The following is a 42451-nucleotide window of genomic DNA, read 5'->3' as shown; positions in this document are numbered from 1 at the left end:
GGTGACCACGCCGCTGGGCAACACCCTGACCATCACCGGGTACAACCCGGCGACCGGGCTGGTGAGCTACAGCTACACCCTGAACGACAACGAGGTGCACCTGACGGCGAACGGCAACAACAGCCTGTTCGAAGACTTCGCGGTGAGCCTGGTGGACAGCGACGGGGACTCGGCCTCGAACACCCTGAGCGTGCAGATCGTCGATGACGTGCCGACGGCCAACGATGATGCTGACAGTGCCACTGAAGGTGTGTTCACTCCGGTGACGGGTAATGTCATTACCGGGGCGGGGACCATCGGCGGCACAGCCGGTGCCGGGGTGGACGTCATGGGGGCGGATGGTGCGGCAATCAGCCAGGTCGTGAGCTCGAACGGCAATTCAGACAGTAATCCTGCCGGTGGATTCACTGTGACCGGGCTGTATGGGACGCTAACCATGGGGTTGGATGGCGAATACAGTTATACGCTCACGGCGGCATCGGTTCCCGTGGGTGCCTCGGAGGTATTTACCTACACGCTCAAAGATGGCGATGGTGATACAGATCCGGCAACTCTTACCATCAATATTGCTCAGGATACCCGTGTCCCTGTATTGACCATCGGCAATGCGACGGTTGATGAGGAGGGACTGCCTGAGGGGACGGCTGCCAGTGGTAATTCGGAGATATTCAATGGCAGCTTCACCATCAACACCCAGGGGGAAAATCTGACTACCTTGACCATCGGTGGGCAGGCTTACAACTTGACCAGTGGCGGCAGTCAGACCTTGATCAACAATACGGAAGGAATGCTGACGGTAACCGGTGTCAGCGGCCCCACAGCCGGTGTCTACACGGTGAATTATACCTACACGCTCAAAGACAATGTGCTGACTCACAACGTTCAAGGCAACAGTGATACAGCGAATGGTCCGAGTTTCGTCGTGTCGGCTACGGATGCCAGTGGCGACAGTGGCACGGGTAACCTGCAGGTTGTGATCAGCGATGATGCCCCCATTGCCAATGCTGTTACCAATGCAGGCCAGGCGACTCAGGTGCAGAACACGAATCTGATGTTGATCCTCGATATCTCCGGCAGTATGGGTGATCCATCGGGCTATCAAGGCATGACTCGGATGCAGGTGATGCAAAAGTCCGCTTTGGAGCTGCTGGACAAATACAGCGCCTACGGCAGCGTCATGGTCAATATCGTGACCTTCTCCACTTCAGCCGCCAATCCGACCGGGGTGTGGGTCTCGGTCGATGTAGCCAAGGCCATCATCCTTGGCCTTACCCCCACGAACTCGACCAACTACGATGATGCACTGAACGAGGCAATCAAAGCCTTTGGCGATACAGGTAAACTCGCTAATGCGCAAAATGTCTCTTACTTCATGTCGGATGGTCTGCCAAATGCCAACTCGTTGAGCGGTACCCCCGCCACAGTTCCTGATGGCAACAACTCGCTTGGCGGTGGAAACGGGATCGATGGTGACGGCACGACGCTGAGCGGTGAAACCAAGGACTGGGCCGATTTCCTGACGGCGAACAACATCAATTCGTACGCGCTCGGGATGGGATCGGGAGCGACCCAGTCTGCACTGGATCCCATTGCCTACAACGGGGTCAGTGGTGCCAGCCCGGCAAATACCACCGCAGTGGTGGTGACTGACTTCAGCCAACTGACCGCGACCCTTTTGAGCACCGTGGTAGCCCCGCCCTTGGCAGGACAACTTATAAACGGTGTAGCGGCGAGTGCTGGGGCCGATGGTGGCTGGCTCAATGCCATTACCGTGGGGGGGGTGACTTATACCTACAACCAGAAGACGGACTCCGCCGGCGTTTCGGGAGGGACATCAGCCGGGACCTTCAATACAACGACCAACGAATGGACCATTACACTTGCAGGCGGCATCCTCAAGGTGGATATGGACAACGGCGCCTACACCTATACTCCGCCGACATCCATTCCGGTCGGGGGGATAAACCAGGTCGTGGGTTACAGTGTGATAGACAACGATGGGGATACTGCGTCCAGCACCTTGTCCATCGTTATCAACCCGGCGGTCGGTCCTACCGTGGTTCGTGATGACTTTATCATCACCAACCAGGACCCGGCGACCATTCCGGATTGGGCTCTGCTTGCCAATGACACCGGGCCTCTGGCTGCGACCCAGATGATCACGGGTGTCTCGGGAGCTGTGGGAGGGACCGTCACAGACAATGTAGGCTCGGTAACATTTGATGATACCTCCGGCAATGCGACTCCCAACTCTTACGAGGGTTCGTTCAACTACACCAATAGCACGACCACAGATACGGCCAAGGTGTATGTGGATGTGCAGAGCGGTTTGACACTTACCGGGAGCTATCTCGACGAGATCCTTATTGGGGGATCTGGAAACGATACGCTCAACGGCAATGCCGGGAACGACATCCTGCTTGGAGGACTCGGTAACGACACCTTGAATGGTGGTGAGGGCAATGATCTCCTGATCGGTGGCGCTGGCAACGATACCCTGAACGGCGGCAACGGCAATGATACGGCCAGTTACTTCGACAGCGCTGCTGGGGTCACGGTCACAGTCAATGGCGTCAATCAGAATACCGGAGGGGCAGGGACAGACAGCCTGAGCAACATGGAAAACCTGGTAGGGTCCATGTTCAACGACAGCCTGACCGGCGATGGTAATGCCAACGTCTTGAGCGGACTGGCAGGTAACGACATCTTGAGTGGTGGTGGGGGCGACGACCTGCTGATTGGGGGTACCGGCAGTGATACCCTGACTGGTGGGGCTGGCAAGGATACCTTCAAATGGATGGCTGGTGATGCAGGAGGCACGGATACCATCAAAGACTTCACCACGGGGGCCAATGGAGATGTTCTGGACCTGAGTGAACTGCTCAGTGGTGAGCATGCCGATGCGAGCACACTGGATCACTATCTTACCTTTGCTCCTGGTCCGGGCAGTGGCAAGTCGACACTGACCATTGATCTGGATGGAGCGGGAAGTGGCACCACGACTCATACCATCCTCTTTGACAACGTGGATCTGACGGCTGGCAAATCCAATCTGCAGATCATTCAGGATCTGCTGGATCAGGGCAACCTCAAGGTCGATCCGTAAGCAGGGTATGGGGGCCGGGTGTGCCCGGCCCCTGTTATTTGATGGAGTGGGCAGATAAGATAGCCGCAGTATCAGGAGAGGGTCACCATGCAGTCATTCAACTGGGTCGACATCGACGGCATTCGCTATAGCTGGAACGGGCAGGACAATATCGTCTGCACCGGCCGCTTTGGCTATCAGGCCACGATGACGGGTGACACGCTCAACGGTCTGGAGCTGGAGAGCGAAGATGGTGAGGTGGCGGGGTTGCTGAATGTGGACTTTGCCGCTTCTCGTATCAGCTTCACGCCGGCAGAAGATGCGCCCCTGCCCCATATGATGGTGCTGGTCGGCCATGAGTGGGGGCAGCAGGAGTATTCGTTGCAGAGCCTGAGCGATACCTCCTTGCAGGGGCTGCTCAGCCACGGCGAGGAGCTTGACTGGGGTGCGCTGGCCGTCGTGACGACGTCCGAGCCGAATCTGCCATCACAAGGTCATGTTCTGTCGTGGGATTCGTTCCACTTTGAGGATGAATCGCTGTTTGGCAGCCCGGCGCCTGCTCCCGTGATGACAAGCCATGGCAATTCAGGAGGAGGGGAGATCAGCATCAATATCGACATGACCAATCAGGTGCTGGACCAGATCCCGCCGACACACGATATATGAATCCCAATCGACGACATGCATAATGACCTCCATCTAAATGATGGAGGTTTTTTTATGTGGCGTCCCCTTCTTACCCTGTCCGCGCTGGTTGTCAGTGCTCCGTTGCTTGCCATCGAGGTTCCTCAGGCCCCCCATCTGGTCGTCAGTGGCTATGCGGAGCAGAAGGCTGAACCAGACATGCTGACGCTCAATGTCGCCGTCACGGCACTGGAGAAGCAGGGCATCAAGGCCAAACAGCAGGTAGATACCAAGGTAGCAGCCTTCTTTGGCCAGCTGGAGAGCCTCGGCATCAAGCGCAGCGACGTCGAGGCGGGCAACCTGGTGATCTCCCCCGAGTATCAGTATCCCCAGAACAAGCAGCCTGAAATGGTGGGTTACCGTGCCCAGCGCCAACTGGCGGTCAAACTCTATCAACTCGACAAACTCAGCCAGTTGATGGATACCGCCCTCAAGGCGGGTCTGGAGTCCGTGACCCAGATAGAGTACGGCCTGAAGTCACCACAGGTCATCAAGGAGCAGGCCCGGCTTGGTGCTGTCGCTGATGCCACGAGCAAGGCGGAATCCCTGGCCAAGGCTTTCGGCATGAAGCTTGGCAAGGTGTATAGCGTCGAATACCGCAACAGTTCCCCCATGCCGGTCTATACCCGTGCCATGAAGGCAGCGGCAGCCCCTGCCGCCGACATGATGGAAAACAGCTATCAACAGCAGCAGATCAGCATCACTGACAATGTAGAAGCCGTCTTCCTGCTGGAATAACACAGCCCCTTTGTCCATCACTCAAACCCGAGGCAACCCCTCGGGTTTGTCATTGCAGGGGCTGGCAGGACAAGCGAGCCGCGAACTGGGTCAGGTGAAACGGGAATGGAATAAAAAAATGCCGGTCAGTGACCGGCATTTTTGTTGGAGGAGGCTCGATGCCTAGCCCAGGTTGGTCGCCAGCTTGCGTTGGCTCTTCTGTTTGAGCAGATAGCCGATACCGAGTACCAGGACCCAGGCCGGGATCAGCTCGACCGAGATGCGGGTGCCGTCGTTCATGTACATGATCACCAGGATGGCGGCCATGAAGGCGAGGCAGAGGTAGTTGCCAAACGGGCTCCACAGTGCCTTGAACTTGGTGGTGACGCCTTCTGCAGCCTTCACCTTGCGGAACTTGAGGTGCGCCAGGCTGATCATGGCCCAGTTGATGACCAGGGCGGAGACCACCAGAGACATCAGCAGACCAAAGGCCTTGCCCGGGATCAAATAGTTGATGAGCACGCACAGCAGGGTGGCCGCGGCCGAGATGGTGATGGCGGTCAGGGGCACGCCGCTCTTGCTGGTCTTGAGCAGGGCCTTGGGGCCGTTGCCCTGCTTGGCCAGGCCAAACAGCATGCGGCTGTTGCAGTAGACGCAGCTGTTGTACACCGACAGCGCGGCGGTCAGCACCACCAGGTTAAGTACGTTGGCTACCAGGTTGCTGTCGAGCGCATGGAAGATCATCACGAACGGGCTGCCGCCTTCCACTACCTTGCCCCAGGGATAGAGGGAGAGCAGTACGGTGAGGGCACCGATGTAGAAGATGAGGATGCGGTAGATCACCTGGTTGGTGGCCTTGGGGATGCTCTTCTCGGGATTGTCCGCTTCCGCTGCCGTGATGCCGACCAGCTCCAGACCGCCGAAGGAGAACATGATGAAGGCCATGGCCATCACCAGCCCGCCGACGCCGTTGGGGAAGAAGCCCCCCTGGGCCCAGAGGTTGCTGACCGTGGCCTCGGGGCCGCCGCTGCCGGAGAACAGCATCCAGCCGCCGAATCCAATCATGCCGAGAATGGCGACCACCTTGATGATGGCGAACCAGAACTCCATCTCGCCGAACGCCTTGACGTTGGAGAGGTTGATGGCGTTGATCAGCACGAAGAAGAAGGCCGCCGACATCCAGGTCGGGATCTCGGGCCACCAGTACTGGACATAGATACCGACTGCCGTCAGCTCGGCCATGCTCACCAGCACATAGAGCACCCAGTAGTTCCAGCCGGAGGCGAAGCCGGCGAAGTCACCCCAGTACTTGTAGGCAAAATGGCTGAATGAGCCGGCAACCGGCTCTTCCACCACCATCTCGCCCAGCTGGCGCATGATGAGGAAGGCGATGAAGCCGCCGATGGCATAACCCAGCAGCACCGCAGGGCCCGCCATCTTGATGGTGTCGGCAATGCCGAGGAACAGGCCGGTACCGATGGCACCGCCCAGTGCGATGAGCTGGATATGGCGGTTTTTCAGACCGCGCTTGAGCTCCTCGCCGTGTTGTTGAAGATCCATTCTTCCTTCCTTACGTCGCTGAAATCACTCGGCTCGCGTCCCGTCAGCCACAGCACGTCCTCTGCCTGGCGCGGCATCTTGTGCCGAAAACGTGACGAAATCCGTATTTATATCGTTACGGTTTGCCGCTGGCTGTTTTTTGTAGCGGCTACCAACCCGAGCAGAATAGTGATAATCGACCGTCCATGCACCTGTTTTCCTCATCATTGGCTGCTGTTTTGTGCGCCATGCAGGTTTTTCATGATCTGGAAAGGGGTTTTGAGAGTGATTGCTGATTTTGTGTACGGGTGGATTTGCGCCTGTTGACGCGAATTGGTTTTTATGATGCTTTTGCCCTTTGATAAAAAGGGACTCATATGATGGAGCGTATAGTCGGTGGCCTGGTGATGGTCGTGCTCTGGCTCGGGATCTGGCTCTCCCCCATGTTGCTGACGATGGCGATGAGCAGCCTTGTTGTCTGGGGCTGGTTGGGAGCGGATTACCTGGTGAACCACGTCGCCATGGTGCTCATCCTTGCTGCCGGGATGGGGTTGGTGCCAGCCTGCTGGCTGAGCGAGCGAGTCCGCAAGGGCAGGGGACTCATCCATTTTCACGGCATGTTGATGAACAACAAGGAACTCAACAAGCCCTGAGCCTGCTTGCCCCGCGAGTGATAGGATGCCAGCGACGATGCTGGCATCATTTTTTCATCCTGTTTCTCTGTTTCGTTATCTTGCCACTCACCTGTTTAATGGTGCGTTGTGCTGTCACAGCCTTGCAGGTTAGCAGAGCTGGCGGCGAAGGCCGGTCGCTTCCAGGATCTTGGCGCTGATCTCCTCGACCGAGTGGGAGCTGGTATCGAGGAAGCGGATCGCCTCCTGGCGGAACAGCCTCTCGACGCTGGCCAGCTCCTGTTTGCATTGATCAAGCGAGGAGTAGCGGCTGTTGGCGCGGCGCTGGTTGCGGATCTCGTGCAGCCGCTGCGGCATGATGGTGAGGCCGAACAATTTGTGGCGATTGGCCTTGAGGGCGGCGGGCAGCTCCAGCGATCCCATGTCCTGCTCGATAAAGGGATAGTTGGCGGCGCGAATGCCAAATTGCAGTGCCAGATAGAGGCTGGTCGGTGTCTTGCCGCAACGGGAGACCCCGATGAGGATGATGTCTGCCTCGTCATACTCCCTGGTGGTGATGCCATCGTCGTTGGCCAGCGCAAAGTTGACCGCTTCGATGCGATCGTCGTACAGCTTGCGGTTTTCCATGCCATGGGTGCGATGCAACCTGGGTTCGGCCTTGATACCTAGCTCCTGTTCGAGAGGGCTCACGAAGGTGTTGAGAAAATCGTGGCTGCTGGCCTGGGCCTTGAGCACCTCTTCACGCACCATGGGGTCGACGATGGTGTGAAACAGGATGGGGCGCACCCCGGTCTGGCGAAACTGCTCGTCAATGCGTGCCCGTACCTGGCGCGCTTTCTCCTGGGTCTCGACAAAGGGGATGGTTACCTGTTCGAAGGCCAGGGGAAACTGGCTCAACACGGCGTGGCCGAAGACTTCGGCGGTGATGGCGGTGCCGTCGGATACATAGAATACGGTGTGCACTGCGGACTCCTGTGGTGCGCTCCAGGGGGCGGCGAGAAATAAGTATCTCTCGAAACCATATCGTTTTTGTCAACAGATCTGCCATGCCCAAGTTGTGAACTCGCTTGCAAACCTGAGTCGTTACCTTTTTGTGTCGCTATTGTAGAATGCCTGTGTCAAACGACCATCCCCAACTCTTGCTCGGGGATTTTTTTGACAATAAATAGAAAACGTTTTCATGGTCGTTGGCAACAGACACTAACAAAAACACACGACTTGGCACAGCAGGTGAATTGTCACCCTGGCCCCCCAACCTGGAGACATGCAAATGCAACAGTACGTACTCTGGTACGAACAGCTCGGTATGCAGGACGTTGAACGCGTCGGCGGCAAGAATGCATCCCTTGGCGAGATGATCAGCAACCTCTCGGGGGCCGGCGTGTCCGTGCCGGGCGGGTTTGCGACCACGGCCTTTGCGTTTAACGAGTTTCTGGAGTTAAGCGGCCTCAACGGCAAGATCCATGACCTGCTCGACAGTCTGGATGTGGATGACATCGCCGCCCTCAACCGGGCCGGTCAGCAGATCCGCGACTGGGTGGTGGAAGCACCCTTCCAGCCCGCTCTGGAGCAGGCGGTGCGGGAGGCCTATGACAAGCTGAGCGCGGGGCTCGAGGCCTCCTTTGCCGTGCGCTCCTCCGCCACTGCGGAAGACATGCCGGATGCGTCGTTTGCCGGTCAGCAGGAGACCTTCCTCAACGTGCGCGGTATCGATGCCGTCATGACGGCCATCAAGCATGTGTTTGCCTCTCTGTTCAACGATCGCGCCATCTCCTACCGGGTCCATCAGGGCTATGACCACAAGGGGGTCGCACTCTCCGCCGGGGTGCAGCGCATGGTGCGCTCGGATCTCGCCGCCTCCGGCGTCATGTTTACTCTGGACACCGAATCCGGCTTCAACGACGTGGTCTTCATCACCGGCGCCCAGGGCTTGGGCGAGATGGTGGTGCAGGGGGCCGTCAACCCGGACGAGTTCTATGTGCACAAGCCGACCCTCAAGGCCGGGCGCCCCGCCGTGGTGCGCAAGACGCTGGGCTCCAAGCTCATCAAGATGACCTACTCCGGGGATGCCGGTCATGGCCGTCAGGTGAAGGTGGTCGATACTACCGATGCCGAGCGCAACCGCTTCTGCATCACGGACGAGGAAGTGATGGCCCTGGCAAAGCAGGCCCTCATCATCGAGCAGCACTACGGTCGTCCGATGGACATCGAGTGGGCCAAGGATGGTCAGGATGGCAAGCTCTACATCGTTCAGGCCCGTCCGGAAACCGTGCGTAGCCGCCAGGAAGCCAATACCCTCGAACGCTTTGCCCTCAAGCAAACCGGCAAGGTGCTGATCGAGGGGCGCGCCATCGGCCACAAGATTGGCGCGGGTCCGGCCCGTGTCATCTCCTCCATCAGCCAGATGGATGAAGTGCAGCCCGGCGATGTGCTGGTCACCGACATGACCGATCCGGATTGGGAGCCCATCATGAAGCGCGCTTCCGCCATCGTCACCAACCGGGGTGGACGCACCTGCCACGCCGCCATCATCGCCCGTGAGCTCGGCATTCCGGCAGTGGTGGGTTGCGGCAACGCCACCGACCACATCCAGGATGGTCAGCTCATCACCGTCTCCTGTGCGGAAGGGGACACCGGCTTCATCTATGACAGCGAGCTCGACTTTGACGTGGCGGTGACCGAGGTGGGCAACATGCCGCGCCTGCCCATCAAGATCATGATGAACGTCGGCAATCCGGACCGCGCCTTCGATTTTGCCCAGTTGCCGAATGCCGGCGTGGGCCTGGCCCGCCTCGAGTTCATCATCAACCGCATGATCGGGGTCCACCCCAAGGCGCTGCTGGAGTTCGATCAGCAGACCCCGGAACTCCAGGCCACCATCACCAGGATGATCGCGGGCTACGAGAGCCCACGTGAGTTCTACGTAGCCAAGCTGACGGAAGGGATCGCCACCCTGGCGGCCGCCTTCTGGCCTGAGCGGGTCATCGTGCGGATGTCGGACTTCAAGTCCAATGAGTACGCCAACCTGGTGGGGGGGCGTGGTTACGAACCCCATGAAGAGAACCCCATGATCGGTTTCCGTGGTGCGTCGCGCTACATCGCCGACAGTTTCCGCCCCTGCTTCGCCCTCGAGTGCGAGGCGATGAAACGGGTACGGGATGTCATGGGGCTGACCAACGTCGAGGTGATGATCCCCTTCGTGCGTACCCTGGGTGAGGCGGAGCAGGTGGTGGAGATACTGGCTGAGAACGGCTTGCGCCGTGGCGAGCGCGGCCTGAAAGTCATCATGATGTGCGAGCTGCCCTCCAATGCGCTGCTGGCGGACAAGTTCCTCGAGCACTTCGACGGCTTCTCCATCGGCTCCAATGACATGACCCAGTTGACCCTGGGGCTGGATCGGGACTCCGGGCTCATCGCCCACCTGTTCGACGAGCGCAACGAAGCGGTCAAGGCGCTGCTGGCCATGGCCATCGCCGCCGCCCGCAAGGCGGGCAAGTACGTGGGGATCTGCGGCCAGGGGCCGTCCGATCACCCGGACTTCGCCGCCTGGCTGGTCGAGCAGGGGATCGATTCCGTGTCGCTCAACCCCGATACCGTGGTCGACACCTGGCTCTATCTGGCCGAGCAGCACAAGGCCGGCTAAACCCGTCTCCGCTTTTTGATGACACGGCGCCGCAATGGCGCCGTTTTTGTCTGCGCCCCCCTTTTTCTGTTACAAGGGGAATGAGCAAGGCGCTCCGCACCCATCACAGGACGATCCCATGACCTCATTGCAGTGGCAATCCGCCACCCTGGCCCTGCGTGGCCACCACACCCTGGTTATTCCCGAACTCTGTCTCACTCCGCAGGCCTGCTGGGCCTTCGTCGGCAGCAACGGCAGCGGCAAGACGGCGCTGGCGTCGGCCCTGAGCGGCGAGCTGGTCGTGCGTGCCGGAGCGGTATCGGGTCGAGTCCGGGCCGAGCGACTCTCGTTCGAGTCGCAGCAACAGCTGGGGGAGCTGGACTGGCAGCGGCGCAATACCGACATGCTGGGAGAAGAGGAGGAGGCGGGGTATCGGGTATCGACCCTGATGCTGGAGGCGGGGGGGGAGGAGCATGAGGCCCGCGCGCTGCTGGCCCGTTTTGGCATTGAATCCCTGTGGGAGCGCCCCTATCGCTACCTCTCGAGCGGGGAGGGGCGCAAGCTGCTGCTGGCCCGGGCCCTGCTGGGGCGACCCGAGCTGCTGGTGCTGGACGAACCCTTCGATGGCCTGGATCAGGGGGCCAGGGCTTCTTTGATGATGTTGCTGGCCGACCTGGTGTCAGAGGGGCTGCGCCTGGTGGTGATCGTCAACCGTTTTGACGAGATCCCCCCCTTTGCCACTCACCTCGGCCTGCTCGGCGAGTGTCGTCTGCTGCTGGCGGGGGAGCGCGAGGCGGTGCTCGGCAGCCAGGAGGTGGCCCAGCTGGCTCGCGCCGAAACCACGTCCCCCCGTTTGCCGCCACCGCTGACGACACCCGAGCCCTTGCCTCCCGGCCCTCGGGTCGTCATGAAAGCCATGCGTATCGCTTACGGGGATCAGGTGATCATCGACGGGCTCGACTGGACCATTGACGAGGGGGAGCACTGGCAACTGGTGGGACCAAACGGCGCTGGCAAGTCGACCCTGCTCTCCCTCATCACCGGAGATCACCCGCAAGGTTACAACAATGAGCTCCATCTGTTCGGACGGCGGCGGGGCAGCGGCGAGAGTATCTGGGAGATCAAGCGCCACATCGGGCTCGTGAGCCCGGCGCTGCATCTGGACTATCGTGTCAGCTGCCCGGTGCAGACAGTTATCCTCTCCGGTTTCTACGACTCCATCGGGCTTTATACCCGGCCGGGGGATCGTCAGCTGGCACTGGCCAACCAGTGGCTGGCCCTGCTGGGGCTGGCCGATCAGGGGGCGCAGCCTTTCCACTCTCTCTCTTTCGGTCAGCAGCGACTGGTGCTGATCGCCCGTGCCCTGGTCAAGCATCCGCCGCTGCTCATCCTGGACGAACCCCTGCAGGGACTGGATCCCCTCAACCGTCACCTGGTGCGGGAGATGGTAGCGCGCCTCGTGGGCGAGGGAACCCAGCTATTGTTCGTTTCCCATCATGCCGATGATGCGCCCCCCGGTCTGACCCACAGGCTGAGCTTCGTGCCAAGGGAGGGGGAAGGATACGACTATCTGCAGGAGCGTCTGGGGAGCTGAGCCGTCCGGGCGGCATGGTCAGAGAGGGGCCGGTTCGGCGAGGAGCGGCGGCATCCCTAGCAGCGTCCACCACAGCCCGAAGAAGAGCATGATCCCCAGCCAGAGCCAGGCCAGATAGTGACGGGTGGCGGCCATCCCCGTCACCGTCACCATGAGTGCCGCCCCGAAGGCGATGAGGGCGAACAGAAAGGGCGCCATGTTGTCCATCATGGCGGTCATTTCACCAGGGAGAGGATCTGGCGAAATGCCGGATGGCGGCAGTCCCCCATCAGCTCATAGAGGCACATCTCCACCGACGTCAGCGCAGCTCCCCTGGCCGCAAGCTGGCCGATGGCGAGATCCCGGTTGGCAGCGCAGCGAGACGACACCGCATCCACCACCAGCGAGACCCGGGTGCCGCTGGCCAGAAGTCCCAACACGCTCTGGTAGACGCAGATATGGGTCTCGATGCCACATACCAGCCAATGCTCTACCCCGCTTTCGGCCAGCGCGGTCGCCACAGTGGGCTCCCCCAGGGCGCCGAAGCTGTATTTGGGCAGCACAAGATCGCCTGCCTGCAGCGATTGCAATTCGGGCACGGTGGCACCGAGCTTGTCCGGGTTCTGCTCCAGCCAGACAACCGGCAGCCCCAGCACCCTGGCCCCTTGCACCAGCCTGGCGGTATTGGCAATCAGGGCGTCGCTCTCCTCGACCAGGCGGGCCAGCTTGCCCTGAATATCGACCACCAGCAGGCCTGGGTGATGGTGTTTGTGCATTTTTTGTCTCCTTTCTCGGTTGCGGATGAGATACAGCGCCATCCTGGGAGCCATTCTCGCGTACATCTTGATACAAATTGTGAGCTGACCGACGGCGTGGGGGACACTAGGATGCCCGTCATGGAGCCCGTTTTCTCAGTTGTGGTGTGCATGACAAGGGGCGACGCATCAACCCGCTACTGCGTAGTTGGACGATTTTCCATTAACGATGAGAAGTACCATGAAGAAGATAATCCTGTTCGTCTCCCTGGCTGGCCTTTTGGCCGGTTGCGCCAGCCCGGCACAACGCATGACGGAATGCCAGGCGCAAGGGATCAGCAAGGACGCCTGCTACCAGGCCGAGCAAAACCGCCAGGCGTCCATCATGAACGCCGCCGAGAAGCAGGCCTTGGAGAACGCCAGCAAGGCGGTCAAATAATCTAACCCGACTCATTACGTGTACTTCTCAGGCCCTGGATTCACCGAATGCAGGGCCTTTTGCTGGGTGGCACTGTGCTGCGATGTGTTTGCGGCGTGTGAGGACTCAATGTAGGTCATCGCCTCGATGTTGTTGCCATCGGGATCGCGCAGGAAGGCGGCGTAGTAATTGGGGGCATAGTGGGGACGCAGTCCCGGCAACCCATTGCAGGCAAAACCTGCCTTGATCCCCGCGTGATGGAACGCATCCACCTGTGTCGCGTCGTCGGCCCTGAATGCGAGATGGCAGGAGGCGCCCTGCTGCCCCTGCTCCATCAGGAAGCCCACGTGATCGCGGCCCATCAGGCCAAAACCGGCCGCCGTCTCATCAGACCATTTGAGTTCTATCAAAAGAGGAGCCAGTACGGTGGCGTAGAAGTGCTGACAGGAGTCAAAACGCACCACCTTGATTTCTACATGATCGAACACGGTGACTCCTTGTGTGGCCTGGGTGTAGAGCAGCCCATCAGGCCCTCATGGGAACCGTTGAAATGGGTATCGAATGACCACAATAAGCCAGTTCGACGCCAGACAGGGAGAGGGCAGGCGCATAACTGCGTGCTCCGTCAAAGATTTTTCATCCAGTTGCGGGATGCGCTTTGCTTCGTGCTGGCCAAGCTTGCCCGGTTTTGTTACTTGGCGAAGGCTACGAGCTCTGTTATGGTGTGCTCAGTTAGCCGTTTGGATGGCTAGATGGTTGTGCGCTGACTGCATGTTTGCGCCCCCGACCGCTCACCGTTTTGATGATCATGTTGACAGGGAGTTTTTATGCAACGTCGTTCCTTCTTCACCCTTTCCGCCCTGGCGTTGCTCGCCAGCAGCCTGCCGCTGTCCGCCTTTGCCATCGATGAGGCGAAGAAAGAGATCGTCATCGGCACCACGGTTGGCGACTTTGCCGACATGGTGACCGACTCTATCAAGCCGCAGCTCGAAGCCAAGGGCTACAAGGTCAAACTGGTGGAGTTCACCGATTACGTGACCCCCAATATCGCCCTGGCGGACGGGTCGCTTGACGTCAACTGCTTCCAGCACAAGCCCTATCTGGAGAGCTTCGCCAAAGACCGGGGTTTCTCTCTGGCGCCCATCACCCAGGTGCCGACCGGCCCCATGGGGCTCTACGCCGGCAAGCTGGGGGATCTGAAGGCGGTGAAAGAGGGAAGCACGGTCGCCATCCCGAACGATCCCACCAACCAGGCGCGGGCACTGCTGATGTTGCAGGATCTGGGCTGGCTGAGCCTCAAGGAGGGGATCAATCCTCTCAAGGCGAGCGAGTTCGACGTGGTGAAGAACCCCCACAACCTCAAGCTGGTGCTGCTGGAAGCGGCGCAGCTGCCGCGCTCCCGTGAGGATGTGGACTTCTCCGTCATCAACGGCAACTTTGCCGCCTCAAGCGGGATCCCGTTCAGCTCCGGCCTTTTCCTCGAGCGCAGCTATGACTTCATCAACTGGGTGGTGGTCAAGAGCGCCGATGCGGGCAAGCCGTTCGCCAAGGATGTGGCGGCTGCCTACAACTCCCCCGAATTCAAGGCTTATGCCGCCAAGCGCTTCGTCGGCTACAAGTATCCCGAGGGCTGGCAGCAGAAGGGGTGAGTGGCGTACAAGCAATATAAAACGGGCACCCAGGTGCCCGTTTTTTATTGGACGTCAGTAGTGGCGCAACCACCAGCGGGCGGCCAGGAGGGCGGTAAGGCTGCCAAGCAGGGCGCTTGCCAGCACATCCAGGGGCCAGTGCATGCCGATAAGGGTGCGCGAGAGGCCGATCCCGATGGCCCAGAGTGGCAGCAGCCAGGCCCCGGCGGGTGCCCGGGCCAGCCAGATCAGGCCGAAGAACTGGGCGAGGCTCATGGCGGCGATGCTGTGACCGGAGGGAAAGGCGTAGTTGACCTCTGCCTGCCAGTGCTGGCCGAGCCAGGCGGGCAGCGCCAGCAACTGGGTCGCGGCGTGGACCTGTTCACTGCGAAGGGCCTGGCTTCCTCCATAGAACTGGCGGATGGCGGGGATCAGCTCCTGGCTCTCCAGCCAGATGAGGTAGGGCCTGGGCTCCTCGGTCAGCAGCTTGATGAGGCTCTTGATGACCCAGTCGCTCGCCAGCACGGCAAAGAGGGCGCCAGCCAGCGCCAGCAGGGCGCGACTGTCCAGCGTCAGCTTGTGTCTTGTGAGCAGCAGCAGGGCGGCGATGGTGAAGACCAGCCCCGGCAAGTCCACCATGCGGGTGAGGGCGTAGGGCCACCATAGCCAGCCCGATTGCAGGGCCTGGGTCATGAACGGCTGCCAGGGCAGGCAGACGAGCAGCAGCAGGGGGAGGAGCAGGAGGGCATTGAAATGAAGCACCTTACGGCGTGGCAACGAAGAGGAGTGAGTCGGCATCAAGGGGTCCGGTTCGGTGGCGCGAGCGGCTAAAAAGAGGCGTCATTGTGCCAGTCAGGTTGCTCTGGTCAAGGCGAAGGGGGCGAGGGCAACAGGCTGTTACATATGATGCTGCCGGGCATCGTGCCCGCACCTGAAGCCGGGAGGCGGAAAGATGGCCGCAGAGCGGTCTGCCAACAAGCCTCTGAAAATCCGTCGCGTTTGGGCTAGAATGGCGCGCCTGTGGCCCTGGTGGACGAGATGCGTGCCGATGAAGATCGTCGTTGATGAAAATATGCCCCATGCGGTGGAGCTGTTTGCGGAATTTGGTGAAGTGGTTCCCCTGCCGGGACGAGAAATAAAGGCCGCGGATCTGCAAGAGGCGGATGTGCTGCTGGTGCGCTCCGTGACCCGGGTCAACGAAGCGCTCCTGGCGAGTTGCCCCAGACTGGGGTTTGTCGGCACGGCCACCATCGGTACGGATCACATCGATCAGGGGCTGCTGGCGGCGCGGGGCATCCCCTTCTTCAGCGCCCCCGGCTGCAACAAGGTGTCGGTGGGGGACTACGTGCTCTCCGCCCTGCTGGTTCTGGCGGAACGCCATGAGCTGACCTTGAGCGAGATGAGCCTCGCCGTCATCGGTGCCGGCAACACCGGCGAGAGCGTGGCCGGCAAGGCCGAGGCGCTCGGGATGAAGGTGCTGCGCTGCGACCCGCCCCTGGCCCGTAGCGGCGCCGCTGGCGACTTCGTGGATTACCGCACTGCCCTGGATGCCGACATCGTCAGCTTCCATGTCCCCTATCTTCGTGAAGGGGATGAGGCCACCTTCCACCTGCTGGGAGCCGAGGAGATCGCCGAGCGTCCGGCCGGGCAGATCCTCATCAACGCATCCCGCGGCGAGGTGTGGGACAACCGGGCGCTGCTTGTCCGCCAGCAGGGGCCCCATCCCCTGCGACTGGTGATGGACGTGTGGGAAGGAGAGCCGGAGCCCCTCAATGAACTGGTGCCCCATACCGAGCTGGCCACCCCGCACATCGCCGGTTACAGCCTGGAAGGCAAGGCCCGTGGCACCTGGATGCTCTATGAGGCGCTGTGCCGGCAACTGGGGCGCACCCCACGCCAGGATCTGCAATCCCTGCTGCCTGCCCCCGAGGTGCGCGAGCTGACGCCGGGGCAGCCGGCGGATCAGGCGCTCATCAAGCAGCTTGTCCACCTTGTTTATGACGTGCGCCGTGACGACGCCCGTTTTCGCAACCGGATCGGGCTGCCCGGCAGCTTCGATGAGCAGCGCAAGCGCTACCCCGAGCGGCGCGAATTGGGCGCCCTGCAACTGAAAGGGCCCTTCGCCGACGACAGACTGGCCCGACTGGGCTTTGCCGTCTCGGAGCAATAAACCCGATTTCAACAAGGGGAGGGGCTTGCCCAGGCGGCGCCTCCCCCCGGCCCCGACGGGCCGCATCACAGGAGAACAGATCAGTGAGTCAGCAATTCAACGTAGCGGTATTAGGTGCCAGCGGCGCCGTGGGTCAGGCCATGATCGAGATCCTGGAGGAGCGCGCCTTCCCGGTAGCGACCCTCTATCCGCTCGCCTCCAGTCGCAGCGCTGGGGACACGGTGCGTTTTGGCGGCAAGAACGTCGACATCCTTGATGTGGAGGTCTTTGACTGGAGCCAGGTGGAGATCGCACTCTTCTCCGCCGGTGCCGAGGTCTCGGCCAAATGGGCGCCCATCGCCGCCGAGCACGGCTGCATCGTCATCGACAACACCTCCTGCTTCCGCTACGACGAGGACATTCCCCTGGTCATTCCGGAAGTGAACCCGGACGCGCTGGCCGATTTTCGCAACCGCAACATCATCGCCAACCCCAACTGCTCTACCATCCAGATGCTGGTGGCGCTCAAGCCCCTGCACGACGAGGTGGGCATCAGTCGCATCAACGTGGTGACCTACCAATCCGTCTCCGGCTCCGGCAAGGAAGGGGTGAGCGAGCTGGCGGGCCAGACCGCCCACCTGCTCAACGGCCGTCCGGTGGAGCCGACCCTCTATCCGCAGCAGATCGCCTTCAACCTGATCCCGCAGATCGATGCCTTCACCGACAACGGCTACACCCGGGAAGAGATGAAGATGGTGTGGGAGACCCAGAAAATCCTGGGGGATGCCAGCATCGCCGTGAACCCCACCTGCGTGCGGGTACCGGTGTTCTACGGTCACGCCGAGGCGGTCCATGTGGAGCTGCATCAGCCGCTGGACGCCGAACAGGTGAAAGAGCTGCTGCGCAATGCCCCGGGGGTGACCCTGTTTGATGATGAAGGGGACTACCCGACCCCGGTACGCGATGCCACCGGCCAGGATGATGTGATGGTCGGGCGGGTGCGCCAGGATATTTCTCATCCGAGTGGTATCAATATGTGGATCGTGGCCGATAACGTTCGTAAGGGCGCGGCGACCAACAGCGTGCAGATTGCAGAACTGCTGGTACGCGACTACCTCTGAGGCCGGATGTCGGCCCCGGGCGGGGAGGGAACCCCGCCTTGATGTGGGCGCCCTGGCCCCGGGATGTGACCGGGAACCCACTCTCCGGTTTTTGGAATACCGTGTGATATCAGTGGACTAGGTTTTTTTCTACACTCTGGTTCGCGTCTGGGGCTGCTTTCTGGTCGCCGCCGGGCGCGAAATATGTCGGATCGCTGGCTTGAGACCGGCGCCTGATTTATATTGAGCCGATTGTTTTGGGGTAACTATCCAGATTTTTCAATGTGATAGGGCCGTCATACGAAGGAACGAATATGGGACATTCCCGCATAACGCTGGCAACGCTACTCGCATTGGGGCTTCTGGGCACGGTTCAGGCCGAAGAGGGGGCGCGAGAACCCTTCTTTGTCGAACTCAAGGGACCGGATGGCTCACCGCCCCCCGCGGTGCAACCAGAGCCCCGGGCCCAGCCCGTGGCGCCCGTCACCCTGCCCAGAGCCCAGCCCATCGTGCGTCAGGTGCCTGCTGCGTCGGCTGGCAGTTATGGTCCCGTGCGTCCCACCGATACCCTCTGGAGTCTGGCGAGCAAGCATCGCCCGTCCAACCGGGTAAGCGTCTACCAGACCATGGTGGCCATCTATGACAAAAACCCCCGAAGCTTCGCAGACGGCAACATCAACCATATTCTGGTGGGGTCCCACATCCTGCTGCCCACCGTCGCAGAGGCGGGGCGCATCACGGATGCCGAAGCACGCCGTCGCTTCAACAGCGACAACGCGAGCTGGAAGGGGCTGAGCCCCAAATACCTGGCCAACAAGCAATCCCACGTCGCCCAGCCGGTGGTGAGCAAGCCTGCTCCGGCCAAGCCGGCTGTGGTGGCCAAGAATACACCGCCCAAGGCGGCGCCGATCCCGGCGGCACCCAAGGCGACGGCTCCTGCCCCCGAGGTGAAGGAGACCGCCAAGGCGGCTGTCTCCACCCCCGTGGTGGTGAGCGCTGCTGCGAGCAGCGCCGCCAGCACGGCGCCGGCGCCCCTGCCCGCCACTGCGGTGGGCAAACCCTCCACCGAGATGGCGCTGGCCCTGGAAGATGCCAACGCCCAGCTCGGCCAGGTCACCGAGATGAACCACAGGCTCAAGCTGCGCCTGCAAGCCCTGACCGAAGAGGTGGAGACCCTCAAGGCCCAGTTGCAGGATCAGACCGCCCTGCAAAAAGAGGTGGCGGAACTCAAGGCCAATCCGACGCCTCCCGTGGTGGCGCCGGTGCCCAAACAGGGCTGGTTGATGGAGCTGCTCTCTTCGCCGCTCAATCTCGCCATGATCATCCTGCTGCCGGTACTCCTGGTGCTTGCCCTGGTCACGCTCTGGCTGCGTGCTCGTGCCCGCCGCGAGCTGGAAGAGCAGGAGAAGAGCCTCTCCGAGTCGACCTCCATGGTCATGGGAGACGAGAACAGCGAGTTTGAGCAGTTGATGACGGTGGGCATCGCGGATGACGAGCCCCTCCATGGCATGCCGGATCTCAACGAGCCGGAAGTGATCAGGAAGCAAGATGGCGCCAGTGCTGCCGCCGATGTCATCTTCCGGGATGACGAGACGGCGCTCTCCGCTTTTGATGTGGAGCCTGCGGTGACGACGGCGAACCGGGATCCGGATCTGGTGCCCGAGCTGGATCTGGCCCACGAGGGTGACTTCGATCTACCCGTGGTGCCGGAACTCGATCTCTCCGACGAGCCCAGCTCCTCTGCTCGTGGTCATGACGAGATCATGACCGAGGAGGAGCTGCAGGCCGCCCTGTTTGCCGAGCTGGACGCGGATCTGGAAGCGGATCTGGCCCAGGCCCAGGAGGAGAGCCGCAGCCAGCGTGACGAGACACTGGCCAACTTCGATCTGAGCGATCTAGAGACCAGGTTTGGCGAGCCGACCGACGATGAGCTTGCCGCCAAGGCGCCGCACATCGACGAGACGGGGTTTGGCAAGGACGATGTGGACGACATGCTGGCCGAGCTCGGGCTGGAGCCCACCAAGCCGGCGGCGTCCGAGTGGGATCCCAGCGAGCTGGCCCTGGCGGACTTCGAGGATGCCTTCGCCGAGGTGGAGTCCCATCAGGGGGAGGTGAAACCCCGCGAGCAGGTGCAAGACAGCGACTTCGTTGAAATCGACAAGCTGCTGGCCGATGCCGATGCCAGCAGCACGGAGCAGGAACCCTATCAGGGCTTCTCCCTGGATGTGGGGCTGGACGGTTTCCCCGAGGTGCTGCCGGAGTCCAACGGCTTTGATGTGGATGCCGATGACGGCGGGGTGGGGGCCAAGCTGGATCTGGCCCGGGCTTACCTCGAGATCGACGACAAGGAGAGCGCCCGCGAGCTGCTGGAAGAGGCGGTGGCCCAGGGCAGCGAGCACCAGCGCAGCGAGGCGCAGAAGCTGCTCAAACGCCTGGGCTAGGCAGGCCCTTGTCATCCATGCACCAGAGAGGGCAGCCCGCGGGCTGCCCTCTCGCTTTGGGGGCCCCGCACCGCGGCCTCGCCCGGTCTGGGACTTTTGAGCTCGAGCGCGTATAATCCGCCCCGTTTCTTTCACTGCATCCTTTCATCAGAAGACACCGTTACCCATGCGAATTGCCCTTGGTATTGAATATGACGGCAGCCGGTACTTCGGCTGGCAGCGCCAGCGCGAAGTGATCAGCGTCCAGGAGGAACTGGAAAAAGCCCTCAGCCGCATCGCCAACCACCCCGTCTCCATCCAGTGTGCCGGTCGCACCGATGCGGGGGTGCATGCCACCGGCCAGGTGATCCACTTCGATACCGAGTCGAACCGCGCAGAAGGCGCCTGGACCCTGGGGCTCAACTCCAACCTGCCCCCTGACATCGCCGTGCGCTGGGTCAGGGAGGTGGACGAGCATTTCCATGCCCGCTTCAGCGCCACCGCCCGTCGCTACCGTTACGTCATCTACAACCACAACTACCGCCCGGCCATCCTCGGCAGTGGCGTTAGTCACTACCACGAAACCATAGACGCGACGCTGATGCACCAGGCGGGCCAGAGCCTGCTGGGGGAGCACGACTTCAGCACCTTCCGGGCTGTCGCCTGTCAGTCCAACACCCCCTGGCGCAATGTGACCCACCTGTGTGTCAGCCGTTCCGGCCCCTACATCGTGCTCGACATCAAGGCCAACGCCTTCCTGCATCACATGGTGCGCAACATCACCGGCTCCCTGCTGCTGGTGGGGCAGGGGCTTCAACCGGTGGAGTGGATTGCCGAGGTGCTGGCGGCGAAGGATCGCAACCTGGCGGGCCCGACCGCCAAGGCGGGCGGCCTCTATCTGGTGGATGTGGATTACCCGGCCGAATTCGGGTTGCCCCGGCCGCCCCTCGGCCCGCTGTGGCTGCCGGACTCGGCACCGGGTACGACCAGTTTTTAGTAACTGGGCCCGAAAATTTGTGGTTTAATGATCCGTCGTTTATTGCCATCGAGCCGTTAAGTCATTGAACAATCAAGGCTCGATGTGTTTTGTCAGGCACAAATGCATTAAGGAATTCCATGAGCTGGCTTGAGAAGATCCTTCCCAAGAGCAAGATCACCACACCGCGTCGTCACAACATTCCGGAAGGGGTGTGGACCAAGTGTACTGCTTGCGAACAGGTGCTCTACCGGGCAGAGCTGGAGCGCAATCTCGAAGTGTGCCCCAAGTGTGACCATCATATGCGCATCAGCGCACGTGCCCGTCTCGAGAGCTTCCTCGACGCCGAGGGACGCAGCGAAGTCGCGGCCGAGCTGGAGCCGCAAGACATCCTGAAATTCAAGGATTCCAAGCGCTACAAGGATCGTTTGTCTGCCGCCCAGAAAGAGACGGGCGAGAAGGATGCGCTGGTGGTGATGAAGGGGACCCTTAAGGGGGTACCGGTCGTCGCCTGTTCATTCGAGTTCTCCTTCATCGGGGGCTCCATGTCCTCTGTGGTCGGTGCCCGCTTCGTGCGCGCCGTCGAGGAGAGCATCAAGGAAGGCCGCGGCCTGGTCTGCTTCTCCACCTCCGGTGGTGCGCGGATGCAGGAAGCCCTGTTCTCCCTGATGCAGATGGCGAAGACCAGTGCGGCCCTAGATCGCCTCACCAAGGCGGGCCTGCCCTTCATCTCCGTGCTGACCGACCCCACCATGGGTGGCGTCTCCGCGAGTCTGGCCATGCTGGGTGACATCAACGTAGGCGAACCCAAGGCTCTGATCGGCTTTGCCGGCCCCCGCGTCATTGAGCAGACCGTGCGCGAGAAACTGCCGGAAGGCTTCCAGCGCTCCGAGTTCCTGCTGGAGAAGGGTGCCATCGATCTCATCATCGACAGGCGCGAAATGCGCAACCGTCTGGCCGGTCTGCTGGCCAAGCTGATGAACACTCAGGTCATCGAAGACTGAAGATGAGTTCACACATGCAACAATCCCAAAGCCGGTCGCTGGTCGACTGGCTTTCTTATTTGGAGCAGATCCACCCGGCCAACATCGACATGGGGCTGGAGCGGGTCGGCACGGTTGCCCGCCGCATGGGCCTCACCGAACTGCCGTTCAAGGTGATCACGGTGGCGGGCACCAACGGCAAGGGCTCCTCCTGCGCCATGGCGGCCAGCATCCTGATGGCCGCCGGCTACCGGGTCGGTGTCTACTCCTCCCCCCATCTGCTGCGCTTTACCGAGCGGGTGCGCGTCAATGGCCAGGAGCTGGCCGATGGCGATCACTGCGCGGCCTTTGCCGAGGTGGAAGCCGCCCGGGGCGACATCGCCCTCACCTTCTTCGAGTTCGCCACCCTGGCCGGTCTGTGGCTGTTTCGCCGCGCCGCGCCCGATGTGCTCTTGCTGGAAGTGGGGCTGGGGGGGCGGCTTGATGCCACCAATGTAGTGGAATCGGACGTCGCCCTGATCACCTCCATTGCCCTGGATCACTGCGACTGGCTCGGGGATACCCGGGAGGCGGTGGCGGTGGAGAAGGCTGGCGTCTATCGCAAAGGTAAACCCGCCATCAGCGGGGAGCCCAATCCGCCGTCGACCATCGCAAGCGAAGCGGCGCGCCTCGGCGCCTGCTTGCGTCAGGTCGGCATCGATTTTCGTGGTGACGAGCATGAAGGTGACTGGGATTATCACGGCCTGCACCACTGGTCGGGATTGCCCAAACCGGCCCTGCCGCTGATGAATGCGGTCACCGTGCTGGCGGCCCTGGAGTCCCTCGGTCTGCCATTGGCGGAGTCCGCCATCCGCGACGGCCTGACCAATGCCCGCCTGGCTGGCCGGATGCAGCAGTTGCAAACCTCGCCGCTGGTCATCGTCGACGTGGCCCACAATCCCCACTCTGCGGCCTATCTCGCCAGCCAGTTGCGCCTGCTCCCCGGCAAGGGCAGGCGCCGCGCCGTGGTTGGCATGCTCAAGGACAAGGACATGGCGGGGTCGCTGGCCGAGCTTGACGGTCTGATTGACGAGTGGTTCCTGGCAAGCCTCCACGGCCCGCGCGCGGCCACGGCCGACCAGTTGGCGACGGCCCTTGGCAGCGGCCGGGGCGCGGCGCTCACCTTTGCCAGCGTGGGGGATGCCTACGGCGCCGCCTTGGCCGCATCGAGTCCTGACGATATGGTCATTGTGTTCGGCTCGTTTTACACTGTCGCCGACGTGCTGGCTCTGGGCTCGGTCTGAGCCGTTCGCTCCCCTGGCTCCGTCAACGTGACGACGGGCCGGGTTTTGCACTGGATAATCCCCTTTCAGGCCAAGTGGGTGGCGAGGGACCCGGCTTCGCCAGCCGGCGTGAGGGGAGGCGTTCTTTGCGAAGTGTGCAAGATTGCAATGGATCCTAAGTAACATGGGTGGAAATTAACTTGGCTTCGAAGTTTCAAAACAGATTGGTGGGGACCGTCATCCTGGTCGCCCTGGTGGTCATCTTTCTGCCGGACCTGATGGACGGCAACAAGCTGGAGCAGAAGGACGAGGCCTTCGCCAAGATCCCCCTGCGTCCGGAGCTCGAGCCCGCCAAACCTGCGCTTCAGGTCTCGGCGGCGAGCACCCTGCCGGCCGAGCATCTGGCGAGTCAGCAGCAGGCCTCTGCCGCGACCCAGTGGCAGGTAGAGGAGATTGGCGATACCGTGACCCTGGCCAATCAGGGGGGAGCCAATCCAGCGGGAGCCAGTCAGGCTCCCATCACCCAGCAGCAGCCGGTACAGGCCGTGGCGCAACCCAAGCCCCAGCCCAAACCCGAGCCCAAGCCGGAAGTGATCGCCAAGAAACCGGTGGAGCAGCCCAAACCCAAGCCGGTGCCAACCAAGCCGGTAGAGGTGCAAAAACCGGTGGAGGCCAAGCCACAGGCGGGCCAGATCAAGACCATGGATGATCTCATCGCGAGCAAGATGGCCCAGCCGACTACGGCACCGGCAGCAGCCCCGGCTCAGGGGAGCTGGATACTGCAGCTTGGCGCCTTCAAGAATGCAGACAGCGTCAATGCCCTGGTGAGCAAGCTGAGGGCGGCGGGCTACTCGGCCCAGACGTCGCCGAGAACCCCGGTGCAGGGGCAGATCAACCGGGTCTTCATCGGGCCGGATGTCTCCAAGGCCAAGTTGCAGGGCATGCAGAGCCGGATCAGCCAGATGACGGGCTTGAGCGGCTCCGTGGTGGCCTACAACCCCTGACAGGACGATGAAATGAAAAGACCGCGCCTCATGGCAACATGGGCGCGGTCTTTTTTTGTGTCCAACACGGGGGAGGCAGTGTGGCTATCGGGCTATCGGGCTGCCGAGGAGGACTAGATGCACTTCACCGGCTTGGGGAGGCCTGCGATCTTGGTAGCCTGCTTGGCGGGGCCTTCCGGGAACAACTTGTAGAGGTAGCGGCTGTTGCCCTTCTCCGGGCCGTACTGCTTTTCCATTGCCTTGACCAGGGCGCGGATGGCGGGGGAGGTGTTGAACTCCAGATAGAAGGCCCGCACGAAACGCACCACTTCCCAGTGGGGATCCTCCAGCACTATCCCCTCTTTTTCGGCCAGCACCAGGGCCAGCGCCTCGCTCCATTGCTCGCTGTGGCGCAGATAGCCCTGGGCATCGGTCTCGATGAGTTGGCCGTTGAACTGCAAATGATGTGCCTCGGACATGACGCTTCCTCGAAAAGGCTATCTCAATGGGGCGGGCATGGTAGCGCCTTGCGTCCCGTCCGGCAACCGGGGCGGCGCTTGGCGCCTGCCTCGGGCGGGACAGGCCCGGCGGCTATGTCCGGCTAGGTTCGCCCTGACCTGTCAGCAGCTGGCCGTCGTTGGCCAGCATCAACAGCTCGTCTGCCAACTGGCTGATGAGGGTGAGCTGCTGGCTCAGCATCAGCTGCTCCTCGCTGCTCTCCGGAGCGATGGTCGGACAGGCTCCCGTGAGCGGCGTCGGCATCTGCCCCGCCAGGTGATCGGCGGCCTGCTCCAGGGTCTGGCTGATGTGGCGGCTTATCTCCTCCAGCCCCTCGATGGGCTCGAGTTTGTCGCGATGGGCCCCGAGCGCCGAGATATAGGAGAGCAGGGCATGGTTGCGCCAGGTGAGAGTGAAACAGAGATCCAGGAAGCGGCGGCGTTTGCTCGGCTCCACCAGCATGCTCTGCCAGGCCATGGCCAGCTCGCTGTCGGCGAGGTGGGCACACTTGCGGGCCACCCGGTAGTCCAGGGATTCATCCCGTTGGCGATGCAGGCTGGCGAGTACCGCCGAGAGGTACTTCGCATTGGCGGACAGGGAGTTGGCGATAAGGGTCGGCAACCGCTTGTATTGCCAGTCGGGCCAGAGCCAGGCCACCAGGGCGTAGGAGAGCAGGCAGCCGAGCAGGGTATCGAGCAGCCGGGGCCCGAGGATGGCGAAGCCGATGCCATCCAGCAGGTTGAACGCCATCAGCACGTAGAGGGTGATGAAGCAGACGGCGGCGCTGTAGTTGCTGCGTACCTGGGTGAAGAACAGGAAGGCGGCAAGCCCCATGATCCCCAGTTGCAGGTGCAGCTCGGGGAAGAACCAGAGCACGGGCACGCCGATGAGGATACCGGCAAAGGTGCCGAGCATCCGCTGCACCAGACGACGGCGGGTGGCGCTGTAGCTCGGCTGGCAGACGAACAATACGGTGAGCAGGATCCAGTACCCCTTGTCCAGGTGAAACGCCTGCAGAATGCCATAGCCCACTACCAGCCCGAGGGAGAGCCGCAGGGCATGGCGAAACACCATGGAGTTCGGGGTCAGGTGCTGCCTGAGCAATGCCAGCAGGGGCAGGGCGACCGGCCGTGCCAGGGGAGGCAGGCTGGTGGGCGGCGCGGCGGGGTTTTGCAGCTCTTCGGCGCTTTGCAGCAACTGGTTGATGCTGGCCAGGTTGCGACGCAGGAACTTCATCGGTGTCAGCAGGGTCTTGGGGTAGTGCTGCTTGAGGTGGGTGAACTCCAGCTGATCGCCGAGGGCCTCCAGGGTCCAGTGAATGCGTTTGTGGTGGGTGTAGGGCTTGTGCACCAGGATGGCGTAGCCAAGCTGCTGACAGGCGTCGGCAAGCTGTGACAGCACCTCCTGGAAGCCGTCGAGGACGATGCCCTGCTTGAGCTCCGCTTCCAGCTTGCTGTAGGGGTAGTGGCTGGAGGTGGCCCGCTCCTGGATCTCCAGGGCAAGCAGGTATAGGCGCAGCAGGCCCGCGAGCTCGGGGGCAACCCCGTGGCGGCCGGGGGCATGAAGACGGGCATTGAGCGCCGTCTTGGCCTGGTTCAGGGCATTGACCAGGTTGATGTTGAGCTGGGCCAGATTGTGGCGGATGGCCTGGGCGCCGTGTTCGTCGGCCGGGAAGAAGCGGGATTTCTCCTGCAAGTAGCGGGCGAGGGCGAAGTAGCTCTGGGCCAGTTGCTCGTGCAGGGTCTTGTAGGGCAGCAGCCAGAGCCAGACCAGGGACACCAGGCCGTACCAGAGGGCCCCGGCGCACAGGGCCAGCGGCTGATAGAAGAGATCCGGCGCCTTGGCGGCCCCCAGCATGGTGTAGATGGCAATCAGCAGGGAACCAAAGCTGATGGTGGCGTAGCGTTGGCCGAGGGCACCCACCATGACGAAGATAAAGGTGGAGCCCGCGAGCCCGATGGCAAAGAGCCAGGGGGTGGGGAAGAGATACTGTACGCACAATGAGGCAAACAGGAAGCAGAGCAGGGTCATGGCGAGGTTCTTGACCCGGCCCCAGAGGCTGTCGTCGGTCTCGGCGATGGCGCCGGCCACCACCCCGAGGGAGAGCAGCACGGTGAGCTGGATGTCACCGGTAGCCAGCGCGAAGGCGAGCAGCCCCGCGATGGCGAGCAGGACCTTGAGGGCGAAATAGATGTGGCTGTCGGTCAGCAGACGGCGCAATAAACCTGAGAAGTCCATGGGCATGGGATGAAGGCAACCCTTGAGCGAAACGAAAGCGACAGCATAACCTGTCGATAACGAAACGGCCCTGATTTGGATCAGGGCCACTTCGCTTCATATCCTTGATTTGCAACTTATCCTGACAGAAATGGGCGCCAATAAAAACCCCGCCGAAGCGGGGTCTTGTGCATCTTAAGCATCCATCAGTTGCGGTTGCCGCCAAGCAGGCTCAGCAGGCTCAGGAAGATGTTGTAGATGGAGACATACAGAGTGACGGTGGCAGAGATGTAGTTGGTCTCGCCGCCGCGCACGATCTGCTGGGTGGTGAGCAGGATGGCGCCGGAGGAGAAGAGCATGAACATGGCGGACAGGGCCAGGCTCAGGGCGCTCATCTGCAGGAAGATATTGGCAACCATGGCTACCAGCAGTACCCAGAACCCGACGAACAGCATGCCGCCGAGGAAGGAAAGATCCCGCTTGGTGGTCAGGGCATAGGCAGACAGGCCGAAGAAGGTGAGCGCAGTACCGCCCAGCGCCGTCATCACGATCTCGCCGCCGCCGTTGTTCATGTACATGTTGATGATGGGGCCGAGGCTATAGCCCAGCAGGCCGGTCAGGGCGAAGGTGAACACCAGCCCCATGCCGTTGTCACGGTTCTTCTCGGTCAGGAACATCAGGCCGTAGACACCGATGAGGAACACGGCCCAGTGCAGGGGCGGCATGTTCATGACGGTTGCTACCCCGGCTACCACGGCTGAGAAGCCAAGAGTGAGGGAGAGCAGCATGTAGGTGTTGCGCAGCACCTTGTTGGTGTCGCGCACGGCACCCTGGGTGCCAGTGTAGATAGAACGGGTATCCATCTTGATGTCCTCTTGATTTCCGGGGTGAAGCGACCATTTGTGCTTCGTTAACGCATTGTATGCACTGAATGTGTGGATGACGAGCGCTGATTTCAAGCGCCACCCCACCTGCGTGGTGCCTACTATCCCAGAGCAAAGATGTATTGCGCATGAACAAGGAGGCTCAAGGCGTTGCAGAGGGCGCCTGCTCCTGTTCTTTACCCTGTCTGGCGATCCGCGTCGGCGAGAAGCCGAACTGCTTTCTAAACGCCGTAATGAAATTGGCCACATGGTCATAGCCGGCGTAGGCGGCGGCCCCTTGCAGAGAGAGGCTGCGCGCCTCCAGCCTGGCCCGCGCTTCTTGCAGCTTTCGCTGGCGAAGGTAGCGCTGCAGGCTCATGCCCAGCTCTTTTTTTGCGGCCCGCTGCAAGGTGGAGACGCTCATGCCGAGGGTGGCCGCGATCTCGGTCAGGGTCATCTCGTCCACTTTTTCATCCCTGAGCAGCATCTTGAGGCGCGTCGGTTGCTCGTTCTGGCGCTGGCAGCAGGGGGAGGCGGCCTGCTGGAGGTGGGTCATCAGGCTCTCCCAGACACTGAGGGCAAAGGCCTTGCGCATCAGCATCTCGGAGGCGTTCTGGCTGCTGGTGAGATTGAGCGCTTCCGCAATCTGTCCAAGGGCAGCGGGCAGGGTCCAGTCGACGCGGCTCAGATGGCGGCTGAAGGTCTGTGCGAAAGCCTTGCGATGCGCCTGTGCCAGATTGTGGGCGAGCCAGGTGTGGTCCAGGGAAAGGACGATGCTGCGGCTGCGCACCTGGGCTTTGGCCGCCCCCTGCACGATGTCGGGCTCGGTATAGAGGATGGCGGTTGCCACTATGGGGTCGGACTCGTGGAAGCGGCACCCCTTGAGCCTGTGAGTGGCGCCATAGGTCATCAGGGCCCGGCTCTCGAGGGGAATGGCGATGATCAACTGCGGCGGCAACTCCCGCTCGGTGGCGAAGTCTGCCTTGTGAACGATGTCCTTGTTGTGAAAGCGAAGACCCTCCTGGATCACCAGGTTCTCCACCCTGCCGGTGAAGCGCCCCCGTTGGCGTGCGCTGGTGTCCCTTGCCACTGTGTCAGTCATGTGCAATTTGACCATGTCGAAGAGTGAAATGACCACACCGCAAAACTGCGGCGGAAGATGGAGTGATATATTAGCCCCCGGAAAATCAAATGAAAATGATTATCATCTCTATCTTGGGGTCACTCTTACTATGGTTGTCTTGAAGGATAAAGCGCGAAGCCCGCTGGCTCTGGCCATCTCTGCCGCTCTGGCCGTCACCGTTGCCGCCCCGGCAGGGGCACACACACCGGACATCAAGCCGGACGAAACCCTGGTCGTCTATGGCAATCCACTCTACGGGATGTCGCCGTCGGAGGAGACGGGAGGCTATGGGGTCGACTCGGCCACCGTCGGCACCAAGACGCCGGCGGCCCTCAAAGACATCCCCCAGTCGATCACCGTGTTGACCAACGACTACATCGAGGAGCGCAACTTCGTGGCGGTGGACGATCTGGCCAAGTTCACGCCGGGTCTGCGCACCCTGGTCAACGACAGCGGTCGCTCTTCCATCTTCTCCCGTGGCTATGAATACGACGAGGTGAACCTCAACGGCCTGCCATCGCCCATGCAGAGCAAGTACGGCACCCTGCCGTCGCTGGCGGCGGTGGATCGGGTGGAGATCATGCGGGGCCCCTCCGGCCTCTTCAACAGCACCAGCGAGCTGGGGGGCGTGATCAACATGGTGCTCAAGCGTCCGACCGACGCTTTCAAGGGCTCGGTCACGGCGCGCTATGGTAGCTGGGACAGGCATTACCTAGAGGCGGACATGGGGGGCGCACTCAACGACGAGGGTTCCCTGCGCGGCCGCGTCGTGGTGGCCAACGCCGACATCAAGAACCAGGTGGACTACAACAACAACGACAACGGTACCTACTACGGCACCCTGGAGTTCGATCTCTCGGATCGCACCCGCCTCTCCGTCTACGCCCTGCACCAGACCAAGGACATCCTGCCCACCAACGGCCTGCCGGCATACAAGGACGGCTCCCTGCTCGACATCGGCCGCAGCACCTACCTGGGGTCGGCTGAAGACTTCTTCGACGCCGACACCACGGATGTGGGGGCCTCGCTGCAACACGCCTTTGCCAACGGCGGGGTGGGTCAGGTCTCGGCCCGCTACATGGATCACGACATGCGGCTGGAGCAGACCTTCACCAACGGCCCCGTGGACGCGGCGGGCAACACCGGGCTGATGTTCAACGGTCAGGGGAACCAGCAGAAGAACATGGCCTTCGATGCCAACTACAGTCAGATGTTCGATCTGTTGGGGCACAAGAGCGAGTTTGTGCTGGGCTCCGACTACAAGCGCTACGAGTCGGACATCCAGACCTACACCAACCGCAACCTCGGCAAGATCAATGTGTTCGATTTCGACCCGACCCGGGTCGCCAAGCCGGACTACAGCTACACCAAGAATGACCATGAGGAGCAGTCGGAGCTCGGTCTGTATGGCAAAGTGACCTGGCGGCTGATGGAGCCGCTGGCGGTGATCACCGGGGCCCGCGTCTCCTGGTACGATCTGGATGCCGTCAGCACGACCCTGAGTTCCGGAGCCCAGAGCGGCGAGTCCAGTGCGTTCAACGGCAAGCTCACCCCCTACGCGGGGGCCGTCTATGACCTGAGCGACGCACACGCCTGGTATGCCAGCTACTCCAAGGTGTTCAAGCCCCAGACCAGCCAGGACGAGAGCGGCAACCTGCTCAAGCCCCGGGAGGGCAGCCAGTGGGAAACCGGCATCAAGTCCTCGCTGCGTGACGGCCTGCTCAACACCCGGGCGACCCTCTTCCTGATGAAGGACGACAACATCGCGGCCCAGGCCTACGACGATCAGGGCATTGCCATCACCAACACCTACTGGGCTACCGGCAAGGTGGAGACGCAAGGGGTGGAGCTGGAGGCGAGCGGCTATCTCAGCCAGAACTGGATGGTGATGGCCGGCTATACCTTCACCGACATCGAGGAGAAGGCCGGGGATCACAACCCGAAATTCGACACCATCCCCCGTCACACCCTCTCGCTCTGGACCGACTACCACCTGGCCGACTGGGTGCAGGGGCTGCACCTCGGGGCAGGAATGACGGCGGTGAGCGACTACGGCTTCAACCAGAAGGGGGTCGAGACCCATCAGGGGGGCTATGCCCTGTTCGATGCGGCGGTGCGTTACGAGATCAACGACAGAATGCAGGCGACCCTGAACCTCTACAACCTGCTCGACCGGGAGTACTTCTACCGGGTCGGCTCCACCAGCACCTTCAACATGTACGGCGAGCCGGCGAACCTGATGGCAGGCTTCACCTACAAGCTGTAACGACCGACGACAGCAGGGCCTGCGGGCCCTGCTGTCGTCTCTGTGCGCCGCCCTACGGGGGATCCCCAAGGCTGGCGACACAATCCTGGTTCATCTCATGACAAGACTCATCACCCTGCTGCTCACCATGATCACACTCTCTTCTGCCCAGGCAGACATGCTCCACTACGCCCAGCGCTTCACCCACCATTCGGCCCTGCTGGGGGAGACGCGGCAATACAGCGTCTCCCTGCCCCAGGAATATGAACGCGAGCCCGGGGCTCGGTTCCCCGTGCTCTATCTGCTCGACGGGGAGAAGAGCCTGCTGGAGGTTGTCGGCATCACCCGGGCCCTGCGGGCCGGGCTCAATCCGGCGATTCCCCCCCTCATCATCGTCGCGGTCCACAACACCGACCGGATGCGGGATTACACCCCGAGCCACACCATGACCTTGCCAAATGGGGCACCGGCGGGGCCCGGCTATGCCGTGACGGGGGGCGGGCACCGGTTCCTGCGCTATCTGAGTGAGGAGCTGCGCCCCCTCATCGAGGAGAGGTTTCGGACCCAGGCGCCGGCCCTGCTAGTGGGCCACTCCCTCGGCGGGCTGCTGGCACTCGATGCACAGGCGCAAGACGGCGGCCAGTTCCAGGGGGTGATCGCCATCGACGCCAGCCTCTGGTTCGATTACCCCCGCAATTACGAGCGTATCGCGTCGGAGTTGACCGGGCCGCTCAAGCACGCCTCCTCGCTGTTTATGGCGGTGGCCAACAACCCCTTCACCCCGGGATTCGGGCGCTCGGCGTTTCACCGGGATCGCCTGCAGCAGTTTGCGCGGCAGGTAGTGGGGGCTCCCGGCACAAACCTGCACGTCACCAGCCGCTACTTCGAGGAGGAGGATCATCACAGCGTCTACCACCCCGCCGTCTATCAGGGACTCCAGTGGCTGTTTCAGGGCTACCGGCTGGATCTGGCGCCCGGGCACTTCAGCCGACAGGGGGTGATCGCCCGCTTTGATGCCCTGAACCGCCACCTCGGCAGCGCACTGCGCCCGGAGCTGGGGAGCCTGCGGGACATCAGGGAGAAGGCCGCGCGCTGGCCGCAGATGGCGATCCCCGTGGACGAGGCCGATGCCCTGCTGGCCCACTACTACGGGTCGAAGCCGTGAAAAGCCGATATTTTTGCCTGTGTCTGGAATCGTCACAACGGCGCCGGAGACGGGTGTCGGTCCGGCGCCATCCCTGGGTAGACTGCCGAAACGAGGGGCGCCGGGTCGGTGCCCCGACAGAGGCAGGGAGTGAGCGATGGCGGTTGCAGGAAAGAGGGGAGGCATGCTGGCTCTGTGGTGCGGCGTACTCCTGATGTCGGGGTGCAGTGGGTTTGCGCCTGCGCCCATTCCCGTCACCTTTCTGAGTCAGGATCCGCCCCCAGGCAGGCTGCCCCTTGGGGAGACCGCCTATGTGGATGACGGTCGCTGCCCACCCGGGCAGGTCAAGCGGCTCATCGGCGGGGACGCGAAGCACAATGTGCCAAGAAAGGTGGAGTGTGTGGCAAGACCGCAATGATGATGTGATTTTCACAGCCTGAAACATCCAAAAAAGAGCCCTGAGGCAGTCGCCTTGGGGCTCTTTTCGTCTGGCTGGCCTGGTCGGTGTGATGCCGCAGCGGGCTAGAAGGCATCTCCAGGGACCCGCACCCAGCCTTCCATCAGGATGCGGGCGGAGCGGGACATCACCGCTTTGGTGACCGTCCACTGTCCCGCTACCTGCTCTGCCTGGGCTCCGACTCTCAGGGTGCCGGAGGGGTGACCAAAGCGCACCGCTTCGCGCTCGCCGCCCCCGGCGGCCAGATTGACGAGGGTGCCGGGAATGGCCGCCGCCGTGCCGATGGCCACGGCGCAGGTGCCCATCATGGCGTGGTGCAGCTTGCCCATGGAGAGGGCCCGCACCAGCAGATCGATCTCGCCAGCAATAATCTCCTTGCCGCTGGCGGTGCGGTAATCCTTGGCGGGTGCGACGAAGGCAATTTTCGGGGTGTGCTGGCGAGTGGCCGCCTCTTCGGGGCGCTTGATGAGCCCCATGCGCAGGGCACCGGCAACCCGGATCGCCTCGAAACGGGCGAGCGCTTGCGGATCTGTATTGATCGCCTCGCGCAGCTCGGTGCCCTCATAACCGATGTCCTCGGCGTTGACGAACACCGTGGGGATGCCTGCGCTGATCAGGGTGGCTTTCAGTACGCCGCTCTTTACAACAGACGCGGGTACCTCCAGATCGTCCACCAGATTGCCGGTGGGGAAGAGGGCGCCGCCCTCCTCACCCTCGTCGGACGGGTCGAGAAACTCCAGCACGATCTCGGCGGCGGGGAAAGTGACGCCGTCCAGCTCGAAATCGCCTGTCTCCTGCACCTGGCCGTTCGTCACCGGCACGTGGGCGAGGATGGTCTTGCCGATATTGGCCTGCCAGATCCGCACCTCGCAGGTGCCGTGCTCCGGGATGCGGGACGGGTCCACCAGGCCGGCGTGGATGGCGAAGGCCCCGGCGCCGGTGGAGAGGTTGCCGCAGTTGCCGCTCCAGTCCACGAATGCCTTGTCGATGGCGACCTGGCCGTAGAGGTAGTCCACATCGTGATCGGGTTGCTGGCTTTTGGAGAGGATCACGCACTTGGCTGTGGAGGAGGTGGCCCCCCCCATGCCGTCCATGTGGGCGCCGTAGGGATCGGGGCTGCCGATGACCCGCAGGAAGAAGGCATCCCGTGCCGGGCCCGGCTGCTGGCAGCGCTCGGGCAGGTCAGATAAGCGAAAGAAGACTCCCTTGCTGGTGCCGCCGCGAAGGTAGGTGGCCGGAATTCTGACTTGTGGTATGTGGGCCATAGAGAGTGTCCTGAAAAGAGTCATAGATCCTGCTCCCTCTGGGAGAAGGTGCCCGAAGGGCGGATGAGGGGGATTTCCCCTCACCCCAACCCTCTCTCAAAGGGAGAGGGTGCTTTATGCCTTCCCCTTTTTCAAAGGGGCGGAGCGGGGTTGCGATTTAGCTCACGGCCTTTTGCGCGGTCGACGCCAGGAAGTCCTGGGCGAAGCGTTGCAGCACGCCGCCCGCCTCATAGACCGAGACCTCCTCGGCGGTGTCGAGGCGGCAGGTCATGGGCACCTGGATCACTTCGCCGCTGCGACGGCGGATCACCAGGGTGAGATCAGTGCGCGGCTGGCGCTCCCCCACCACGTCATAGGTCTCGGTGCCATCGAGGCCCAGCGTGAGGCGGGTGGTGCCCGGTTTGAACTCGAGCGGCAGCACCCCCATGCCGATGAGGTTGGTGCGGTGAATGCGCTCGAAGCCTTCCGCTGCGATCACCTCCACCCCGGCAAGGCGCACCCCCTTGGCCGCCCAGTCCCGGGACGAGCCCTGACCGTAGTCGGCACCGGCCACGATGATGAGGGGCTGCTTGCGTGCCATGTAGGTCTCGATGGCTTCCCACATACGCATCACCTTGCCGTCCGGCTCGACGCGGGCGAGGGACCCCTTCTGCACCACGCCGTTCACCACCGCCATCTCGTTGACCAGCTGGGGGTTGGCGAAGGTGGCGCGCTGGGCGGTCAGGTGATCGCCGCGGTGGGTGGCGTAGGAGTTGAAGTCCTCCTCCGGCAGGCCCATCTTCGCCAGGTATTCCCCCGCGGCGCTGCCCGGCAGGATGGCGTTGGAAGGGGAGAGGTGGTCTGTGGTGATGTTGTCCGGCAACAGCGCCAGGGGCCGCATGCCGCGCAGGGTGCGCTCGCCCGCCAGTGCCCCCTCCCAGTAAGGCGGGCGACGGATATAGGTGCTCTGCGCACGCCAGTCGTACAGGGGCGTCACCTTGGGACCCTGATCCTCTTCCTGGGTGAACATGGGGATATAGACCTGGCGGAACTGGGACGGCTTGACCGACGCCTTGACCACGGCGTCGATCTCTTCATCAGACGGCCAGATATCCTTGAGGCGAATTTCCTTGCCGTCCACCACCCCCAGCACATCTTTTTCAATGTCGAAGCGGATGGTGCCCGCGATGGCGTAGGCCACCACCAGGGGGGGCGAGGCGAGAAACGCCTGCTTGGCATAGGGATGGATGCGACCGTCGAAGTTGCGGTTGCCCGAGAGCACCGCCGTGGCGTAGAGATCCCGCTCGATGATCTCCTGCTGGATGGCGGGATCCAGGGCACCGGACATGCCGTTGCAGGTGGTGCAGGCAAACGCCACGACGCCGAAGCCGAGCCGCTCAAGTTCCTCGTCCAGTCCCGCCTCTTTCAAGTAGAGGGCGACTGTCTTGGAGCCGGGGGCGAGGGAGGATTTGACCCAGGGCTTGCGGCTGAGGCCGAGCCGGTTGGCGTTGCGGGCCAACAGGCCTGCGGCAATCACGTTGCGCGGGTTGCTGGTGTTGGTGCAACTGGTGATGGCAGCGATGATGACGGCGCCATCGGGCAAGAGGCCGTCAGCCTCCTGGGCACGAGCCTTGTCCAGATCCACCGCGATGCCCCGCGTGGCAAGTTCGGTCACCGGCAGGCGACGGTGGGGATTGGAGGGGCCCGCCAGGGTGCGCACCACGCTCGACAAGTCAAAGTGCAGCACCCGCTCGTACTGGGCGCCCGCCAGGGCATCGGCCCAGAGACCGGCCTCCCTGGCATAGGTTTCCACCAGCCTGACCTGCTCGTCGTCACGGCCAGTGAGCTTGAGGTAGTCGATGGTCTGCTGGTCGATGAAGAACATAGCCGCGGTAGCGCCATACTCCGGCGCCATGTTGGAGATGGTGGCCCGATCGCCGAGGGTGAGGGCGGCGGCCCCCTCCCCACGAAACTCCAGGTAGGCGCCGACTACCTTCTGCTGGCGCAGGAATTCGGTGAGCGACAGCACCAGATCCGTGGCGGTGATGCCGGGTTGCGGCTTGCCGGAGAGCTCCACGCCGACGATCGAAGGCAGCCGCATCCAGGAGGCGCGCCCCAGCATCACGTTCTCGGCTTCCAGCCCGCCCACCCCCACCGCGATGACGCCGAGGGCATCCACGTGGGGGGTGTGGCTGTCGGTGCCGACGCAGGTATCCGGGTAGGCCAGACCGCGATCGGCGTGGATGACGGGGGACATCTTCTCCAGGTTGATCTGGTGCATGATGCCGTTGCCAGGCGGGATCACCTCGATGTTCTTGAACGCCTGCTTGGTCCAGTCGATGAAGTGGAAACGATCCTCGTTGCGGCGATCCTCGATGGCACGGTTCTTCTCGAACGCCTGGGGGTCAAAGCCGCCGCACTCCACGGCGAGGGAATGGTCGACGATGAGCTGCACCGGCACCACGGGGTTCACCTGGGCGGGATCCCCACCCTGCTCGGCGATGGCGTCGCGAAGGCCCGCCAGATCCACCAGGGCGGTCTGCCCCAGGATGTCGTGACACACCACCCGCGCCGGGAACCAGGGAAAGTCGCGATCGCGCTTGTTGTGCACTATCTGGCCGAGGCACTCGCCGAGGATGGCCGGATCGCATTTGCGAACCAGGTTCTCGGCGTGGACGCGGGCGGTGTAGGAGAGCCTGTCCCAGGCGCCGGGGGCGATGGCGTTCACCGCCTCCCGGGCGTCGAAGTAGTCAAGCTGTGTGCCGGGCAGGGGCTTGCGATATTGCGTGTTGATCATCACTTGCGCTCCTTGAGCGGCACGAACTGGAGATCCTCCGGGCCGACGTAGTTGGCGCTCGGGCGGATGATCTTGCCGTCGATGCGCTGCTCTATGACATGGGCCGACCAGCCTGAGGTGCGGGCGATGACGAACAGCGGGGTGAACATGGCGGTGGGCACCCCCATCATGTGGTAGCTGACGGCGCTGAACCAGTCGAGGTTCGGGAACATCTTCTTGGCCTCCCACATGGTGGACTCCAGCCGCTCGGCGATGTCGAACATCTTGGTGTTGTGCTGCTCCTGGCTGAGCTCGCGCGCCACCTCCTTGATCACCTTGTTGCGGGGATCGGAGACGGTGTAGACCGGGTGGCCGAAGCCGATGACCACCTCCTTCTTCTCGATGCGGGCGCGAATGTCGGCCTCCGCCTCGTCCGGGTTCTCGTAGCGCTTCTGGATCTCGAAAGCCACCTCGTTGGCGCCCCCGTGCTTGGGCCCGCGCAGGGCACCGATGGCTCCCGTGATGCAGGAGTACATGTCCGAGCCGGTGCCGGCGATGACGCGGCCGGTGAAGGTGGAGGCGTTGAACTCGTGCTCGGCGTAGAGGATGAGGGAGGTGTGCATGGCGCGAACCCAGGAGTCGCGTGGCTTGTGCCCGTGCAGCAGGTGCAGGAAGTGGCCGCCGATGGAGTCGTCGTCGGTCTCCACATGGATGCGTTTACCGTTGTGACTGAAGTGGTACCAGTAGAGCAACACGGAGCCGAGACAGGCCATCAGCTTGTCGGCGATGTCCCGGGCGCCTGGGTGGTTGTGATCGTCCTTCTCCGGCGACAGGCACCCCAGCACGGAGACGGCGGTGCGCATCACGTCCATGGGGTGGGCGGAGGGAGGCAACTGCTCCAGGGCGGTCCTGACCCCGGTGGGCAGGCCGCGCAGGGCCTTGAGCTTGGCCTTGTAGGCGGCGAGCTCCGCCACATTGGGCAGGTGGCCGTGCACCAGCAGGTGGGCTATCTCTTCAAACTCGCAGCTGGTGGCTACGTCCAGGATGTCGTAGCCACGGTAGTGCAGATCGTTGCCGCTGAGGCCCACGGTGCACAGGGCGGTATTGCCGGCGGCGGTGCCGGAAAGGGCGACGGATTTCTTCGGCTTGAAGCCGGTGGTTTCGGGCAGGGCGCTCATCACATGTTTCCTCATTCAGTCCGTTGATGCGCCAGCCGCCAGCATAAGGCGGCCGGTCGCCGCCTTATTCCTTGGTCGATAAGTCCTGGGTGAACAGCCTGTCCAGGGTCTGCTCGTAGTGGTGGTAACCGAGAAAATCGTAGAGGGACTCCCGGGTCTGCATGGTGTCGACCACGGCGCGCTGGTGGCCGTCGCGGCGAAGCGTCTGATAGACATTGAGGGCGGCCTGGTTGGCGGCGCGGGCGGCGCTCAGGGGGTAGAGCACCATGTCCACGCCGTGGGCGGCGAGCGCCTCCTTGTCAAACAGCTCGGTCTTGCCGAACTCGGTCATGTTGGCGAGGATCGGCACCCCGGCCGCCTGCCTGAAGCGATCGTACTGGTCCAGCTCGGTGACCGCCTCGGCGAAGATCATGTCGGCGCCCGCCTCCACATAGGCGGCGGCCCGCTCCAGGGCCGAGCCCAGTCCTTCCACCGCCAGGGCGTCGGTGCGGGCCATGATGACGAAGTGCTCGTCCTGGCGGGCATCCACCGCGGCCTTGATCCTGTCCACCATCTCGGTGACGCTGACCACGGCCTTGTTCGGCCTGTGGCCGCAACGCTTCTGGGCCACCTGATCTTCCATGTGGACGGCGGCCACACCGCCGCGCTCGAAGGCGCGGATGGTGCGGGCGATGTTGAAGGCGCCCCCCCAGCCGGTGTCGATGTCCACCAGGAGTGGCACCTGGGTGGCAGCCGTGATGCGTTCGGCGTCGATGAGCACGTCATTCATGGAAGTCATGCCGAGATCCGGCAGGCCATAGGAGGCGTTCGCCACCCCGGCGCCGGAGAGATAGAGGGCCTGGAAGCCGCTGCGCTCTGCCATTAGCGCCATGTAGGCATTGATGGTGCCGACAATCTGCAGGGGCTTTTCGTTGGCCAGGGCCGTGCGAAAACGCCTGCCGGCCGAGGGGGAGAGGTTGGACATGGTGACTCCTTTCATGGGGTGCTTGTCTGCTGTATGTGTAGGGTGAACGGTATCATCTCACACTACGTTTACGTTAACGTCAATTATGCTTAGGTCCAAGGTTGCATCAAGTGTGCTCTCCCCTGACGGACCCCTGGCAATGCCAGTACCACAGACTCGTTGGAACCATTTTTTGGTGTGATGCATCGTGTGGGAGAGCGGTGAACCTGGGAAAATGCCGAGTGTTTTTTGGCCAAACCTGGGCTTTTGGGGTCAAAATCTTGCGCGGCGTCAAACAGGATGCAAATTGTGTCTCAGCCATCCTCCCCGACTGGGTCTCTGCGTTGCTTGCCCGTAGGCGTTTGGCTACGCTCAGTGGGTGATCAAACAAGGGGTGTGCGCCATGAAGAAAAGCCAGGTTCATCTCATCGACGAAGAGGTGGATTTTCCTGCCAATGAACAGCTGGTCTCCACTACGGACCTGCAGGGTGTGATCACCTACGCCAATGATCACTTCTGCCGGGTAGCGGGGTACAGCCGGGCCGAGCTCATCGGCCAGCACCACAACATGGTTCGCCACCCGGACATGCCCAAGGCCGCCTTTGCTGACCTCTGGGGCAAGCTCAAGCAGGGCAAACCCTGGCGCGGCATGGTGAAAAACCGCTGCAAGGATGGGCGTTACTATTGGGTGGATGCCTATGTCACCCCTATCTTCGAGCAGGGGCGGATCAATGGCTACCAGTCGGTCCGCAGTCGCGCCGCGCCGGAGATGAAAGCCGTGGCCGGGCGCACCTATGCCAGATTGAAGAGCGTGGAGCGGGGGGAGCGAAAGGGCGGATTGAGCCTGCGCCCGATGCGCCACGGGCTGGCCATCGTCGGTGTCTTGCTGATGCTGGCGGGGGGGGGGCTATCTGATGGGGCCCTGGGGGCCGTTGTTCACCCTGTTGCCTCTCTTGTGGCTGGCCCTGATCTATCGTGACACCCTCATCACTACCCCCCGTTATCTGCGACAGCTCGCGGACGAATATGACAGCCTGACCCGGCTCATCTATTCGGGGGAGGATGCCAGTGCCATTGCAGACTTCCACATCAAGCTGTTGCAGGCCAGGATCCGCACCGTCCTTGGACGAGTGGACGATGCGACCCTCTCCCTGCAGGATCTCGCGGTGCATCTGAAAACAGCCTCCAGCGAGGCAAGCGCCGACATCGCCGAACAGGATGTCCAGACCCAGCAGGTGGCGACTGCCATCACCGAGATGGCGGCGACAGCCCACGAGATTGCCCGCAATATCCTTGAGACGGATAACCAGATAGCCCAGGCCAAGGCGCACTGCCAACACACCGATCAGCAGCTGGAAGATACCCAGCACAGGGTGACGGAGCTGGCCACCCAGGCAGAGCATGCCTTCACGGCCGCCGTGGCACTGGCGGAGGAGTCGGACCGCATCGGTGTGCTGATGAGCGAGATCCAGGGCATTGCGGATCAGACCAATCTGCTGGCGCTCAACGCCGCCATCGAGGCGGCGCGGGCAGGGGAGCAGGGGCGAGGCTTTGCGGTGGTGGCGGACGAGGTGCGAACCCTCTCCACGCGCACCCACAAGGCGACCGAGCAGATCCAGAGCAGCATAGGCCAGATCCAGCGTACCCTGAACGGCTGGAAGGGAATGATGCAGCAGAACCTGCAACAGACCCAATCCTGCGTGACCCTGACCCGCAAGGGATCAGAGAGCCTGCATCAGGTGCTGGCGGAAATAGAACGGGTGGTGGACCTCTCGGCCCAGATCTCGACGGCGGCAGAGGAGCAGCAGGCGGTGGTGGAGGACATCAGCCGCAACGTCAACGCCATCTCCCAGCACTCCCACACCAACAGCAACAAGATGCAGGACATGGACGCTTCGAGCGACATCCTGCTCACCAAGGCTCGCCAGCTAAAATCCCTGGGGCAGACCTTCGGGTAAGAGCGGTCAGACTCATGCAATGCAGGAAGGCCACCCCTGGGGTGGCCTTCCTGTTTATTGGTTTCATGGGGGTATCGGCTCTGTGTGCCGGGAGATGAACCAGTCAGCCGGACTGCTCCGCCAGCGTGATGACGCGGCCGCCCTTGTCACAATACATGGCCCTGTCGGCTTGGATGAGCCACTGCTCCGGGCTCCAGTCATGCTGGTAGTGGCTGACGCCGATGCTGATGCCCACCTGCATCGGCTGGTCATTGACCACGAAGGGGGCCTGCATGGCCTGGCGGATCACGGCGGTGACCTCCTCTGCCTGACGGATATCGTAGCCCGGCAGCAGCAGGATGAACTCGTCCCCCGCCAAGCGGGCAAAATAGCACTGGTGGCCGATGGCGTCGTGGATCCGTCGGGCCAGCTGGCAGAGGATGGCATCCCCCTGGCTGTGGCCGAAGTTGTCGTTGATGCGCTTGAAGTCATTGAGATCGCAAAACAGCAGGCAGCCCGGATTGTCGCTTTGCACCTGGTGTTTCAACTGCTCCATCAGGCTCAGGCGATTGGGCAGCCCGGTAAGGGGATCGAGGCGGGCCAGTTGCAGTATCTCCTGCTCTCGCTGTTTGCGCAGGGCCACTTCCTGGTTGAGCCGCTTGTTGCTCATCAGAAGATAGAGGGAGAGCAGCAGGATGAGACCACCAACCCCCAGGCTCAGCAGGAACCATGGACGCCAGAAGCTCCACTGTTCTGAGGGAACCTGATAGAGAAAACGGGTCAGGGAGACCGGTTTGGCAAGGAGGCCTATCTCCACCAGCTGCTGCATGATGTGAGCGAAGCGATCCGGATTCATATACCCGATCTCCACATAGAGCGGCTGGATCATCTCCTTGCTCATCTGCAACTCGTATTCCATGTGGGCCTGACTGCGGTTGACGCCATACTCTGTGCGCAGCAGGGCGATGGCTTCCTCGGGGTGGGTGAGGGCATAGCGCCATCCCTTGAGGCTGGCTGCACGAAAACGTGCCACCCGCTCCGGATTGAGCCGCTCCTGTGCCTGGGTGGTGAAGAGAATGTCGCTGTAGAAATCGATGCCGTAGTTGCGAGGGTTGATGACGGACACCGAGATGCCGCGCTCTTCCAGATAGAAGGGCTCATTGCTCAGATAGGCGTTGAAGATGTCTATCCGGCCGGCGATCAGATCGTCGATGTTGACCGAAGTGGGGACCGGGATGAGCTGGCGCTCGTGAAGCCCCTGATAGTAGAGGGTGGCCAGCAGTTCGGCATCCTGATGACC

At 62.3% G+C, this 42451-nt stretch carries 33 protein-coding genes and 1 pseudogene (1 of these 34 running past the window's edge); 19 read left to right on the top strand and 15 right to left on the bottom strand.

What is annotated here, in order from left to right:
- The 3 genes from AB5Y70_RS01885 to AB5Y70_RS01875 all read left to right on the top strand — a co-directional run.
- The coding region (locus tag AB5Y70_RS01885; protein WP_368175912.1) for a type I secretion C-terminal target domain-containing protein at positions 1-3106 on the top strand (3106 nt) is incomplete at its 5' end.
- Between the two features lie 87 nt (positions 3107-3193).
- Positions 3194-3751 carry a hypothetical protein gene (locus AB5Y70_RS01880; RefSeq protein ID WP_042879892.1) on the top strand — a complete coding sequence of 186 codons (558 nt, stop codon included), beginning with the start codon at positions 3194-3196 and terminating at the stop codon, positions 3749-3751.
- 54 nt (positions 3752-3805) lie between these two features.
- Positions 3806-4507, top strand: a complete 702-nt coding sequence (locus tag AB5Y70_RS01875; RefSeq protein ID WP_010675156.1) for an SIMPL domain-containing protein — start codon at positions 3806-3808, stop codon at positions 4505-4507.
- 162 nt (positions 4508-4669) lie between these two features.
- Here AB5Y70_RS01875 and AB5Y70_RS01870 read toward each other — a convergent pair whose 3' ends face one another.
- Positions 4670-6046, bottom strand: a complete 1377-nt coding sequence (locus AB5Y70_RS01870; protein ID WP_039041364.1) for an amino acid permease — start codon at positions 6044-6046, stop codon at positions 4670-4672.
- 356 nt (positions 6047-6402) lie between these two features.
- Here AB5Y70_RS01870 and AB5Y70_RS01865 point away from each other — a divergent pair, with 356 nt between their 5' ends.
- A complete protein-coding gene (locus tag AB5Y70_RS01865; RefSeq protein ID WP_102983832.1) occupies positions 6403-6678 on the top strand; it encodes a hypothetical protein in 276 nt (91 codons plus the stop codon).
- Positions 6679-6807: 129 nt separating this feature from the next.
- On the opposite strand, the gene AB5Y70_RS01860 is transcribed toward AB5Y70_RS01865, so the two are convergent.
- Positions 6808-7620, bottom strand: a complete 813-nt coding sequence (locus AB5Y70_RS01860) for a pyruvate, water dikinase regulatory protein (protein WP_010675153.1) — start codon at positions 7618-7620, stop codon at positions 6808-6810.
- Positions 7621-7927: 307 nt separating this feature from the next.
- Between AB5Y70_RS01860 and ppsA the strand changes: the two genes are divergently transcribed.
- Both ppsA and modF read left to right on the top strand, forming a co-directional pair.
- On the top strand, positions 7928-10300 hold the full coding sequence (gene ppsA / locus AB5Y70_RS01855) for a phosphoenolpyruvate synthase (RefSeq protein ID WP_111896423.1): 2373 nt from the start codon (positions 7928-7930) through the stop codon (positions 10298-10300).
- Positions 10301-10418: 118 nt separating this feature from the next.
- Positions 10419-11873, top strand: a complete 1455-nt coding sequence (gene modF, locus AB5Y70_RS01850) for a molybdate ABC transporter ATP-binding protein ModF (RefSeq protein WP_111896424.1) — start codon at positions 10419-10421, stop codon at positions 11871-11873.
- Between the two features lie 18 nt (positions 11874-11891).
- Here the strand turns inward: modF and AB5Y70_RS01845 are convergent, their stop codons facing one another.
- Together AB5Y70_RS01845 and AB5Y70_RS01840 are read right to left on the bottom strand one after the other, a co-directional pair.
- Complete coding sequence (locus tag AB5Y70_RS01845) at positions 11892-12071, bottom strand: hypothetical protein (protein ID WP_223918067.1); 180 nt, start codon at positions 12069-12071, stop codon at positions 11892-11894.
- Positions 12072-12088: 17 nt separating this feature from the next.
- Positions 12089-12628 carry a hydrolase gene (locus AB5Y70_RS01840; RefSeq protein WP_045524340.1) on the bottom strand — a complete coding sequence of 180 codons (540 nt, stop codon included), beginning with the start codon at positions 12626-12628 and terminating at the stop codon, positions 12089-12091.
- A 220-nt stretch (positions 12629-12848) separates the two neighbouring features.
- On the opposite strand from AB5Y70_RS01840, the gene AB5Y70_RS01835 reads away from it, so the two are divergent.
- Positions 12849-13046 carry a hypothetical protein gene (locus AB5Y70_RS01835; protein WP_128342896.1) on the top strand — a complete coding sequence of 66 codons (198 nt, stop codon included), beginning with the start codon at positions 12849-12851 and terminating at the stop codon, positions 13044-13046.
- Between the two features lie 14 nt (positions 13047-13060).
- On the opposite strand, the gene AB5Y70_RS01830 is transcribed toward AB5Y70_RS01835, so the two are convergent.
- Positions 13061-13513, bottom strand: coding sequence for a VOC family protein (locus tag AB5Y70_RS01830; protein WP_109422277.1), 453 nt, complete (start codon positions 13511-13513; stop codon positions 13061-13063).
- Between the two features lie 339 nt (positions 13514-13852).
- Here AB5Y70_RS01830 and AB5Y70_RS01825 point away from each other — a divergent pair, with 339 nt between their 5' ends.
- The gene (locus AB5Y70_RS01825; RefSeq protein ID WP_109422278.1) at positions 13853-14674 is read left to right on the top strand and encodes a MetQ/NlpA family ABC transporter substrate-binding protein; all 822 of its coding nucleotides are present in this window, start codon (positions 13853-13855) and stop codon (positions 14672-14674) included.
- Between the two features lie 54 nt (positions 14675-14728).
- Here the strand turns inward: AB5Y70_RS01825 and AB5Y70_RS01820 are convergent, their stop codons facing one another.
- Entirely contained in the window at positions 14729-15451 is a 723-nt protein-coding gene (locus tag AB5Y70_RS01820) for a phosphatase PAP2 family protein (RefSeq protein ID WP_069651435.1), read from the bottom strand.
- 250 nt (positions 15452-15701) lie between these two features.
- Between AB5Y70_RS01820 and AB5Y70_RS01815 the strand changes: the two genes are divergently transcribed.
- The 7 genes from AB5Y70_RS01815 (at position 15702) to dedD (ending at position 24547) form a co-directional block, all read left to right on the top strand.
- Positions 15702-16823, top strand: a complete 1122-nt coding sequence (locus AB5Y70_RS01815; RefSeq protein WP_103858298.1) for a 4-phosphoerythronate dehydrogenase — start codon at positions 15702-15704, stop codon at positions 16821-16823.
- A gap of 83 nt (positions 16824-16906) precedes the next feature.
- Positions 16907-17923 carry an aspartate-semialdehyde dehydrogenase gene (locus AB5Y70_RS01810; RefSeq protein ID WP_109422279.1) on the top strand — a complete coding sequence of 339 codons (1017 nt, stop codon included), beginning with the start codon at positions 16907-16909 and terminating at the stop codon, positions 17921-17923.
- A gap of 293 nt (positions 17924-18216) precedes the next feature.
- Positions 18217-20343, top strand: a complete 2127-nt coding sequence (locus tag AB5Y70_RS01805) for a FimV/HubP family polar landmark protein (RefSeq protein ID WP_111896425.1) — start codon at positions 18217-18219, stop codon at positions 20341-20343.
- 166 nt (positions 20344-20509) lie between these two features.
- The gene (gene truA, locus AB5Y70_RS01800; protein ID WP_048207918.1) at positions 20510-21319 is read left to right on the top strand and encodes a tRNA pseudouridine(38-40) synthase TruA; all 810 of its coding nucleotides are present in this window, start codon (positions 20510-20512) and stop codon (positions 21317-21319) included.
- 119 nt (positions 21320-21438) lie between these two features.
- Entirely contained in the window at positions 21439-22302 is an 864-nt protein-coding gene (gene accD / locus AB5Y70_RS01795) for an acetyl-CoA carboxylase, carboxyltransferase subunit beta (RefSeq protein ID WP_010675139.1), read from the top strand.
- A 2-nt stretch (positions 22303-22304) separates the two neighbouring features.
- Positions 22305-23564, top strand: coding sequence for a bifunctional tetrahydrofolate synthase/dihydrofolate synthase (gene folC, locus AB5Y70_RS01790; protein WP_029314729.1), 1260 nt, complete (start codon positions 22305-22307; stop codon positions 23562-23564).
- A gap of 179 nt (positions 23565-23743) precedes the next feature.
- Positions 23744-24547 (top strand): cell division protein DedD, encoded by an 804-nt coding sequence (dedD, locus tag AB5Y70_RS01785; protein WP_029314728.1) that lies wholly within the window; start codon positions 23744-23746, stop codon positions 24545-24547.
- 113 nt (positions 24548-24660) lie between these two features.
- Here the strand turns inward: dedD and AB5Y70_RS01780 are convergent, their stop codons facing one another.
- The 4 genes from AB5Y70_RS01780 to AB5Y70_RS01765 form a co-directional block, all read right to left on the bottom strand.
- The gene (locus AB5Y70_RS01780) at positions 24661-25005 is read right to left on the bottom strand and encodes a TusE/DsrC/DsvC family sulfur relay protein (RefSeq protein WP_029314727.1); all 345 of its coding nucleotides are present in this window, start codon (positions 25003-25005) and stop codon (positions 24661-24663) included.
- A gap of 112 nt (positions 25006-25117) precedes the next feature.
- The gene (gene yccS, locus AB5Y70_RS01775) at positions 25118-27268 is read right to left on the bottom strand and encodes a YccS family putative transporter (protein ID WP_029314726.1); all 2151 of its coding nucleotides are present in this window, start codon (positions 27266-27268) and stop codon (positions 25118-25120) included.
- Between the two features lie 179 nt (positions 27269-27447).
- A complete protein-coding gene (locus AB5Y70_RS01770) occupies positions 27448-28104 on the bottom strand; it encodes a Bax inhibitor-1/YccA family protein (RefSeq protein ID WP_010675134.1) in 657 nt (218 codons plus the stop codon).
- Between the two features lie 163 nt (positions 28105-28267).
- On the bottom strand, positions 28268-29206 hold the full coding sequence (locus AB5Y70_RS01765) for a helix-turn-helix transcriptional regulator (RefSeq protein ID WP_041201640.1): 939 nt from the start codon (positions 29204-29206) through the stop codon (positions 28268-28270).
- 139 nt (positions 29207-29345) lie between these two features.
- Here AB5Y70_RS01765 and AB5Y70_RS01760 point away from each other — a divergent pair, with 139 nt between their 5' ends.
- The 3 genes from AB5Y70_RS01760 (at position 29346) to AB5Y70_RS01750 (ending at position 33034) form a co-directional block, all read left to right on the top strand.
- The gene (locus AB5Y70_RS01760) at positions 29346-31493 is read left to right on the top strand and encodes a TonB-dependent siderophore receptor (protein ID WP_010675132.1); all 2148 of its coding nucleotides are present in this window, start codon (positions 29346-29348) and stop codon (positions 31491-31493) included.
- Positions 31494-31590: 97 nt separating this feature from the next.
- Positions 31591-32637 (top strand): alpha/beta hydrolase, encoded by a 1047-nt coding sequence (locus tag AB5Y70_RS01755; RefSeq protein WP_010675131.1) that lies wholly within the window; start codon positions 31591-31593, stop codon positions 32635-32637.
- Positions 32638-32773: 136 nt separating this feature from the next.
- Positions 32774-33034, top strand: coding sequence for a DUF6719 family protein (locus AB5Y70_RS01750; RefSeq protein ID WP_103260326.1), 261 nt, complete (start codon positions 32774-32776; stop codon positions 33032-33034).
- A 104-nt stretch (positions 33035-33138) separates the two neighbouring features.
- Here the strand turns inward: AB5Y70_RS01750 and prpF are convergent, their stop codons facing one another.
- The 4 genes from prpF to prpB all read right to left on the bottom strand — a co-directional run bounded on the left by prpF (position 33139) and on the right by prpB (position 39235).
- The gene (gene prpF / locus AB5Y70_RS01745; RefSeq protein WP_368175911.1) at positions 33139-34338 is read right to left on the bottom strand and encodes a 2-methylaconitate cis-trans isomerase PrpF; all 1200 of its coding nucleotides are present in this window, start codon (positions 34336-34338) and stop codon (positions 33139-33141) included.
- 157 nt (positions 34339-34495) lie between these two features.
- Complete coding sequence (gene acnD / locus AB5Y70_RS01740) at positions 34496-37114, bottom strand: Fe/S-dependent 2-methylisocitrate dehydratase AcnD (protein ID WP_368175910.1); 2619 nt, start codon at positions 37112-37114, stop codon at positions 34496-34498.
- A complete protein-coding gene (prpC, locus tag AB5Y70_RS01735) occupies positions 37114-38271 on the bottom strand; it encodes a 2-methylcitrate synthase (RefSeq protein ID WP_010675128.1) in 1158 nt (385 codons plus the stop codon). The genes acnD and prpC overlap by 1 nt, the downstream gene beginning before the upstream one ends.
- Positions 38272-38335: 64 nt before the next feature.
- Positions 38336-39235: a methylisocitrate lyase gene (gene prpB, locus AB5Y70_RS01730; RefSeq protein ID WP_010675127.1), complete on the bottom strand. Its 900-nt coding sequence runs from the start codon at positions 39233-39235 to the stop codon at positions 38336-38338.
- Positions 39236-39617: 382 nt separating this feature from the next.
- Here prpB and AB5Y70_RS01725 point away from each other — a divergent pair.
- Positions 39618-41172: pseudogene (locus tag AB5Y70_RS01725) on the top strand (methyl-accepting chemotaxis protein).
- Between the two features lie 103 nt (positions 41173-41275).
- On the opposite strand, the gene AB5Y70_RS01720 reads toward AB5Y70_RS01725, so the two are convergent.
- Positions 41276-42451: the 3' portion of a GGDEF domain-containing protein gene (locus tag AB5Y70_RS01720; RefSeq protein ID WP_010675126.1), read on the bottom strand. Its footprint extends 417 nt past the window's final position; 1176 of the gene's 1593 nt are visible here — the last part of the coding sequence; its start codon lies beyond the right edge, outside the window; its stop codon occupies positions 41276-41278.

The sequence above is a fragment of the Aeromonas sp. s1(2024) genome (assembly GCF_040908005.1).
In the GTDB taxonomy this organism is placed as follows: domain Bacteria; phylum Pseudomonadota; class Gammaproteobacteria; order Enterobacterales; family Aeromonadaceae; genus Aeromonas; species Aeromonas caviae.
This window is presented reverse-complemented; position numbering and strand designations above follow the sequence as displayed.

What these genes read in the sequence shown, in the direction of transcription:
- AB5Y70_RS01880 (WP_042879892.1), top strand. Translation starts at nt 3,194, where the DNA reads ATGCAGTCATTCAACTGGGTCGACATCGACGGCATTCGCTATAGCTGG.
- AB5Y70_RS01875 (WP_010675156.1), top strand. Translation starts at nt 3,806, where the DNA reads ATGTGGCGTCCCCTTCTTACCCTGTCCGCGCTGGTTGTCAGTGCTCCG.
- AB5Y70_RS01870 (WP_039041364.1), bottom strand. Translation starts at nt 6,046, where the DNA reads ATGGATCTTCAACAACACGGCGAGGAGCTCAAGCGCGGTCTGAAAAAC.
- AB5Y70_RS01865 (WP_102983832.1), top strand. Translation starts at nt 6,403, where the DNA reads ATGATGGAGCGTATAGTCGGTGGCCTGGTGATGGTCGTGCTCTGGCTC.
- ppsA (WP_111896423.1), top strand. Translation starts at nt 7,928, where the DNA reads ATGCAACAGTACGTACTCTGGTACGAACAGCTCGGTATGCAGGACGTT.
- modF (WP_111896424.1), top strand. Translation starts at nt 10,419, where the DNA reads ATGACCTCATTGCAGTGGCAATCCGCCACCCTGGCCCTGCGTGGCCAC.
- AB5Y70_RS01845 (WP_223918067.1), bottom strand. Translation starts at nt 12,071, where the DNA reads ATGGCGCCCTTTCTGTTCGCCCTCATCGCCTTCGGGGCGGCACTCATG.
- AB5Y70_RS01840 (WP_045524340.1), bottom strand. Translation starts at nt 12,628, where the DNA reads ATGCACAAACACCATCACCCAGGCCTGCTGGTGGTCGATATTCAGGGC.
- AB5Y70_RS01835 (WP_128342896.1), top strand. Translation starts at nt 12,849, where the DNA reads ATGAAGAAGATAATCCTGTTCGTCTCCCTGGCTGGCCTTTTGGCCGGT.
- AB5Y70_RS01825 (WP_109422278.1), top strand. Translation starts at nt 13,853, where the DNA reads ATGCAACGTCGTTCCTTCTTCACCCTTTCCGCCCTGGCGTTGCTCGCC.
- AB5Y70_RS01820 (WP_069651435.1), bottom strand. Translation starts at nt 15,451, where the DNA reads ATGCCGACTCACTCCTCTTCGTTGCCACGCCGTAAGGTGCTTCATTTC.
- AB5Y70_RS01815 (WP_103858298.1), top strand. Translation starts at nt 15,702, where the DNA reads ATGAAGATCGTCGTTGATGAAAATATGCCCCATGCGGTGGAGCTGTTT.
- AB5Y70_RS01805 (WP_111896425.1), top strand. Translation starts at nt 18,217, where the DNA reads ATGGGACATTCCCGCATAACGCTGGCAACGCTACTCGCATTGGGGCTT.
- truA (WP_048207918.1), top strand. Translation starts at nt 20,510, where the DNA reads ATGCGAATTGCCCTTGGTATTGAATATGACGGCAGCCGGTACTTCGGC.
- accD (WP_010675139.1), top strand. Translation starts at nt 21,439, where the DNA reads ATGAGCTGGCTTGAGAAGATCCTTCCCAAGAGCAAGATCACCACACCG.
- folC (WP_029314729.1), top strand. Translation starts at nt 22,305, where the DNA reads ATGAGTTCACACATGCAACAATCCCAAAGCCGGTCGCTGGTCGACTGG.
- AB5Y70_RS01780 (WP_029314727.1), bottom strand. Translation starts at nt 25,005, where the DNA reads ATGTCCGAGGCACATCATTTGCAGTTCAACGGCCAACTCATCGAGACC.
- yccS (WP_029314726.1), bottom strand. Translation starts at nt 27,268, where the DNA reads ATGCCCATGGACTTCTCAGGTTTATTGCGCCGTCTGCTGACCGACAGC.
- AB5Y70_RS01770 (WP_010675134.1), bottom strand. Translation starts at nt 28,104, where the DNA reads ATGGATACCCGTTCTATCTACACTGGCACCCAGGGTGCCGTGCGCGAC.
- AB5Y70_RS01765 (WP_041201640.1), bottom strand. Translation starts at nt 29,206, where the DNA reads ATGACTGACACAGTGGCAAGGGACACCAGCGCACGCCAACGGGGGCGC.
- AB5Y70_RS01755 (WP_010675131.1), top strand. Translation starts at nt 31,591, where the DNA reads ATGACAAGACTCATCACCCTGCTGCTCACCATGATCACACTCTCTTCT.
- AB5Y70_RS01750 (WP_103260326.1), top strand. Translation starts at nt 32,774, where the DNA reads ATGGCGGTTGCAGGAAAGAGGGGAGGCATGCTGGCTCTGTGGTGCGGC.
- prpF (WP_368175911.1), bottom strand. Translation starts at nt 34,338, where the DNA reads ATGGCCCACATACCACAAGTCAGAATTCCGGCCACCTACCTTCGCGGC.
- acnD (WP_368175910.1), bottom strand. Translation starts at nt 37,114, where the DNA reads ATGATCAACACGCAATATCGCAAGCCCCTGCCCGGCACACAGCTTGAC.
- prpC (WP_010675128.1), bottom strand. Translation starts at nt 38,271, where the DNA reads ATGAGCGCCCTGCCCGAAACCACCGGCTTCAAGCCGAAGAAATCCGTC.
- prpB (WP_010675127.1), bottom strand. Translation starts at nt 39,235, where the DNA reads ATGTCCAACCTCTCCCCCTCGGCCGGCAGGCGTTTTCGCACGGCCCTG.